The organism is Bacillus cereus group sp. Bce041, assembly GCF_052646455.1.
The window spans coordinates 1-57671 of sequence record NZ_JBQXON010000016.1 but is presented as its reverse complement, the minus strand read 5'-3'; the positions used below and the strand labels follow the sequence as shown (position 1 = coordinate 57671).

Sequence of the window (57671 nt, the reverse complement as noted above, 5' to 3'; positions counted from 1 at the left end):
GGATTTATCGAGAGGAGAGGTGAATTTGTATAATTCTTATCCATATTCTTCAGGAGGTTATAAACCACCATATCCTGTAGCAGGAGTGAGTGATGAAGGTCAGGAAGATTTTTATCGGCAACCAAGTGGAAAGATATTTGCAAAAATATATGAAAAAGATACAGAAAGTCCGATTAAGGGTGTCAAAGTATCTATTTATAAAATGACAGAGGAAGGACGTATTTTATCTTCCCGCCAAAGTGATATTATTACTTTGTATACGAATGAATTCGGTGAAACCGATATAGTTGCTTTACCTACCCCATCTAAAGAGAACGGTTTAGATCCTTTAGGCTCTAAACCATATTCTGAATATGCTATATCCATCGAGGCTGCAGGTTATGCACCTGTAGTACTGCGGGGTACACAAATTTTCGCTGATGTTACAGCTGTTCAAAAAATGGAACTTATACCTGTTAGTGGAACAGAAGGACGAGATTCTGTTGAAATAATTGATATTCCCGAGCATACATTAACTGGACAATATCCTCAGCAAGAATCACAACAGGAACTACAACAAGAACATAAGGAACAACAAGAGTCAAGACAAAACTTAGATGTGGATGTTGTATTACCGGAATTTGTTATCGTTCATGATGGTCATCCGAATACGCCTGCTCCAAGATACAAGCTAAGGTTTAAAGATTATATTAAAAATGTTCTTGCTTCTGAAGTATATCCAACATGGAAGAAAGATGCATTGATAGCCAATGCACTTTGTGTCATTTCCTATACATTAAACCGGATTTATACAAATTACTATAAAGATAAAGGATTTACAATCACAGGTATTACACAGTTTGATCATAAATATACTCATGGCAGAAATACTTTTGAAGAAACTGATGATGTGGTAGAAGAAGTATTTAAACAATACATTGCAAAGCCTGGTGAAAACGCACCGCTTTTTGCGCAATATCGTGCTGGTAAAAAGCAACCATGTCCATTCGCAAGTCGACCAGGGATGCTTTATCAATGGGGGACAGCATGCCTTGCAGAAAGAGGAATGAATTATATGGAGATTTTAAAATATTATTATAAAAATGTAGAAATCCGTTTAGCTGACTTTATACAAGTAACCAAATCATTCCCAGGTTATAATATAAAGGAAGGAGATCAAAAAGGACCTGTTCGCACTATTCAGAAATACTTATTTCAAATAAGAAAAAAATATTCAAATATCCCTGAAATAATAATAAGCGGCACGTTTGATTCAAATACAGTAAATGCAGTCAAAATTTTTCAAAGGAATTTTCAAATTCCTGATAATGGAATTGTAGATGAGCTAACTTGGAATAAGCTAAATGATATATATGTATATGTGACAAATCTTCCTGGGTTTTACCCGATTTTGCAGAATGGTAGCCAAGGAGAAAGTGTAAAAATGATACAAAGTTTATTGAAAAGGTTTGGTTTTTACACAGGGGAAATAGATGGATTTTTTGGACTTGGAACTGAAAAATCAGTAAAGGAATTTCAAAAAATTAAAAGTTTTACTGTAACAGGAGTAGTGCGTAAAGAACTATGGAGATTACTTGAAGAATTACAATATACTGCAGGTACCTCAAGGGATTTGGAATATAACCCCATACCAGTACAGATAAATGCAGATCCAAATATTAAAACATACACACCTTCTCAAAATACAAACCAATTGTTTATTAATCCTTCCTCTACACCTTCTATGACAAATCCCTCCACATCTCATTACCCACAATCATTTTATAATCAAAATGATTACTATCCTAATTATTAATCATTGAAAGTAATAAAAATATAAAGGAGTGATTGCAATGAATTGTTATAGAGAGAGGGCGAATAGTTTTGAATGATTATCTCTCTTATCCATGGGATGCAGGAAAGCAGTTATGCTATCAACCAAATATATTTTTGAATAATCAACAATTTTTTTATGATACACAGGATACTTATCGCGCATCAAGTGGTAAGCTAATTGTGTCTGTTTATGAAATGAATACAGATAAACCAATCAAGGGTGCAAAGGTATTCGTTCGTAAGCAAGATGAGGGTAGTCAAATTATTACCACACTTCAAACAAATGATATTGGTTTAACAAGTGTCGTTTCTTTATCTGCTCCTCCTAAAGAATCTGCTTCAGATCCTTCGGGCCCTAAACCTTATTCAGAATATATCCTTACAATTGAAGCACCTAATTATGGTGTGAAAATAGTTAGAGGTGTACAGATTTTTGCGGGAACTACAGCAAAACAAAGAGTAGAAATGATTCCTATAAATCGAACAGGAGAGTTGCAATCAATAGAAATTATTGATGTACCTCAGCATAAATTAACTAAACAGCATTTAGAAAGACAACTTCAGCAGTACTCTATGTATTCTTCAGATATTCCATTACATGCATATAATCTACAAATACCACAATATATTATAGTTCATGATGGGAATCCTTATGAAAATGCTCCAAGATACAAAGTGGATTTTAAGGAATATATAAAAAATGTTAGCGCTTCGGAATTATACCCGAATTGGCCGAAAGAAGCTTTAAAGGCAAATGTCATTTGTATAACTTCATTTGTATTGAATCGTATATATAAAGAACATTATTTTGAAAGAGGGTTTACAATTAGTAGTTCTTCTTTGTTTGATCAATCTTTTAATTATGGAAGAAATACGTTCTTAGAAATAGATGATGTAGTTGATGAGATTTTTAATCAATACATTGCAAAACCTTATAGTATTGAACCGATGTTAATTGTATATAGTAGCGGGGTAAGAGATTATTTAAATGAATACTTCTGTAGATGGGGCAGTAAATATCTTGCTGATCAAGGTATCGATTATGTAGGTATTTTAAAAAGCTATTATCCATTTGCTCAAATTTATTTTTTGTAGTTTATTATAAATATGGATTATTTTTTTGGGTGTATGAAATAATTAATAAGAAATGGCACATAGATTCTATGTCAATTAAAGATTTATAAATAATTAATAATCGTAAAATAGCTCCAACTATAGATATAATTTTATCTCCACTTCATGTTTCATAAACTTTCTTCTTTAGTAGGGGGAATTTTAAGTTATCTGCTATATTAGTTTGAATAAAAAATAAAAAGAGGCACATTATAAATATGATGTGCCTCTTTTTATTTAAAAACATCTTAAAGTTAAAGTTTTTTAGTTAACTACAAATTTTTGCACTTTCGCATCATAGCTTTGTGCAACAGGAGAAAGATAATTATGACAAGAAAAAAACATATAATCATTATTCATGGAAGATCTACAAAACCACAACAATCTATAAAGCAAACTTTAGTTAATAACGCTCTAATAAATGGAATCCAGCGAATAAATAAAAAAATGGCAAAAGCAATTGAAGTTGGTGATGTAAAAGTAACGGTTGTATACTATGGTGATATTTTAAATCAGATATTGGTGAAAAATAGACTGGAATTAAAAAAAGAACTTGTTTGGATTTCAGATAATTGGTATGTTCCAGATAATACTTACAACAAACCCTTACAAAAGCTAATAAAACGACCTCTTGAAAAGCACACAAAAGAAGATTATGATCGATTAATTGAAAAACAAGAAATTATAAAATTTGGTGATGATTTAGCTACAATTGCGAGCCCCTTCTTATCTTTAATTGGAATAACTCAAAAAGTAATAAATAAACTCCTTCCAGATTTAGGTTCTTATCTAACTAGCAGGGTAGTAGGGTCGCAAATTCGTGAACGTTTGCAACCAATTTTAAGGGAATCTTTATTAGCAAATGATGATATTGCTTTAATATCACATAGCATGGGATGCATGGTTTCTTATGACGTTTTATGGAAGTTTTCAAGGATGAGTGAATATAAAGATTTATGGGAGAAAAAAATTTCATTGTGGATGACATTAGGTAATCCATTAGGCGAGCCTGCAGTGAAAAAAAGTCTCTATGATTCAAACGAACCAAATGATGGAATGTACCCAACTAACATTATAAATTGGATTAATATACGAGCTGTAGATGATTTTGTAGCACATGATGGTGACATAAAGGATGATTTTCATCAAATGCTTGAGAGGAATCTTATTAGAAGTATTATAGATGAGCCTGAAATCTACACATTTTGGGTAGATGAGAAAGGGAAATGTAACCCCCATAAATTATATGGATATTTGAATCATCCTGCTGTATCAGAAAAAATACTTAATTGGTTACAAAGTTAATTGTATAAACATATTTTATAAATTACTATAAAATACTTATTATAAGAGCCTAAAATTAGTTCAAGCCAACTAAACAATGAGCTCTTATAAATAAAATTTATTTTTAAATACAAATAATTTACGGAACAAGTAGTTTACTCCTTTCATTTCCTTTTCATTAAACTTAGTTCCCATAATGTTATAACTAAGAAAGAAATGTTAGTACAAAAATTTAAACAAAAAGGCATACCTTTAGGTATGCCTTTTTGTAGTTAACCTTTTATGCTTGTAAAGACATATTTAGTTTTGAACTAAATAGAACTGAGCCAACACTGTATAGCAGAATACTTGATTCCGGATATATTTGATCTTTCACAAAAGGTAGTACTAAAAAACTCCAGCCGAACGATATTTAAAATCTCTATAAATTGTAAGAGAACTTAACTAAATAACTGTAAGATGAATGAATCAATAAAAAAATTTTTTTAACTAATACTGAAATGCTATTGTCGCATACTGAATTAGATGTAGAACTCTTCAAAGTGTAGAAAAGAACTATTTATCATTATTTTTATTAATATACAAATAAAGCTTTATTCAAATTAATATATATTCGTATCTTAATATAAATTGTGTATATGAATTTAATAAAAACTTATAGATAGATTTTTTTCAGAATAAAATTCTCTTATTTAATTCATAATATAAAAGGTAATTTAAATCGTATAATTGGGAGGATTGAATTTGTCAAATAATGAAGCGCTAGATCATTGTGTGCAAATGAACTTAAATGATAATCAATTAATTGAAGCATCTCGTTTAGCAATTCAAGAAAATCCGGATAATGCGCCCGACTCTTATGGAGTACCAAAGGAAGCCATTGATAATACTGAAATGGCTTTAATAACAGCAAAAAAATGGAAGAGTGGCCGAACTCTACGTGTACGTTTTCTTGATGGGAACACAGTAATACAAGAAAAAGTTAAAAAATATGCTAATGAATGGAGCAGATATGCCAATATTAAATTTTTATTTGGTGATGATTCAAATGCAGAAATACGTATTACATTTCGACATAAGGGATTCTGGTCTTATGTAGGCACTGATAATCTAGGAATTCCTATAAATCAACCTACTATGAGCTTAACCGGTTTAACACCTGCAAGCTCAGAATCACAAATTTCTCGTGTTGTTTTGCATGAATTTGGTCATTGTATAGGTATATCACATGAACAAGCTAGTCCAGGAGCAAATATACCTTGGGACAAACCAGCTGTATATCGATATTATGCAGAGAATAGTGGTTGGTCTAAAGAAATGGTTGACCAGAATGTATTAGCTAAACTCAATCCACAAGGAGTTTCATTTACACCACACGATTCTAAATCAATTATGCAATATCCTGTGCCAAATGAATTAACTATCGGTGATTTTGAAATTGGTTGGAATACTTCTTTATCAGAAATAGATAAAATTTTTATAGGGAAGATGTATCCTTTATAAATTGAGCAATTTTTAGAGAAATATATAGTTACTAAGAGAATGTATCTCAAATTACTATATAAACTCTATTTTAAGTATGAAAACCAGGTTAATAATCATTTAATTTCGATATAGAAAGGATTAGATTTTGTGCCTAAAACAGTTAAAGTATGCATTGATAAAATATCACCTAATTTTTCTAAAGAAATAAGTCTTATTGATCAGTATAAGTGGGTACCAGGCCAAACAATAAATGTGTGTTTTTTAGAGGGGCTTCCTGAAGTGAAAGAAAAAGTCAAAAAACATGCAAAAAGATGGGAAGAATTTGCAAATATAAAATTGGAATTTGGAAATAATCCTGACGCAGAAATACGTATAGCATTTGACATGAATGACGGTAGTTGGTCGTATATTGGAACCTCCTGTAAGGAAGTGGATAAGAAGGAGCCAACAATGAACTATGGTTGGCTTCAACCAGACACTCCTGAAGTTGAATACTCAAGAGTGGTATTACATGAATTTGGACATGCCCTGGGGTGTATTCATGAGCATCAAAATCCGAGTGCGAAAATTCCTTGGGATAAAAAAGCTGTATATAAGTATTATATGGGCCCACCAAATAACTGGTCAAAAGAAGATGTTGATAACAATATATTTAATCGATACGATAAAAATATAACGAGTTTCACAGAATTTGATCCAACATCAATAATGCTCTATACGATACCCAATGAGCACACAATTGGAGATTTTGAAGCCATTGGAGGAGTAACATTTTCGGAAAAAGATAAGCAATTTATTCAACAAATGTACCCTTTCTAATTTCTAAATATTTTTGAAGTGAGCTACTACTATTATTATAAGAAAATTAAACAGTATTAGAAAAGATACTCATATTCATACAAATGGTATTAAAAAATGTATATTTGGGAGGACTAAATACATGTCTAATATGCAATTCGAAAATGATTTAATTTTCAATCAGAAATTAATGTCTTTACAACAACAAAATGCTCTGAATCGCTTTATTGAACGCTCAAACAAACGTGAACATCTCAAGAATGAATTACAGCATAAAAATCCATTGGAAGTAAGCAAACCAGAACGGGCTTCTTTTCGAAAAGCAATTATTAATCCACGGGATGGCTTAGCATTAGAGCGCATTATTGAAGGAAATGATTTATTTCCTATCTCTTATTTTGAAGCAGGACTTAAAGCTGCTAAGTCTGTTTGTAGAATTGAGGTTCGCGATCGTATTGGAAGGGTTCGCGGACATGGTACAGGTTTTCTTGTGTCGCCATCTTTACTCCTTACAAATAATCATGTTTTAGCAGATGAAGATGCTGCGCTTTTTAGTCTTGCACAATTCAATTATGAGTTGGGGTTAGATTTAAAAGAAAGAGAAATTAAAAATTTTCGTTTAGCGCCAAATCGTTTTTTTATAACAGATGAGAAACTTGATTTTACATTAGTTGCAGTAGAAGAAACATCTGCTGACGAAGCGAAATTAAGTGATTTTGATTTTTTACCGCTTTTACCGCATAAAGGAAAGATATTAGTTGGTGAGCACGTATCAATAATTCAGCATCCTTCAGGTGCACCTAAGATGGTAGCGAATAGAGAGAATAAAGTTCAAGATATATTTGATGATTTTATTCATTATGAAACAGATACACAGCCAGGTTCATCTGGATCAGCTGTATTTAATGATGAATGGATGGTTATTGCACTTCATCATTCAGGAGTTCCTGATCCAAAAGATAGTACAAAATATATAGCAAACGAAGGAATACGAATTAGTAGTATTGTACAGTTTGTTATGAATCAGTCTCAAAATCTAAGTGATGATAAGAAGAAATTACTTGACGATTTTTCAAAATCGTGGGAATTAGTTGAAAACACAACTGGAGAGTTAATTTCTGAGGAGTTACCTTTAGAGTGGCACAAATACTCGACAGGTTATGATACTAAATTTTTAGGTGATAATTATGAAGTTTTACATCCTAAATTACGTCCCGATCTTGAATCAGATATAGCGCTTCTCAAGAATGGAGAAAGAATATTAAACTATACACATTTTTCGATTGTTATGAGTAAAAAACGTCGTTTAGCTTACTATACTGTAGTTAATATTGATGGGGATAATTTGAAAAATGTGGGCCGTGAAGATGACTGGAATTTTGACCCTCGTATTGATAAAAAATATCAGTGCGGTGATGAACTATATATAGATAATGATCTTGATAGAGGACATCTTGTTCGTAGAAGGGATCCTGTGTGGGGAAATTCTGCAGAAGAAGCAAACAAAGATACTTTCTATTTTACAAATGCCTCACCACAACATAAAAAATTAAATCAAGAGACATGGTTGGGTCTTGAGGATTATATCTTGAAAAATGCTAAAAACTTTAACCTTAAAGTAACAGTGTTTACTGGACCAGTATTCCGAAGTGATGATTTGATTTATCGAGGAGTACAAATACCAGCAGAGTTTTGGAAGGTAGTTGTAATAGTTAAGCAAGATGGTCATTTATCTGCTACAGCTTATTTACAATCGCAAAAAAATTTAATAGATAATCTGGAATTTGCATATGGCGAATATAAAACATATCAAGTAGCCGTTTCGATAATTGAAAACTTAACAGGTCTTGATTTCGGTGAGTTAAGAAATCATGATCCACTTAATCAAATAGAATCGACAAATGGTCATATTATTGAAACATATGAAGATATAAACTTTTAAATTAAAGGATACACTAATCAATTACAAGGAGCATGTTTTTGAAAGATATGTCGAAATATGCTCCTTCTACTCCTTTTATACAAGTTTTTTTGAATGGAAATAATTTGTAATAAATAAAAAAAAGAAATTCCATTGTGCAGGATAAAAATATAACGTGGTTTGCAACGCGGCACAGCTTTCCTTTTAATTATCATACATGTAACAAGGAGATGAATATATGAATATGTACTCTGTTCGTATACGTAGTAATTTACATGAAGATTTAATGAAGTTAAAAAAACTTAATTTAGATTTACAATATCGTGCTGCCAGAAAAGTAGACAATGAGTATTATGAAGTCCCAGGAATTTTAACAAATTTGCAAATTGAGAAAGTTAAACAATCTGGTTAAGAGGTAGAGATTATTGATGACTTAAATAAAATTGCACATGAGAGAAGACAAGAGGTGTCTTCTATTAATCGCTTTACTACTTCTAATATTGTATCAGAAGAAATAACAGAGAACGTTCTTGGAGGCTATATGACAGTGGACGAAATTGAAACCGCATTAATTCAACTGTCACAACAATTTCCGAACTTTGTTACACTAATACAACTTCCTAATCAAACATGGGAGGGGCATTCAACACATGCTGTGCGATTACGAGTAGGAACAAATACAAATAGAGAAGGGGTTTTATTTACAGGAAGTATGCATGCCAGAGAGTGGGGGGGATCTGATATATGTATCAACTTTTTGCGGCAATTAGTCTCATCATATCAATCTAAAGCTCCACTAAATTTCGGTGGTAAGACATATACATTCAACCAAATTCGTGATTTCATGGAAGGCCTTGATATTTTCGTTTTTCCTGATGTAAATCCAGATGGAAAAAACTACTCACAAACAACTGATATAATCTCAGGTAATTCTTCAAATACGTGGTGGCGAAAAAATCGTAATCCTAATCATACTAATGGTGGTAACAATTTAGGAGTAGACATTAACCGGAATTTTGACTTCCTTTGGAATAGTGGAATCGGTACATCAGATAATCCAGCTGAAATTATTTATAAAGGAACTGCCCCTTTTTCAGAACCTGAGACAAGAAATGTAAAATATCTTTTTGACACTTATCCAAATATCTGCTATTACGTAGACATTCATAGTTATAGTGGATTAATTCTTTATCCTTGGGGGGATGATGATAACCAAGGAACTGATTCGAATCAAAACTTCCGTAATCCATCTTTTGATGGAAAACGTGGAAAACAAGGTGATACAGATTATCGAGAGTTTATTCCTGAATTAGATCAGAATACTCTGTTTGATTTGGCAAATAAAATGAACACCGCCCTTAATGCTGTAAGGGGCACCTCTTATACTGTTCAACAAGCAGTAGGACTCTATCCGACATCAGCGACTTCAGATGATTATGCCTATAGTCGGCATATCGTCGATTCAAGTAAAAATAAAATTTATGCTTTTACAATAGAATTTGGGCAAGAGTTTGTCCCACCATATGAAGAAATGCGTCTGATAATAAAAGAGGTTAATGCAGCGATGACAGAGTTTTGTCACTGTATTCAAAATAATAAATAATGGAAATCCCTCGACAAAATCGGCTATTTTTAGCCGATTTCTTTTATGGGGTACGGAAACGATTATGGTATGAGGGGCCAATCTGAGGTTTAATTACAAATCGGAAAAAGAACTTTATTCCAGTTCTTTTAATCTACGATACAGAGCGGCCTGACTTACACCTGTAATCTCCTCTATACACTCCTTTTTGTTTTGCTAACTATTCCTAAGTCTATTGGTACATTTGTAGAGAAAATTGGTGACCTTGAAAAGAAAGGAAGGCACTAGAAGCAGCTGCAAAGAATACAAAACATGAATGGAATATTTTGTTTGTACGAAAGGGATAAATGATTGTTGCATTTATTAATCCCGATTTATTTGATTTAAAAATTTACTTCTATACAGATGGTGAAAAGGGGATAACTCCGATTTTCCCAAGTTTATATTAAATTCGCATTTAACGTAAACAACAATTGTAGGAATCTAAAATTTTCATTTATCTAATCTAGAGAGAGTTTTTATATACCAATTAAAGTAGAATTTTAACTATTTATTTTTTATATAATAAAATTAAATATATAATGAATAATGTGTGACATTTAAAACCACTAAACTCTAGCAGGGAGAATAATAAAAGTTCAGCAATGTTGTATTGCTGAACTTTTATTATTTATTCTTTCCTATTCTTCCTAAGCTATCTTTGATAGTTGTTTCTCCAAGCTGTGTATATAATAAGGCCGTATCCTGGCTGGTATGTCCAAGTTGTTGCATCACTTGTAACGAGTCTTTTTCTTCCATATATAACTTATTTGCTAATGTATGTCTTAATTTATGAGGAGACATTTTTTTGCCAAAGGCTTTAGTATATTTTTCTACTATATCTTGGATAGCCCTAACAGAAAGAGGCTGTGCAGTATGTTTATACTTAGATAAGAATACATTTTGTAATTCTTTTCCTGGAGCATATTTGTTATTTCTAATCTCCATATATTTTTCAAGATCATTTAATGCAATTGGGGTAATCCAAACGGAATCTTCTTTGTTTCCTTTTCGGATTACATCAATTAGTCTTTCCTTTAAGTTTATATCTTCCATGCGGAGATCGGCCAATTCACTTACACGAATACCACTACCAAGGAAGAGGGATAGGATAGCTACATCACGCTCCTTATCTCTTAGGAAATAGAATAATTGATGTTTTGTTAAAGATTTTTCATGTTCGTACTTAACATAATTCAGAAATTCTTGATCATCATCATTATGGAATATTTTAGATCTCATACGTTTTGCACGAGCATTTAATGTTTCTTTATCTTTATGTATTTCAATTTTAGCCATTACATTTCTATAAAAATAGCATTCTCCATCTTCGTCCTCTGATAGGGAGGTGAGGTACTTAAATAAAGACTTTAAGGCCGAAATTTTTCTGTTAACAGAGGAATTTTGCATGTTTTGTTGTAGTTTTAGAAACCTCATAAAGTTCTCAACATCTTTTTTCTTTAAATTCTCCAAATCAGAGAAGGATATGTCTTTAATGGGCTTAAATTCAATAATTCGTTCAGATAATAGCCAATTAAAGAAGACTCTAAAATCATATACATAATTCAGTAGGGTGGAGGGAGAGGCATCATGCAATTCTTTGTACTCCACAAATTCTTCTATGTAAAAGGGCATCTCATTTAAATTCTCGTATAATTTCTTACGATGTACGGATTTTTGACGTTGTTTGCTGTAATCCATAAAAATCACCTCATATATACTATAACAGAAAATATATACGAACACAAGTTCGCGTTAAATTCAATTTTTACACAAACTTATTTACATAATTAAATTATGAAATACTAAAATATACACAAAATTGAATGATATAGTGTAGTTAGTCAAATGAAAATTATAGCTAACTAAGTGATAAATTTGTATAAGACCATAAAAATTAGTGTAAAAACTACATATAAATGTATGTAAAATAAAACAATTTTTTCATATAAATTCATACAAAAAAATCAATATATGAAAACAGTTTAAAATTCGTTATCTAACATGAATTGGCTAATTTAATCATGATTATGAGGGGTTAATTAGATCAACTTAAGAAAAAATCTTATAAATTAAAATGTAATCTACCATAAAAAATATTAATAACTAACTTAGCATTTTATGATTTTTATATAAAGCATGAATTATATAGACACATACCAATATACAGAGATTCATGCTATCGAGCTCGAAATCCCTAAATACTGTATTAGATTTTTAATTATACATCTTATTGTTCGTAAAATTGGTATTTCGTGCGAAGTTATAAGTGTTTGTTTTCCCACTTTTATAAAGGTATCATATACCTTACCTTTCATCAGTACAAATATCTTTTAGTTTCAGATACATTCAGCTATACATATTAATATTAATATTGATATTGATTAAATAGTTGCTTATAGGACATAGCCAGTGTATAACATTTTAATACAAAACAGTTAACTTTAACTCCTTAAGACTAAATAGATGGTGTATTTTACAAAATTTAATTGTTGTGATGTCGAAATAGAGCATTTCCTTTAATTCTTTTTATTGTACTTGATTTAGCTGAGCATTCCGCTAAATATTATTTAAATGCAGATTTTAAAATATCACTACTAAATTTCTCTTTCTGTCTCAATGATATAAGTATTCTTTTCATTTTGAGATTTATTCACTTGTTTTTTTACAAATATCTATGAGATGTGTTATGTAAACTGGTTAAAAGTATGTTATTGTAAATACCTTTGCCTTTTTTTAAGCAACATTCCTCCCTACTATATTCACTCAGTGTAACCTCATTCTGTGTGCTTTCTGCTTCATGTAAGTGCGAATCCGTACATCTGCATTCGCACTTACATGATATATGCCAATAATTCTTTATTTTTTCAGATTCATATATTCTTCTAGAGTTAGCTTTTCTTGATATATATTGTCAGAGATATCTCCTACATAACGAATATGCCAAGGTTCATATGCATAACCTGTTATACTTTCCTTACCTTTTGGGTAACGAATGATAAACCCTGCACGATGTGCGTTATCTTTCAACCATTTCCCTTCCTTCGTATTGGCAAAGGCTAGCTCTAATTCATTGTTTGCACTTTTAGAAGAAACATCCATAGTTAAGCCTGTTTGATGTTCACTGTGCCCTGGCTTTGCCGAGAAGCGATCCGTATGCTCTTGCCCATTCTTTTTGACATTGCTGGCATACAGGCCTTTTTGATATTCATAGGAACGAAATCCTGAAACAGCATTCAACTGTATACCATCTTGCCTAGCTAAAAGAAATAGTTTTTCTAACGCTTCCGCTGCCTCTTTACGAAGGTGACTCTTTTCTACCGTTCCACTAAATGAGAAGGGTACATTTGGTACAACTAAATCCTCTGGCTTATAGTTTTCGGGTAAACCATATTCCTTATTTACTACAGCCTGTATACTAGCAAAAGAGCTTGCTATCTTACTTGAAGCTCCATTTTGCTTTCTATTTTTTTCATTATTTATGGAGTTTTCACTAGTTTCATGGTTTGTCTTATATGGTTCTTTACCAATAGATATATTAGTGTAAACTATAAAGATACCTAATATTACTACTATACAAGTTAAGGTTCCTACTAATTTAAGTCTCATCATTCATTTCCTTCCTGCAACGCCTACTATTACTCATTCATCATACTGTAACCATGTCATATCCATATTAATTCTTTGTGAACTTTTCTTCATAGCGTATTACTTAATAGATTGATAGTATATCCTCCATTCTGTTGACACCTTTAAAATATCAGTTCTATTCATACATGTAGAAAAATAATTTAAGAATTTGTATAATAAGATATGAAGTGTAGCATTCTATTATAGAAGGGTCTTGGTATAATGCTAGGTATTGATGTAAAAAAAACAAAAGAAGAGTTAATAATTTCATGGCAATTGGCGGAGGTTACGATCCCATTAAGTGATGTGCTTGAGGTTACCGAAGATGCTACCTATGCGGGAGTTGAAGAACCAACTGCAATCCGTATTGGAACAGCATATGGGACAACTGACCGTATATTAATTAGAACTGTAAAACAAAATTATGTATTATTTACTACAAACAAAGTGTCGATTTTAAAAGCTATTTTTGCTTAAATATGGTCATATACATAGACTCAAACAAAGTTTGAATAAAGCAAAGGAGAGAAGTCATAGAATAGACTCCTCTCCTTTGTTTAATTGAAATGAATATTATAATCCATACTCACTTCAGTATAGCTTTTATAACATAAGAACATCTTACTGTTTTGATTCTGGTATTATTAATCAAATTAAGACCAAATCCACACATCATCATTATTTTGAGTGCTATTGTTTACCTCATGCACTTTTTCGATACGTATTCTCTTTCCTTTCATATCACCCACCACTCTCTGTACTAATAGGAAGTAATTTGTATAAATCCTCCTTATGTTAACTAAAATACTTATTGTTTATATTTTTTTATTGTTATATAATATTTCATGTCTTTACTTATATGCGATTAAGATATATCGGAATTAGAAAAAGGGATCTTTCGAGATTCCTTTTTCTATTTAAAATAAAAAAACCAGCGGATTCGCTACCTATCCATATTTCTCGCCTCACAGTGATTCCTTTATATTATTTTATTATATCCTACCCTTTTGGATCTATTTATTTAAATGTATAATTATAATTAACTACTTACATTTTGAATCGAGGTGACAATCATGAGGACTTTTGGTTCATTATTGATCTCTACTATCTGTTCAACAATCCTTTTAGTTTGGAATTCCTTTTCTTTCTATACTGGATTCATAGCAGGACATACATACTACTGGGTTAACGGAATCATAGCCTTGATTTTCCTTCTATTCTTTATCCTAAACATGCGAGATATTAGAAAGAAAAACTACAAAACATTAGGAAAATAGGAGTTGATTCATATGTGGAAAAAGATTAATAATTATAAGTTTCATCTAAAAGATTTGAAATTTATGACTTGGCTATTCCCAATTGTCGGTTTATTATTCGCTTATGAATTCTTCTCTGGCCTAATATTCCACCAGGAGGTTCGTTGGCTCAAGTTAATATGCATAACAATAATGATTATAGGATTTATAGATATTAGAAAAAAGATTAAAAACAAAGATTATAGAGCGGCATGAATTTACAAACACTCTTGAGCTCATTTTCAAATCATGGCATTATAGTTTCGAATCTTACTGAATTAAATCTACATTCAAAATAGTACATTAATAAAATTATTTTTATTAATGTACAAGCCTACCTGTGGCAATAGTCTCAGGTATTTTTTCGTTCATTGTATTTGTTTGTTTTATTATCTTTCCTTAAAAACAAACAAGACGCCTCCCAAATCACGGCAGCGCCTCCGATAATTGCTATAAGCTTGATCAAACTTATTTATCCTCACATTATTTATTTCTTTGCTTCCATACCCCATTATCTTTACGATAAGTATTCTTGCCATCCATGAAGTCAGCAGTTTTACCCGGAATGCTATATTTCTTATTCTTTTTCTTAGCCTTTTTCTTCAGCCTTTTCTCTTCTTGAATAGCTTGCAAATCCGCCTTCCATTGTTTCAACAAATCCTTTTCATGTCGCATCGAATTTGTACCCCTTGGATTAAAATATGAACCAAATAATTAGATTCTACCTATTTATATAGATATCCTCTAATCCAATGTACCAAGTTATTTTTTCCTTTTTAAATAGAACAACAATATATTAAAATATTCTATATATCCAAGGAGGTTTGTCATGCTCAACTTTCATAAAGAATTACCCCTATTAGGATTCTTTTTGTTTGTATACATTTTTATTGGTATCATCTTTTTATTACTATTCCTTAGTGTATAGTAGATTTTCCTTGGCGTTCATAAAAAACATCGAAATACAGCATTAGGTTCTTTACTTTGTTTATATCATTTAACTAAACTCTTCATAATTTGAATTTCAGCTTCAATTTTGTTTTGTCAACTCATTCCGTTGAGTTATGTATATAAACACCATCAAAGTAAAAATACTCATTACCTTAATAAAACTCTTGAGAACACCTTTCGCAATTTCCAATAGAATTATCGGCTGATGAAACATGATGATTGTCAATTAACACTGGATTCTCAATCATTTCCACATTCCTCCTTAATTTAAGGTAGGAGAAAACATTTGGTATAATATAAGTGCTTTATTATATGTGTTTTCTTCAAACTGTCTTAGGTGAAAAGCAGTTTTTTATTTTTTCGATAGTACTTACTAAGTATTTCTGTTAATATTTAGTTACCGATATGTGTATCAACCGGCCTGTGCTTCTGTACGGGCTTTTTTGATGCTTACACGCTTCGTAATACCCAGGAACCTGCCTATTAGTTGGGGAATTCTACTAGATTCCCGAATATTAAGACAAACAAAAGCCTGCCCTATTAACTCTATAAAGACACCATTACAAACATAATCCCTTTTAGCTTCTATAGATTATCAACTTTTTCATAATATTTATTAGATTTTTTTATATTCATATTTTTGTAACATCTCTATATAAAGTTTTAATATTTTATGTGTTAAACTTAAAACATTCCAAGAAGTCCTTTACTTTTAGAATCGACAATTCTTCAATACCCTTAGTCTTGCCCTGCATCCCCTGCAGGGCTTTTATCATTTAGCTAAAGGTTGGTATAGGTAAACTTTTTGTACGTTTCTTCAACCTTATCTGTGCTGTTATTTACACCTCTAGCTCTTAAATTCTTTATGATCCACAAGTTTTCTTTCGTTCGTATTCATCTCTCTGCTATTTATCCTTTATTTTTCATCCTTAGTAATCCGTGTATTGATGCGTTCCATAACTTTATCCTTAGTTAGATTTTCAATAACAACCTCTATTTTCCTAAAATTCAATCAAATCTTTATAAATTTCTAACGAGTATTAATTGATAGGAATCCCACGGCATAAAATGGAATTTATTCTCAAAAGTTATTAATTATTCTATCTGTCAAACTATTAGTTTATCTCTTCTTCATATTTTAATTGTCTTTTAACCACGATCAAACAAATAAAATACACAAATAGGTAAGGAGCATTAGTATGATTATACAAGAAAAATTATCTTTTTCAGATCTAGATTCATTAGATTCAACTACCGACTCCATAATGGATGCGTTTAAAGATCTTTATGGAATACTTCCTGATGAAATTTCAGTAAATAATGAGACGTTTCCAATTCATAATAAGCCTGCTATTACTGAACGTTATGATCATGCTTGTTATAAAATGCTGGGACCTTTTATATTTCGAGATCCTGAAAAACCTTCGAAAAATGAAATAACCCTAAAGGAACAATTTGTATGTAATCCTAATAATGAAGAAAAAGAGATTGTAGTGACCATAGAAGAACAATGGGTAAATATACAATCTTGGACTTCGAAATCTATTACAGGTTTAACTTTAAAATCAGATCTCATCATTGCAGGTAAATTTCAGTCGGGTAATGAATTTAATATTTCGACTTTTGTAGGCGAAAGTAATTCAAAATCAATTCATATCTCTCCTTCAATTGAACATTCTATTAAAGTGCCTCCAAATAGTAAAATCAAAATAGCAATGATAGGAACATTAATTACTGAAGTTTTACATTTCCAATCAATTATAACAGTACAAGGCATGTTTGGTGCATGTTTTCCACGTATGGTTCGTGGACATTATGTTGGGTTTAAAAGTGCCGGTCACATCCTAAATAAAACATTTGGAATAATTGAAGGATCTATTAACAATACAGTACTTCAGGATATTGAAATGGATATTAAAGGGATAGAACCTTATTCCTATAAACAAAAAGTGATCAAGTAGTAAAGTTAAAAAACAAAAAAATATACTGTTTTTTGATTCTATATCATATATAGATCATTAGAATAAGGAAAGGGAAAAATCTATGGCTAATCGTACTTCAAAATCACTGAATGGGGGAATATCAATTGTCAAACAAAAATGAGTTAAGTTTTTTCATTATTAGATTAGTATTGGGGTTAACTTTTTTTGCTCATGGACTAACAAAATTTCAAGATGGCATTCATAATACGGAAAATTTCTTCAACAGCCTAGGAATATTCGATTGGCTTGCATATCCAGTAGCAATTCTTGAACTAGTGGGTGGAATTTTAGTTATTCTGGGGCTTGGTACACGAATTATTTCAACCTTATTTTCTTTACTTATAGCCGGAGCCATTATTACTGTGAAATTTGATCAAGGATTTATAGGAGGGTATGAATTTGATTTATTATTATTGGCTGTTTCTTTATTTTTTGTAGTAAATAACAGCCACTCTATTTCATTAGATAAATTCCTATCGAATCGTAATAATAAACAACAACAAACTCTATAAACATAAATTTTCTCCTCAACACGTAAATTTTTATTTTGCGAAGAGGCTTATTTATATGAATTACTCAATTTAGATTCGAAAAAAATAAAAAGAATCCCTTATATTTTGAAAAAGTTTTTTCAAAATATAAGGGATTTATAATTTACTTTTAAATTATTGTATAAAAGGACTTCAACTTTTGGTTACATAAATACCTTCTTATCTTTTTTAAAACGCTCTGTATGCATTTTCTCAGTTGTTAATACCACTTTCTGTGGAATCTTATATAATGGTAGTTTATCTTTACAGAACTCTCTTAATCGCTTTCTAAATTCACTTACACTTTCATTTGTTCTTAATTTAACCACAGCCTTAACCATTTGCCCTGTGATTCCATTTTTTTCACCAACAACAGCAACCTCCTCTACTCCATCCATTAGCTGTATTACATTTTCAACTTCAGCTGGAAATACTTTTTCTCCGCCAATATTTATAATCTCTGATTTTCTTCCTAAAATTTTAATATAATCTCCATCTACTTCCACCATATCTCCTGTCATAAGCCATCCATCTTGAGTAAATGGACTTGGAGCATTAATATAACCAATCATTGTAGACATTGATTTGATCTGCAACATTCCATCCACTACTCTTGACTCAATATTCTTATCGCTTAGTTTGATCCACAAAGAATCATTCGATTTAGATTGTGAATATAAAACTCCATATTCTGACAACCCATACATTTGTGTAATTTTAACATGAGGGAATATTTCGTTTATTTTACTTAGTGTAGCCTCAGGCATAACTTCTGATCCATAAGAAATGGTCTGCAAACTATTTAAATTATACTTTTTATAAACCTCACTCAGTATAAGTAGATTTATAAAAGTTGGTGATGCGGGTAAAGCTTGTACTTGATGTTTCTCAATCATGTTACATACTCGATTAGGGCTACGATCATCAATAATTACCAAACACCCTGAGCTGGAAATGATTTGGAATAGAGTATTCACTCCTCCAATGTGATCAAATAACATAAATGGTATAACGCGTTTTGCACTCCTTGCAACACTGTACTTCTTTTGAAGTAATGTAAAATCATGTACAATTGCTTTACTACGTCCAGTTGTACCAGATGAAAACAATACTAATCCTGGATGTTTTAACTTTTTCAGTTTTAATAATAATTCATTTTGAATGTAATCTCTTTGTATATTAATTATTTCAAAGCTTCCGCTTTCAACTTTAATCACATTTTCTAATTCAACTATTTCATAGTATTCTTTCTTCTTACTTTCAACCAATGAATTTAAGATCGGTACTACAGTACACCCTAATTCAATAAGTGCTAAAAACATTGCTATAGAGTATGGAGAATAATCAGCTTCCAAAGAGACTGTTGTATAATCTATCTTTCGATGTTCATTTAACTCCTTTGTATAAATCTTTATTTGATTTAGAAACCACTCATATGTGTAAGTTTTCTCCTTCCAAACAATGGCTTCGCAATCTTTATTCATTTCAAATCTTTCAAATAAAAAATCAATATACATACCTAACCTCCTTTTTAATTTTCTCCTTTAATATTTTGTTATGTTAGTGATTTTAATTGTTCCTGGCATTCTAAAATATACGCAACTAATGCTTCTATTGTTTTAAATGGGCTATTATGTTGTGACATTGTATCTAAATTCACCAAATCAACTGATAAACCTAATTCATCTTCTAACCCTTGTTCAATACTTACCAGTAAAGATACCAGCCCTAACGAATCTAAATACCCCTCCCAATCATAAAGATGTGCTTTCAAGCCTTTTTCAAGATCAATTTTATTTTCAAGATTTTCATTCACTTCTTCAACACAGCACAATACAATCTGAATAATTTTTTCTTTATTTGTATCTTTCAAGTAAATACACTCCTTTTATGAATCATCTTTTTACTATGAAGATTCCCTTCCAGCAACTCTAGTACTGTATAATATGAACACTAAATACACTTATTCTTCTACTGATAAAGTTTGTAAGTATACGTAGTAGCCTTACTCTCCTTCTCTCAATTATCTTTCCCCTATTAAGACTGAAGGCTATAATTATGTTGCAGAAGAAATAAAATATTCTCATGTAAGACACACTCTCTATTAATAATATCCATCATTATCAAATTAAAAGATTCGAGATCACTTAAGTTACTATCTTTTTTTAATAATTTAATATGTGCAATCTTATACAGTCTTTCCCATGATTGTTTTATATCCATTAACTCACTAGTAATATGAATAAATTTATCTTTAAATAACTCGTTCATGTCTATAAGTAAGTCATATAAAAAATATCTACTCCATCTCATATCAAATAAACATTTCAAATACAAAGGAAACATATTTCTTTGTTTATGAAAATCTTCATTTATATTTTCTTTAAGTTCAAGGGCTGCAATCTTTCCAAAATAATATATCTTATTGTTTTTTTGCATAATTAAACCTCGAACATACTCACTTGATATTTTTTTTAGTGTTCTCAAAAAAATATCTTTAAGATTTTCCTTGCTTATTTTTTCCTGTATAATCACATCAATTGATGAGTAAGATGAAATTTTTTCTATACCTTTTGCTTGAGCCAATTCAGGTATAGCTTTTCCTCCTTTCCAAAAAGAATGGAACTCCTCCATTGATATCTCACCCATAAATTTATTAGGAACTGGATCTTGAACAAATACTCTATCTTCTGTAAGTTTGTTAATTGCGAGGTAATGGTCTGTAACATATTTATCCGTATGGACATCTATATGACTTTTTATAAATTTGGGGTTCAAATAATCATTACTATATGGTAGAAAAAAGGTGCTTCCTAATGCAATAAATACTTCTTGACGATTCAAACATTCTTTTATATATTGAAGCCCCTTTTCAAAATTAGAATATACATGTTTCTCCATACGAAATGTTTGATTATATTCTAACAACTGTGTATATCTTGCTACAGAAGGTACCGATGTGACAGTATCCATTCGATATGCTGGTATACTATATAATTCTTCATTAGCTATTAAACTCATGTAACTAATGCTACCCATACTTTTTAATTTATCGTGAAGAATTGGTATATAGCATGAATAATAATAAGGGACATCAAAAGTTGGAATTAATTCTTTCATTTTCACTACAGCACTCACCCCATATTTATTTTTTTACAGCCCTATCCAGTTCTCAACAGTATAATTCAACTGTAAGTCCTTAGTAGCTTTAAATTTTCTATTTGGAATAGGTTGTCCTAATTTATCCACTTCAAAGAGCCTAAAGCCTCTTGAAAACTTAAACCTGCATGCAAGGTCCCTTGGCACTTTAAAATTCCCTGCAAAACGATTTTTTTCTATTCTATCTAGTATCATGCCTACACTCATATAAATTCGTTCACCAACTGGTGTATTTTCAGGTACTTCGACTGTTACAGAAACATCCACAAATTCTGATAATGTTTCTATTACCTTATATTTTTTAGGTATTCCTTTTACACCTTGTGTCACAAAGGTAACTTCGGCTTCTCCTATTTTCTTAGGTATAATTGTTCCATCCCCCATAACCTCTAGCACATCTGGGTTATCAACTAAAAATACACCATCTAAAACACTCATTTCAAAACCACTATCGTACGTAACAATTGGATTAATTTTCACTTTCATTCCATTTAATCCAACTACATCTCGACCATCTAATGTAACATTAACTATATTACCAACATCTCCAAAGAAATATATTAATGGTAGATGCATACGTTCTCCCCAGTCTTTCTCAAAATGTGCACCATTTGGATCCTGATAAAAAATTAAATCATCTCTATATTTGTAACCATTTTTCAATAAAGTTTCTGCAATATCTCTCACATGTTTTACCAAGAAAAAACCTTCCGCACTACCTATATCCATCCATATTTTCAAGTCTTTTTTTCCTTCATACATTTCAAATAATTTTAATTCCGAATGGTCATCTTCAACTTTCACAAAGAATGGAGATAACATCCCAATTTTTCCAAACACTTCAGGATTGCGGAAACCAATATTATAAGTTGATAAACCACCTGCTGATGACCCTATTAGAGCTGTATTTTCAGCATTAGTCAATGTTCTAAAATTTTCATCAATGTAAGGTTTCACCTCATTGATTATAAATTTTTCATATAATAAACCTGAGCATTCTATATGTTTATCTGGTGAAATGAAATGACAAAACTCATTATTTTCTATGATTCTTTTATGTGCTATACCTACTATTATTATCTCTTGAATTTTACCTTCATAAATTAGCATATCAGTCGTTTTGTGGACATTCCATGATTCATCATTTTTTATTACTGGCTCAAACAAGCGCTGCCCAGCATGCATATATAATACAGGATACTTTTGGTACGAATTGCTTTCATAACCAGGTGGTAAATATATAAATAGTTTCCTACTATTCTCAAGTATTTCAGAATGAAAATTTTCAATCGTAATCACTTTAGAAGCTCGTTCCATAGTAACCTCCAATTTTCTATTTTTCACTTTCATTAATACAGCTCTTTTCTAGTTTTTTTCTTTAAAACCGTACCCTTTATTAACTTTTAAGAGAATTTTTCAGTATAAGCTTTTATTTTAGCTACTAAAATGAAATTCCCCCAATTTTAATTACAATTGTAAAAAAGTAGACCCCCATAGTTAAGACTCCACCAAGATAGTTTTTTCTGCAGTTTGCCATTTTACAACTACTTCTCCAGTTCCAAAACTCGGGGTCCGATACTTATGATTCTCTCCTCCTTCAATCAATAGTGTGTTATCGATCTTTCTAATAAATTTAAATTCAAGCAAGGTATCAGCCGGAACACTTATATCAAAATAACCCGTAGGAAATTGATACATTATTTGATTAAAAAATGGCCCTACTGCCTTGCAAGGATTCATATTTCCTAATGAATATGTGTTCCCCATTATAAAAACTTCACTCTCTGGTATTTCATATCCATTTTCAATAACAAATCGAATACAAACTTGCTTTGTATTTAAGACCTCTACATGTTTATAGATATTACTCCTAGTTCCTGTATCTGTTACAACAGTAATTTCATATTTACCATCGTTCACTGCTGGAACTTTTACTTTTATACTAGTATGTGACCACGAAACAACTTCCGCCTCTTTTTCTTCAAATAATACTGATCCTTTTTTAGAAGTAAAGCCACATCCTTCAATACAAACTATTTGACCAACGGTTGTCATTTTATGTCCCACAGTTCCTATTAAAGGTATACTATTTACTCCTTTATGGTGCCAAACATGTACTGACCCAGGTCCAAGCCATAATGAATCTATATTATTATTTTCAACTCTAATTGTTTCACCATCTAAAAGACCATCTAATATGTCCTTATACTTTCTAGAAGGAAGAATTGTTTTAACATCTTTTATTTCATATCCTTCTGTTAAATTTCGATTCAACGCTATTAATACCACATCACTTCCAAAGTACCTTTCATATACATAAATATCATCCGTTATATATCTTTCTTTGGTATTTCCATATGGAAGTGCATAATTTAAACTACGAAGCGAAGATAAAGATTGTATTATCTTAAAGTTATCTGTATTCACATCAAAAGATTCCATTTGACCACGATTGTTCGGATCTCCATTTCCAACCATATATTGCTCTGTACCGTAGTATACAGAAGGTATTCCCCTTGAAGTTAACAAGAATGCTAATGATTGTTCTATTCTACGTTTACTTTGTCCATTAATGTGAAAACGGTCCATATCATGATTATCAATAAAAGTAACAAGATTATTTACATCATTATAAATTTGATATGTTTCTTCAATCATTTTGTGTAATCCATGCATGGAATCCATTCCATCTCGAAAAACTTCACGTACTTTATGAGCAAAACTAAAATCTAATAAACTCATACCACTATTATTTGCAAAATGAATATTTCTATGGTCATTCTCATTCGGATTGATATACCATTCACCAAAAATAAATACTGGTCTATAATTATAGATTGAATTTAGCCAACTTTTTTGCCAGCCATATGACATGTGTTTTACTGCGTCAACTCGTATACCATCTATCCCTTGGTCTAGCCATAGTTTAATAGCTTCTTTAAAATACAAATCAATAGCTATATTTTGATGATTTAGATCTGCAAGATCAAATAAATTACGATAAACTCCGTCTTCATATTCTTCAAAATCCGTTCCACCATTATGATGAAAATAATGATTGTAATCATTATCGTATCCACCAAGTAACAATCCATTATCATATAATCTACCATTTTCAGCATAGGTCGCATCATCATGTAATGCAGGCGAAGTGTGATTAGGTGCAAAATCCATAATAATTTTTATATCTTTTGCATGAGCGGTTGTTATTAAGGTTTGAAAGTCTTCAAATGTCCCAAAAAAAGGATTTGTTCTTTTAAAATCACGAGCCCAATATCCATGATATGAAGTACTTCCTACCAAATCATTTATTGGAGTAAAGATATTTTCTACCGGTTGAGATATCCATAATGACGTCACACCTAGTTCAGTAAAATAATTTGTATTTAATTTTTCAATAATCCCTATCCAATCTCCACCAAAGTATTTCTTTTTATTTTTCCTAGATTCATCGTATAATCCCCCTTTGGGATTATATGATGGGCATCCATTATGGAATCTGTCCGTTACAATTTGATAGATTATATCTTTAGAAAAATTAACGTTGTTCCCATTCACCTTAAGCTTATCTTTTTCTTTCAAATGACAACCTCCATCCCATAGAAGCATTTACCAGCTATTTTCAAACGTTTAGCACTCTACCCTTAAGTACTATTTGAAAAATAGTTAAAATATATTTCGCCTCCTAACTAGTAACTCATGTTTCGATTCAATTTTTCATACAAAATAATGTCTACAAGTGGGTTCTATATTTGTCCTATAAACTGTACCATTTGATTTATGTCGAAGTAAGGGAAAAAATGTCATTATATAGGGGAGGTAAATATAGAAAATTCTTACATAGAATTATGTTTACAAAATATAGCCCCAATAAAATACATAGACAAAACATTTTTTATTTGGTAATATTCACCTGAAAATATTTGGTAAAACTTTATGCGGAGAGGAGTATTAAAAATAAATACTAGATTATTAATAAAAATACTATTTATACTACTAATACCAATCTTATATTCCAAAATAAACTATAAAATATAAATATAGCTTTCGATCTTACAAATATTAAAAACCTAGGGAAAAGCTGTAAAGAAATTTCAAAATAATCTGGAGAAATATTTTATTTGCAAAAATCTTATATAAAAATTAAAACATTATTGTACAGTTAAAATGTTCCTTCCTAAATGCTATTTAAAATTTTCTCTATAAATTAAAGATTTACTTCTACAAATTTAATAATGCCATTAGTAGATATTTTCTAGTAATTTAATTTCATAACAATTTAAATCCACTTACATTCTAAGATTTCTATGGTCAATTTATATTGCGTTTTATTTTTCAAACATGTATGTACTTAAATCCATTTCATACCTACCGTTTTTACCTCAAAATAACAATATATTATATCAATATATCTATTTTACAATTAGATTCCATTTCATTAATCATCTAATTAACTTGATTACTAAAGTTCACCACTATTAGTTTGCAAACAAATTTTTATAAATTAGATACTTAAATTTGTGAGGTGACAATACTATGCAACAACAGGTCGAATTAGATTCCGCTCTTGCTGTTTCTTCGAAAAAGACATTATGGAAAAATCGTACATTTACTTTTGTATTTACAGGTTATACCTTATCAATGTTCGGAAATTCATTTCACAGTATTGCTTTAAACCTTTGGGTACTACAAGCAACAGGAAGTGCCAAATTGATGTCTACAATTGCCATAACTCATATGGTCATGAGCATGTTGTTTTCTTCCATTGCAGGTACTGTTGCAGATAGGGTAGATCGCAGAAAACTAATGTGGATAACAGATATAATAAGAAGTCTTTTAATACTAAGTATCGCATTTTGTATTGCAATACCCGGTACCCCCTTTATTCTTATTATTATCTTAACCGCTCTTACTTCTTGTGCAGGATTATTTCAGTCTCCTGCATTCCATGCTTCCTTAGTTGATATTGTAGGAAAAGACAAAGTTCAACAAGCTACTGGAGTATTAAATGTAGCAGATAATGTATCTCGTATTTCGGGGCTAGCTATAGGGGGCGTTGTAGTTGCAGCATTTGGTGGTAGCATTGCTATCTCAGTTGACGCAGTTACTTTTATGTTATCCGCTATTTTAGTGCTGTTAAGTGGAAAGTTTCCTAATTCTACAAAAAAAACAGGAATCAAAAATTCATTTCAGGAGGACCTTGTTGCAGGATTCAAGTATATATGGCAGAACCCTTTTGCTAAATCTGTTATTATACTCTCGCCTACTTTAATCACATTTTTCACTGCTTCATTAATGCTTATTCAAGTAATGTCTGTAAAAGTGTGGAAAGCAAATCCGATTGAATTTGGGATAATTGAATCTAGCATTCCAATAGGTTATATGTTAGGCGCAGGCATTATTATCTTTTTTGATAATAAGTTACATCGACGGGGTTGGTGGATAATCCTTAGTATGGTTTTACTAGCTCCAATCTTTGTAGGGCTATCTTTTGCTCCATCTGTTCTTTACGCAGTACCATTAATTCTCCTCTTAGGAATACTTTTTTCATTTTGTACATTGCTTGTCAATGTGATTATTAAAGTTGAGGTAGATCCTGAGTTACAGGGAAGGACTTTTGGAACACTTGGTTCTCTTACGAGTATTGCATCACCAGTCGCTTTAGCAATTTCCTCATTTTTCGCTGACATTTATGGTCCACCATTAATCTTATTAATAAATGGGGTCTTATTATTTATTTCAGGACTAATTGTACTGTTCTTTCTAAAATCAATTAGATCATATAAATAATTCTTTTTCGTTATAAAAAAGTTTAAGTATCCAAACTTGAAAAATGTCGAAATTGTTAAGGATATCAACTCTTTCGGCATTTTTCCTATATCACTTAAGGAGAGATTTTTATGCCAAAGAAAATACTTATACTCGGAACCTTTCTGGTAGCGGCTAGCCTTTTAGGTTGCACAGATATAGAGCACAAAGATACTCTCAACAAAATAGAAGCCCCCCAAAAAGAACCAGTGGATGTAAAAGAAAAAGTTGCACTTAAACATATGACAGCAGAAGAATATTTAAAAAACTATAATAAAATTAAGAGTACTGTATCTACACAAGGTATTGAAATTCTTCCATTTAATCTTGAACTAGAAAAGCAATCCAATACATATAGTTTTTATTACCCTAAAGAAGTAGATAAATCAGATCAAGATATGAAATGGGTAAGTGTCATGTTAGGAGAAAACGGAAAAGTAATTGATGGGATTATGTATACTGGCTGCGCAGATATACCCACGATTAAGGCAATGATTCAAGCTACTAACATTACATGGACTAATGAATTAGATCAGTTAATTGGTTCAATAGGAAATGAAGATTTTTCAAAAACATTGGAAATTGAAAAAGTGAAACTATCTGTTAAAGGTAATTCGAAAAATATTAAAGTTATGATAGATTCAATGAAATTAGATCCACCTCAATCCCTTTAAAACAAATATAATCCCAAATTCCTATTTAATTTCTTTAATTTTACACTATATAGAAATTTATTTAGCTTTTAATAATTAAGTCTAGCTATGAGACTATACAAAAAATCGTCAGCGCTTTTAAAAAGCAACTGACGATTTTTTTATTCTCTTACATTTTTATTTAAATTGGCATCAACAATATGACTCTGTCTATTTATTTAATTCTAACTTCCAAAACATTATTCTATAATTTCAAAAAGGTTATTGCCATTATTACCACCTGGTAATATAAATTTTACATGTTGATCTGCTGGAATAGTTATATAATGATATTGATCAGGTTTAGTTAATTTGGTTGTACTTTTCCAAGTTCCTGAAGTCCAGTACGTTACTTGTGAAAAAAATGCTAGTGGCGGGAATTTCTCTGGATCGGTTGACTTATCATTTTCTGATATAATTTCAGGCTTAATTCTAATTTTCTTTCCTGCCGCATTTTTAAATTGAAAATCATAAACAATTCCATAGTTTCCTTCAAGCGTCGAGTTAGAATTTTCTAGATACCATATAGGTGCTTCGTATTCATTAATACCAACACGAGGTTGAGGATAGGCTTTACTTGTCTTTGAACCTACATAAAAGGTACTTGTTGTTACATTATCAATAACAGCATACCTTTCATCGTAATTATAATTAGCAGTTGAAGTAGTTTTATTATAATTTTTAACCTGTGTTGTTTTTATAGGATCAAAAATTTCTGATGGGCTAGAGAACTGTCCATCTGGTTTTTTCTTTGAAACAAATTGACGTAGGGTTAATTTTGCGTTCGGAATAAACTTAATTTTTCCATTAACTGCAAAAGTATCTTCTACATCTTTTTCTAATATAAATACATGTCCATCTGCCGGAATAGTAATAACTTGATCATTGTTACTATTTCCATATTGAACTATAGTACTAGATGTAATGCCTATTATATCCCATGAACCATCAGAACTAACCGGATATGCTGCGTTTACAGCACTATTTTTAATTCTTATGGTTTGCGGTTGACGATCTTCATTGTGTATAGCATATCCAAATTTCAATTGACCTCCAGTATAATTTCGATTAAAAAATTCAGCACTATACTCTTGATTTGCTTCTAATATTCTTTCATTTGTGTAGTAAGCATACTTACCAGCTTCAAAGCTTGATCCCATATTTGGATTATCGTATACACTTTCTGGTGCATTTGTATATATGTACTTTGCCCCGCCTTGTTTATACTTTATTTGTGTAATCATAGAAGCCTCTACTCCTCCTGAACCAGTTACCCCTAAAAACAAAAGTGACGATAGTAAAACTGAAGAAAAAACTTTTCTGTTCAAAAACACAGCTCCCTTCCATTTATTACAACTAAATCTAGCATACGCTTTACATACAATAAATGTAAATGGGATGTGTAGCTGTTGTTATTGAGAAATACTGATCCATCAAACATACTCTTAATGATTATATATATATAGTAACAACGAATTCTTAAAAAGTGATCTGTCTCCTTTGTAAAGGACATTAAAAAAGCTAGCAACATCAAAAAAATATTTCTGTATTTAACAGTTTCATCTTTTTTGAATTCCATTGACATCTATAATAATTATGTATGTTATATATTTCTTAATCTCTTGTTTTAATTAAATAACAGATTCGCTATGCGAACTGAACAAACAATCTCTTATTTTTCCATGATTCTATAAATGTGCTTTAAATTTTAGACAACTTGAAACTGATCTCCCAATGTCATCTTTATTTGATGAGCCCCTTTCTATTTCTAAATCATAGTATTTTTAATATAGTTTCTTTCATGATTTCGTTTCGATTTCTCTTTTGTTTCCGTTGTTCTTGAAATGAAATTGAAAATTAATTATAGTATCCCAAATGGTATACACAAGCTATTTCACACAAATGATTGACCATATTCTTTAAATTGTATTTAACCATTAATTTTTGAATTACCAATAATATTTTTCTGGGTTATTACATTAAAGTTAATATTATGATATATTTATATTCGGAATAATTATATCTTACATTTAAAGGGAGAATTTTAATGGATAACCTACTATTGAAAAAGGACTTAACAACGGATCAAATGGTTCTTGTTACTTCAGAGTTTGAGAAAAAGAAAAAATCAAAAGGACTTGCTTACCTAATTTGGTTTTTTCTAGGCGGACTTGGTGGTCACCGCTACTACGCACGTGACTTTGGTATGGCAATTGCCATGACACTGACTCTTGGAGGGCTTGGTTTCTGGGCTTTAATCGATGTTTTCTTTATTGGAAGCCGAATTGGTAAGAAAAATGAAATGTTAGAACGTGAAATTATTATGAAAGTTAAAAAGATGACTGCTTCAAAACGTTTATCTTCATAAAAAACCTCCTTTGGGAGGTTTTTTATATAAACACTTCAATTTTTGTTTTCACTAAATACTTTTTCCAATAACAAGTTTCATCCCCCATAACGTGTAGCCATCAATACATCATACACGTTTCTAATTCTTGTTTCTCACTTCGTGTAATCATATTCAATTTTACGTAACTCGTCCTTACTTCTCTTTTTATTTATTTTTATGTTTTAAGAAAATGACTCCACCAACTAGTAACAACAATGCTCCCACTGTAATAGACTTGAGACTATTATGCAATTGGTACTGCAGATATTTCGATGCAAAATTGCATTTTTAATTCAGATATATTGATGTATACTGAAAATGAACTACTCAGCATTTTTATTTTAAGTTAGTATATCAAACCCTAACTACCTAAAAAACTCAAGTAAACGTATCTTATGTCATTTTAAAAAATACAAAAGTACCTTATATTATATAAGGTACTTTTGTATTTTTTGTTTTAGAATTCCTCGATTTGAACTGTACAATTAAAATATAATACAGATTACCAATCGTTTTATACGTATCTCAGTTGAACTTCAGAATCACATATTATTTTAACTACTGCTATTCTTCTCTAATTACATCTATAACGTTATCTTTTTTAATTTTCCGAAGCGGAATTAGTACCGATACATAACTAATCAACAGTGCAGTTATAAATGTGATAAAGCTAGATTGATAAGGAATAATCCATTCAAACGACACCGTATTTGACAGTGCTACATAAAGAATATACGACAGCATACAGCCGAAAAAGATCCCTTGTATGCTTCCAAAGAAACCGTACAGAAGTCCTTCATATATAACCATCTTTTTCAAATCTTTTTGCGACATACCAATCGATTTTAAAGCAGCTAATTCTTTTCTTCTCATAATGATGCTGACTGTGATGGTATTTAAAATATTTACACAACCAATTAGTGTAATAACAGCTATAAATCCGTACCCTAATATTTTTATATAAAGTATATTGTCTGTATGGAAATTACTTTGAACAATATTATTTTTTACATCTATAGATGCATCTCCACTCAGTTTCTTTTGTATATCTAAAATTGTAGCATCAGCCTGAGATTGATTCTCTAAATCAATTTCAAAACCTGTTAATTTTTGTGGAGATGGTGTAATATGTTCGGCTATTTGTTCACTAGTAATAAAAGTTATGGTATCCATCACTCTACTCATATTAAAAATATCTAATTCTACAATTGCAGCTATTTTTAAAGTTTCTAGTTTGTCTTCATTGTAAGAGATTTCCTCTGTAGGTTTTCTTTCCTGTCGACTTGTTATTTGGATTTCATCCCCTACCTGAAAAGTACTTAGAGAACCTATATATTTTTTACTTGTATTCATATCATTTGATGCAGCTTGCTTTACTAAAATAACCTCTTTTTCACGATTTAATTTTGAAATATCAATTCTTCCACTAGTTACATTTTCAGCTAGTTTCTTTAAACTATTCTCATCGTATGCTTTTATTTGTGTTTCCATAATTTCTACAGTCTGATTATTGTATTTTACTTTATGATACAGCGATTCATTTCCTTGTAATTCTTTAATTTGTTTATTTTTTGGTACTTTCGTATAAAAATCATTTGCCTGATATTGCTTGTACAGATTCTCTACGTTATTAACTTTATAAATATTTCGACTCATACGATCTATGCTAGGCTTGTCTAAATTTGAATTAACCGTAACTGATATATCCGATTTTAGAGCTTGAATTTCCGGTTGTTTACGCTGAATGACAGTATCTATGAGAAACGTAAACGTGATATACAGTACACTACTTATAATAATAGACAAAATTGTAACTGTATATCTATTGGGATTTCTTTGGATATTTTTCAATGCCATACTTAACGGAAAAGATAGTGGTTTCTTTAGTTTTGTTCTCTTTTTTTTCTTTATTTTTTCTTTTTTTATAGCCAATCGGCTACTTACGGCCAGTAGCGGTGAAATTCTTCCTGCAAAAAAAGCGGGAAAATAGCTTGAAATATAAACAGTTATCAATGTAATTAACGAACTTACACATATAATTAACCAATCTAATTTAATTGTATATCCCATAGAGTTTTTAAGTACGTTTATCAGTACTTGATTAAGTAAAAAGACTACTAATATACTAAACAAAACCCCAAAAAAGATAGCAATAATAGAAAGAAATGTTGCTTCTCTTATCACAATTTTTCTGATTTGTTTTTTTGTAGCTCCTATACTCCTCAATAGCCCAAACTGTTTCATTCGCTCTACTATACTAATTTAAAATGCATTGTAAATAATAACAATCGTAGAAATCACAACAATCCCAATACTAATAGCGGCTGCCACCATTATCTCTACACTAGGCTTTAAGGCTCTCTTTAATTCGTCATTCACTCTTATATTTTCTTTATTCGTCAATAATTTAAATTGGTTTTCAACTTCATCAAAGTTTGCGTACTTATGCAATTCAATCAATACGCTACCTTCACCAACTTTGAACTTATTTTTATATGTCAATAATTGACCAGTTTTATTTTCCTGAGTACTACTAGACTTATTTAGCAAACCAACAAGTTTATATTTTTTTTCATGAATAGTAAACATACCGCCTAATTTAAGATTGGGACCAAAGTAAGGCAGCATCCATTTTTCCAAAACAGCCTCGTGTTCATTTGAAGGCAGCTTACCTTCTACAGGAATACTAGACTGTAACAGCTTCAATGCTTGATGATCTGCATACATATAAGAGACAGCTATATCATCAACATGGAGCACCTCTCCTGGAGTTATGATGCCATAAGAAGATATATTCGGATTACTTTTTATCATATTGAAAAGCTTTTGATTATAATTTTCAACTGAAATATTTGCAGAACCCATAGAACCTTTTTTAGCATTATCAATTCCCGAAGTGTATCCACTATTAAAAAAAAGTCCAATCGTTGTTATTAGCGCCAATGCTAGAATAATACCTGTTAATGTTAGCAGAGTACGTTTTATATTACTTCTGAGATATTTTTGACTTAACTGTTTGTAACTATGAATCAATACTCCTCCCCTCCACATTTCTCTTGATTTTGCACTAATTTTTTATCTGAAATAATCATGCCATCTGTAATGGTTATAATTCGATCAGAGTTTGATGCGATAGCAGGGTCATGGGTAATTAAAATCACCGTCTGATTATATTTTTTAGCCGTTACTTTTAATAAATTCAGAACTTCTTTTGTATTTTTTGTATCTAGATTTCCGGTTGGTTCATCCGCTAAGATAATATCGGGTTTATTTATAAGAGATCTACCAATAGATACCCTTTGTTGTTGACCACCCGATAATTCAGAAGGCAAATGATTTCGTCTTTCATTTAACCCTAGAGTTCTTATAATTTCATCCAGGTAATGATCATCTAACTGTTCTTCGTCCAATAGAGCTGGCAAAGCAATATTTTCTTGTACATTCAAGACAGGAATTAAATTGAAAAACTGAAATATAAATCCAACTTTTCTTCGGCGAAAAATAGAGAGTTCATTATCTTTATAATTGTAGATATTTTCATCACCTATAAACACATTTCCCGAACTCGGACGATCCAGCCCTCCTAAAATATGCAATAAGGTACTTTTACCAGAACCTGATGCTCCAACTATGGTTACGAATTCTCCTCTATGAATGGAAAGATTAATTCCTTTTAACGCCTGTACTTGCGTTTCTCCCTCTCCATATGTTTTTACTACATTTTCTAATCTAACAACCTCCATACAACTCATCCTTTTCACAGATTAATTTTGAATCTCTACAAAATAGATTTTATCCTTATCGTGCTCACCATTCTCGTCTTTCACTGCATACACTTTTGAAACGTATTCGACCACCTTTTTTACTTTGTTTTTATTTTTATAGTCAAAATTTTCTTTTGCAAACTGAATTAACGAAAGGCTTACTTCTTTTTCTTTTAATTGTTTATATGTTTCCTCATTAACAATTACTATCGGTGATGAAAAATAGCCAATCCAATTATTTTGTTCAATATGTTGAACAGGTATCATTTGTCCATTTAAATTTAAATTTCCATCCTTAACTTCCTCATCTTCCGCTTTTTTTCTATAAAATAAGTTTTTTTCACTCGCTAATTCTTTTATTTCTTTTACCGGGGTTGAAGTCATTGAACTATCTTCTTTAGATAAGGGTGTTCTTATAATTCCTTTTTTTAAGAATTTTTCAGCTGTAGATTTTGTAATAACCGCATATTGTTTCTTTGTAACAGATGGTTTATTAAGTTCCTTGTCTATCTCTTCTTCAGTCATATTTCCTCCTTTTTCTTTCCATTCTTTCTTAATTTCTTCTTTCTGTTCGGTAGTGAATTCTTGTTTTATTATTTCTGTGACCAATTTATAACTATAATCTGCTGTTCGTACGTTTTGATCTTTATACAGATTTTTGACAGCTGATATATTTTCTTTCGTTCCAGATACCATGATACCGTTTACTGGTTGTGAAGGACCATTTATATACCGATTTACAGCAAACCCTATACCTATAAAAATTGCTGTTACTACTAGAAATCCTATTATCTTTTTCATTTTCTTCCTCCTCATATACTATGTTTAATCTGGGATTAGAACAGTAGGTTTTTTCTTTATATAAACAGTGGCTAAAATGCTACAAGTCTTAATAAAGAATGATTACTTTCAGTATAGACGTCTTTAATTGTTAATTGAATAACTCTTGTCTTACTATATATACTTTAATCTTACAGTTTAGTAAGATTACTAAATCTAACTTTTTATATACTCGTAACTCTGATTAAGATATACTTTAAAATTAAACGGCTTTTATACACTTATTTAAGTACACACATACTTTTCAAATTCTCAAAAATCCGCTCCCATTCGGCTCTTATTCTCAATGATCTGTTTTTTTAAATTCATTTACATAATTAATGTGAATTCAAATTTCATTTAACATTTTTGTATAAGATAACTTAAACAAAACTTTACTGATTGTATAAAAACGTACAAATTCAACAAGACACTATTACAAGGTTTTTCAAAATATAAGCAAGTACATGTATGAATTACATAAATATTCTGCTTTAAGTAATTGTTGTATCTCATTATGTACTGAAAAGCTTTAAGTCGATTTGAGTATTATGCTTATACTCAGAAAAGCCTCAAAAATCCATTTCCATACTAAACTATTTTAAATTAGCCTATCAACGTGTAAAATAACTGTCATAATCAAAGACAAATGAGGAGAGATACTGTGGATAAAGTATTATTCGTTGAAGACGATAACGATCTAGGAATGGCTATTGAGTTTACTCTAAAAGGAGAAGGACTTGAGGTCATAAGAGTTTCTACTGTACAAGATGCAAAAGACCAATACGAAAATAATAAATTTGACTTAGCTATATTGGATGTTGGACTCCCAGATGGAAATGGGTATGATTTATGTACCTATCTTAAAAGAAAAGGTGATATACCTATTATTTTTCTCACAGCACTGGATGAGGAGGCAAATGTAGTAATGAGCCTTGATATTGGTGGAGATGATTATATAACAAAACCCTTCAGGGTAAAAGAGCTATTATCTAGAGTAAAAGTACAATTAAGAAAAAAACTTAAAACAGCTTCTAATACTATATTGAAGTCTGAAAATATACAGCTTGAAGTTGAAGCGGCCAGAGCCTTTAAGCATGAGAAAAGTATAAATTTAACACATTTAGAATACAAACTCTTATTAACGTTAATGCTAAATCCTCATAAAGTGTTACAAAGAAATGAGATATTGAAAAAAATAGCAGATGAAGGTGAAGTGTTTTTCGATGAAAATACTCTTTCTGTTTATGTAAAAAGATTGAGAAGTAAAATTGAGGATAATCCACAAAATCCTGACTGTATAATCACACAAAGAGGTGTCGGATATTTCTGGAATAAAGACGTCAGTAAGGAGTAATTTAATGATAAATAGAGAAATAAAAATTAATATACTTACATTAGCATTAATCTCTTTTTTATTTATTATATATCAAGTTATCACAATTCATATTCTATATGACCATTTAAAAAATGATTATATTACTATTTGGAGTGAAATTACTGGAAAACTAATTGAACAACACCCAGAAAATGAATACGAAATAATACAAGCACTTACAAATGATACAGCCAATAAAAAAGATTATTCCAGTGATGGAGAAATGCTATTAAAACAATATGGTCTATCTGCTCAATTGGATTCAAGACTTTTTCCTTATTTAAATAAACATATATCCCAAAACAATATATACATGTTCCTTGGAGCAATAGGGTTCAGCTTAATCCTAATTTTTCTAAATTACTTACAATATAAATCTTTTTTCTTAAAAATTAGAAATGTAACAACTGCAGCGAATAAAATTATTGAAGGTGATTACACCATTGATATCAAGGAAAATAGAGAAGGTGATCTAGCTAAACTTGCTAATTCTTTTCATAAACTGAAAAATGTTATTAGAAAAAGTATGCATAATTTAATGGAAGAGAAACAATTTTTAATTCAAACTTTACAAGATATTTCTCATCAACTAAAAACACCACTCTCAACACTAACAGTGAACAATGATATCTTATTACAAGGTAAATTAAATGAACAACAATATCATTTTTTACACAATAATGATGTTCAAATTTCAAGAATCAGCTTTTTAATACATAATTTATTAAAAGTTTCAAAAATAGATGCTAGGGCAATACTATTTGAAAAAGAAAACTCTGATATTATTGATACAATTTATGAGGTCATTGCTAGTTTAAACAGTAAATTAAATAAAAAAAATATGAACATACATTTAAAAACCAATGAAAAAATATCACTTTTCCATGACAGTATTTGGATGCAAGAAGCTTTATTAAATATTTTAAAGAATTCCATTGAACATTCAAATGATAATAGTTCTATTTATATTGAAGTCACAAACTCTCCTATTCATACTGAAATAATAATTCAAGATTTTGGTGAAGGTATTGCATCAGAAGATTTGCCATATATATTCGATAGATTTTACAAAACAAAAAATTCTAATAAAGAAGGCTCCATTGGAATTGGCTTAGCACTAGCGAAGTCAATTATCGAAGCTCACCATGGATTTATTAAAGTAGAAAGTCAAAAACACTCATTCACAAAATTCACAATAACTTTTATGAAGTATTAATAGTTCATAAAAGTTATTGTGAATCCCTAACCCTTGAGTATAATTTTTAAAAATTAATCATCTGTAAAAAAAGAAATTCGATTAATTTTTCATAAATGACTGTAGAGAAATAACTTTTTCGTTTTAGGGGTAATTAAAAATCTTAGCTTGATGGGCATAGAATCACAATATCAAAAAAGAAAACTGTGCGTTTGAACAGAATTTAGACATAAAATAGCCGATTCCTTTTACGCTAAGGGATCGGCTATTTATTTTACTGTTTTATATAGTGTACAATTCCTCGCTTACGAGGTCTGTGTAGCAATCAAACCAAATCTTACGTTAAGTATTAGTGGGCATCAAAAATAGTAATGACTAATCCAGATTAACATTGATCTGATTCACAATTAAATATACCAATATGTTAAATGACTAAATAATACAAACGGTATGAAGAGAATTTCTAGTCTTTTCATACCGTTTTACGTTTGTTCTTAAGTTTCATACGAAATTCGTGGAAGGATAGCAGTAAGAGTATCTAATAAATTAAAGTCCTGAAATACAAACCCTAATTCATTTTTTCTAAACTTGTCTAGTGACTTTGATTTTAACCGTGTAATGTCACTATTATTGATTATTATTTTTCCCGTCGTAACATTATCAATCGTTGATATACAGTTAAGTAATGTAGTTTTCCACTTCCTGAGGGCCCCATTCTCCCAATAAATTCCCCCCTCATCTACCTTAAAACTAATATTATCTATAGCCTTTGTTACATTATCTTTATTACCATAATATTTTTCGATTTTTTCTACACTTAATATATTTCGCATTAATACTTCTCCTTTTTCATTATACAAATTCTTTAACTCCCCTTCATTTTATATAATTTCATTAATGGTATCGGTGGAATTACATTTTATTAACATTACATTTTTGTTATATTGAGTGATACCTATACATGTAAGTTATCAGAAATCGCAGTGGTATACGTAAGGTTTATTCGATGCCTTACCAAATGGACAGATAAGTTTTGGTGCAAAAATGATAAAACTTAAGTAATTAGTAGAAATAAACAAACTAGTTACGACGTAACAACAGCTCAATTTAAAAGATATGGATTTTTTTTCATTTCACAAAAAGATTTTGAAAACAGAAAAGGATTTGACCTTTAAGGCCAAATCCTTTTTATTATTTCGCAGCAAGTTTTTCTTTCACTTTTGCAGGAAGCTCCTCCTGTTTCACTTCTTCCCAATTAAATTTATTATTAAATACGGTACATGAAATTACCAATGATAAGAAAATCCCTCAATTAGGAGCACATTACATTATAAAACATTTACATTTTCTCGTTCTGTGAGATTAATCTAGTGATAAAATAAAGTTACAAGTCTTTAATTTAAAGAACTGGAGAACACAAAGCTCTGATGCTGTAGTTGTATAAGATTCCCTTACAATGGTCGCCCCCAAGATAAAACATTAAAGCTCTGTTCACGATCTAATCGTCCAAAACTCAGCAACGATAAACGCCTCCACTTTTTTCATATAACATCACATCAAATAATATAATCAACAAATCTCATATATAAAAAAAGAGAGGCGATTGCCCCACTTAAAATTTAAATCCAACCTCATTACTATCATCTTTAGCTTTTTTCCTTATTTTAAATATGCTTAAGATGCTTTTTTATATCCCAGCTGAATACTATCTATATTATATGACTTCATAATTTCATAATATCTTGTTTCATTTGTTGTAGAATTGAAAAATGAATCTCTTCCATCTCTAGTAAGCTGATATTTTCCCTTTTCAGTAAACTCAGCTCGTATTTTATACTTTCCTTCTTCTACCTCAAAATAGTAATGAGCTTGACCACTTTGTAATCTAGAAACTATTTTTTCCTCAACTATTTCTTCATTTTCATTAATTAAATATAACTTTATTTCACCTATTTCAGGTGCGAGTGTTTGTTCCTCAGGATCAATCCACCCATCCTCATTTTCATCAAACCAGATATAACCAGAAATAGTCCCTTTCTCTGGATCCCAAACCTTATCCATCTCTTCTGCGAATGCTAAATTTTTTGGTAAAAATAATGTAAAAATGAATAATAAAACTGACATACATGTTATAGATTTAATTGTTTTCATCAATATCATCACCCAATCCTATAATATTTAACAAGAATATATAAATATTAATACAATATACATTATACTACAAGACTGGTTTTATTACCCAATATTTATTATAATTGTAATAACATAAGTAATTTATTAATAAGATAAATATCTAATTTGATGAATTACTAGATAAAAATTAATTCTCGTATGGTAATCCAAACTTTTTCCACTCAAGAAATCCGCCTTTTAAATTAACTACTTCCTTTATACCAGCTCTTTGTAAAAGACTAACTTATTATAAAAATAACTCACTCATTATGGAGGTTACTATTTTAAATAAATTGCACTCTAACATAGAACACATGAGTTTCTCGGTGTAAATAAGAAAAACGGCAAACCCACCCCGTAGGAAAATCCGCCGTCACAAATAACTGATTATTGCACACCTAATTTTTCTTTTACCTTCGTAGGAAGCTCATCTTTCTTCACTTCTTCCCAAGCTGTTACATAGTAAAGAGTCCATAATCCTTTTACTGATAATCCACAATCACGAAGGATTTTAGCTAATAACTCAACGTATTTATCATAGCTATGTTTGAATTTCTCGTAATCTCTCGTTTCACATAATTCTGCTTATCTACAAATATACAGAAGGACCACCCATAAGCCTTACAACATCAATACCAAATCTACGGGTTGTGCAAAATGAAAAAGGAGAATTATTTTATATAGAAAATAATCAAAAACGTCCATTTATTAACACCGTAGCATTTCGCAAATTTAAATTTTCAATTCAAGATGTTATTAAAGTTTCACAACGTAGTTTAGATCAATTTTTAGATGGACCACCTATTTATTCGAATGTATCTAATTACACGATCCTACCGGAAGGAAAAGTATTTATCTATCATCACAATTATTTCATAATGACAGATTCCATGCTTCATCCTATAGATAAAGGCATATTGCAAAAACTTTATTTATTAAAGAACTGTATACCAATTTCAAAAAGTAATTTATCCTACTTTAAAATGGGCCTCCCTATTTCATCATATCCCTCTTACCTAGCCGAAAAATACTTAGAATAGTACCAAGAAGGAGTATTATCAATAAAACAAAAGAAAAAGTTCCTGAGCCTACAGTATTATTAAAGGATTAAACGGATTGATAGAAAATGAACTAAATAAATTATTATAAAAAGAGGACGCAAATAAAAATGCTTCCTCTTTTTATGTCAAATCAAACTAATACATTAAAATGCTTTTCATTAATCCGGATAAGTAATGTTTTTAAGCAAAATATTATCTAACATCTTAGCTGTTACAATAAGTATATTCGCATAATTCACACCTATAACAGGTATTACATATTGCTTATTTTCCGTTACCTTTTTCTGTATATAATAATAAAAAATTGTTAAATTTTATCGCATTATGTAAGACACTTGATATCAAATATATTACTTTTACTATGAACTAAATGTATTTTATAGGACTTTTCTAGATAAACAAGGTGCTAAATTGGTTCTTAAGAAGTCATTACTATTACATTTATCTAAAAATTGAAAAAATATGTGTAGATATATATCATCTTAAATATATATAATTAACTTTAATTTTCTGACACAATTTCACATTATTCTTAAACTAATTTTTACGTACATTATGAAAAAATTCTACCGTGTCAGTCTTGAAAAGATTATATATCATAACTTTAAGAGAGGAAGGAAAACTATGAAGATGAAAAGAAAAAGCATCATGACAACAGCCCTTGCAGCTACATTAGCTACAGGTGCACTACCTACTACCTCGGTATTTGCTGCAGAAAAAGAGGTTCCTATTCAACAAAAAGAGGCACAAATGAGTATTCAACCTTTTGCACAAAACAATTTGGAAACAGCCGTTCAAGCTGCCTTAAACGGTCCAGAAGTCAAAAAAATCAAAGTATTTGAGCATGAATTTAATGTGAAAGAAATAGAAGTAGTAAATCTAGGTGCAGGAAAAAAATATGTTAAGGGGCAAATTTCTCATCATTTAAGTTTTCGTCCAGATGATCAATTTTATTATGAGTTTACCGTACAAGATGGAAAGGTACTAGATAAACCTGTATTTAATATTGATAGAGGTGGTTGGACACCATTTGCTGCTCCACTTTTATCAATTCTTGCTGCGTATAATGGAATTCCAGTTAATCCAAATGATTTAAATACACTTGGTCAGCAGATTGGTAAAGTTATAGATGGAAGCTGGGAACATGCAGCCCAATCAATCGCAACTGTAGTTAGTCTAAGTTTTAATGAGTAGGATTTCCCAATTTTTATTAGCATTGTAGAGATCCACTTTTCGTAATTAGCCTTATTATAAGAGATTCTAAAACAGCTATTAATAAATTTTTACCACTCAGTCACATTATCTTGATTTGTTTACCACCTTATCATTCATTATATGTCATAAAATAGAAGTCTTTTTTAAGACTTCTGTTTTGTTTGTATATAATACGAGCAACGGTTGGTTTTTGGAGGCTATATTTCGATTTTTCAAGAATACGTTTGGCTATTAGGTACAATTTATAAAAACAAATTATTAAAGTCTCAAATAACTTACTCCCCCTATTTTTAATTATTATCAACTCCAAAAATTTATTACCTTAAGAATGAAAAACAATAAATATAGTAAAAAATCATCTAGCGATTATTTAAAAGTCAGGAGAGATCAAATGAAGAAAATAAAAATGAGAAATTCCATTAAAATTAGCATCCTCACTTGTATTACACTAGCAAGTTTAAGTACACCATCTACTATTTTAGCTGATAGTCATTCAGGTTATTCCTATGAATCCAATATAGGATATCAAAATCCAGCGTGGATGTCGAAAATAGAAGATTCTACAAAATTAAGTGAAATATCTATTCCAGGGACTCATGGTACTATGGCTTTACATGGAGCAAGCTTTCTTGATGAAAATTTGACAAGAAATCAAACTATGAGTCTATCCCAACAATTAAATTCTGGAATCCGATATGTAGATATGCGTGTTAAACGTGTAAAAGATTCTTTTGCAATGTATCATGGCATTGTAAATCAAAAAGCTATGTTTGAAGATGTATTAAAAGAGACAATTCAATTTTTAAAAGATCATCCAACAGAAACAATATTAATGCGCCTAAAAGAAGAAACTACTCCTGACAGCGGCTCTCTATCATTTGAGGAGATATTTTTAAAATATAAAAATGTTAATGCTTCATATTTTTGGAATCCTAATTCCGTACCAACTTCAGATAGAAATAACCCTGCTTTAGGAGATACCCGTGGGAAAATTGTAATCTTACAAAACTTTACATCCACTCAATTGTACGGTATTGATTACGAAGGTTTGAATATACAAGATAAGTTTGAAATTGGAAGCGGACCAGATGAAATATATGCAAAATGGATTGAGATAAAAACCCATCTACAAAATGCAAATACTAACTTTAATAATGGAAAAATTTATCTCAACCATTTTAGTGGTACGGGAGGCGCAGCAGCATTTTTAAATAATGTATATCCTTGGTTTATTGCAAGCGGAAAAGAGAGCAGAAATACTGATAGTAGTCCTAAATTGATTCAAACGAATTCCACAAATGCATGGAGTGATTTCCCTCGCGATAGAAACGGACAAGTATATTATGGGGGAATGAATACACTTGGGACCGAACTCTTACAACAAGGCATAATTAAACATTCTGGTATCATCGCAGCTGATTTTCCTGGTCCAGGCTTAATTGATAGTATCATTAAATTAAATGGTATACATTCTAATGAAAAAGAAATATTAATTTCGCAAATATCATCTGAAGCTAGTCCATTATCCGGACAACAAAATCGATCCAGTCAAAACTTTAAAATTGATAGTTTACCTGTAGGTACCAAAGAATTAAAATGGGTTATTGAGCCTTCAGAAAAAGATTATTCTTCTACTATCTCTTTCAATGTAATGATTGATGTTTCCCTAGGAATAGATTCTACTCGTTGGAAAAACATTTCACATGGATCTAGGACTGAAGCTTACACAAATACTAAATATTATATTGCAAGTCCAATGGGTGCCACTAACAAATTCACAGTGAAAATATACGCTATTACAAACTAGAAAATAAAGAATCCCAATGAAATTCCATTGGGATTCTTTATTAATTTCATTTCGTAAACATTAGGATGGGGTTTAAATCTTATTGATATCATAAGATAATTCATATTTGGAACAGCCCTTAATTTTTAAAAGAAAACCCAAAAATGTTAACTACCTTTTCCCACCTGTCACTTATTCAAAACTGGCTTCCAAAGCGATAAGGCAAAAATCCAATTTGAGTCGCCATTTCCTTGATGATCTTGAACTGCTTCATACACTTTTCCCTCATGTACTACTCTATCGCCTTTAGTATATGCTTTTCTTGCATCCCATTTTTCATATGTGGAATCCTCTGACTTTGTTGTTACATTCAAAATATCACTTCTACTAGATTCATTTCCAGCTAAATCAACCGCCGTCACTACATATTTATACGATGTATTAGCCCTCAAATCTTTATCCATAAAGGATGTAGTAGCCGCTGTCCCAATTTTATTCATAACCCCAGCGCTTTCTCTATATACAATATAATGGTCAACACCTACATTATCTTCAGACGGACTCCACATCAAATCAACAGTTGTCGCTGTTGTACCCATACTATGTAATCCTTTTGGTTGACTTGGAGCCTCTATATCTGGGATTGCTTGTGTTGTCTTAACCTTTAGTTTTTCACTTTCTTTTGATATGTTTCCAGCAGAGTCTAATGCCTTTATTGTATAGGTATATTCCGTATCTGCTTTTAGTTTTTTATCAATAAAAATTGTACCTGGTACCGTATCAATTACTTCGCCATTACGTAACACTTGATATTCTTTTACACCTATATTATCAGTAGAGGCCTTCCAAGTTATTTCAACACTATTAGCAGAAACTTTAGAAGCATTTAATTCAGTTGGTTGACTTGGAGCTACTGTATCAGGAGTTTCATTATTTACTAAATTTACATCAATTACATTATAAAACGCATTTGACGTATCTGCTACATCCCATACAGCTAAAATAACATGGTAACCATTACGATCAGTTGGTACATTAATTGTATGTGTTAAATTATTTGATGCGGCCGAACCGTCATGTTTCACAGTTCCAATTGGTTCTAATTCAGCACGTGTTAATGGTTTATTAGGATCCCATCCCTTTTTTGTAATGTAATAATGCCATTTACTTGTAGAATGTGCTGCTGTATATTTCCATGTAAATGTATTTGCTCCACCCTTAATTGTGTTTTTGAACCAACGATTTGTTGTTTGTTGGTCAAGAGTTCCTCCAAATAGTCCTCCTGCCGAAGCGATTTTACCATCAATCGGCCCACCATCTGGAAACCCTTTAGGCGCTTCTAGACTCTGAGGTTCATACATTACATTTCCACAATTTAAATTTAATGCCCCATAATTCTGACTACATAAAGCAGCACGACTACTCGGTTTTTCAACAAACCCATGTGCATACGCACTTTGAGGAATCATTGTAATTGCCGTCACCCCTGCAGCCAGAACACAAGCACCAATTCCTTTTTTACTTTTTCTTAATCTTTCCAATTTAGATGTTAATTTCAAATTCATTCTTGTCCCCCCAATATATTGTTCTCGCTAATATAATAGCAATATAGGGATAAACGAACAAATCACCAATTAATATATTAATATCTCTCATAAATTGGTACATTTATTATTATTTTTAATCTCCTATAAAAATAAAGTAAATATAATTACGCTATTTTGTAACATTATGTATTTAAAGAAGAATAAAAACTTTGTTTAATTTCACAAAAAATTCAAATATTAAAACGGATAATTAAATCCTGTAGGAAAAATAAATTTTTTATATTACAAAAAAGCAAAAAAAGTCTGGAAGAAACCGATTATATCCGTTTCTTCTAGACTTTCACTTCTTTTATACCACTCACAAGTCCTTTAGCCTTTAACATATACACTTGAGGTTAGAACCCACATAACTAATATAACCTATATGTTGACTAGCTTCTAAATATTAAAATTCATAAATTAATAGTAACAGACCAATTAAAACAAGCCATTTAGCAAACACATATAATATTCTTACTAATTCAATTTAACGCTTAATTACTTATAAAATAACTTAAAGTATCTAGCTTAACTGTATTTTCTTTATTAATACCATTGTCTACCCTACATTTCCTTACTTTAAACAGATCATCAATAGATTGTTAATGTTTAAGGAGAAAATATTCGAAAACCCATTATTCATTACCATATTCTAAAAATTTATTATGTTATTTTTATCTAATAAGGCACAGAAATAAAGGGTAAACTTCAGTGTGCTTGAGAAGCGTTCTTAGGGCGAAACATTTAAAGGGTACTTTAGTACTGAGTTTTTATTAAATGTTCCTGTACCTAATATTTAAATTAACGTATGTCAAAATATTTTACAATTCGAGTGTTAAACGTTACATATTTCTACATAAAATGATACATTTCATCAGCAAGCCTCTCCTAATATTTATGCTAAATATAGAAAATTCAGCTCGTTAGGATTTAATTTTAGAATTCGCATAAAAGCATATAATAGATTAGACACGTAATTGTCACAAATTAATAGTCTATATACTTTTTAATCACCTATGAAAACTCTATTACCACTTTATTATTTACTCCTAAACTAAGGTACATCTATACCTACAATTTCTTAAAACTCTTTTAGATAATATTTCAAAAGAGTCGATAGTTTTATTTTTTTATTTTTTTTATTTTTTTATTGTACATTTGTGCATTTGATGTTAGGATTATGCCTATTAAAATTGAATCCTAACGATTCTTCTTTATAATTTCCATACTTTAATTGTTAAATAAAAATATAGATTCTGATATATATTCAAAATCAGACCTAAAATGTCTTTATTTTACAATGATGTCGTGGCATACCTTTAGAATGGAAAGATATATGCAACAACGTGTTAAGGGGTTACAGGAGGAACAAAAATGAGAGACTTTTTTGATGATAAGTACAAAAATATTGAATTAAAAAGGAGGTTAATAAATTTAATAAGTGAAATTAGCGAATTCAAAGGAAAATTAGCTGCTTATCAGGAACAAAACCCTGACATATTTAATAGTTTAGAAAAAACTATACCACTACATTACATAAAAAATTTCACAACTATTTATGAGGATATAAAAGTTTCTAATAAAAGATTAAAAGAACTTATTTTAGATGATATAGTACCTCAAAATATTTCTGAAGATGCTATTTTTTGCTATTATCAAACACTTTCTTTTGTACATAAAAACTCCTGTACTTTATTAATTAATCCAGCAACTATACAGGAATTACATTTTCAACTAATACATTATATTACCTCTGACAGTGCCAAATGGCGTGAAAAGCCTTTTATTATTCCAGGAGTTCCAGAACATGGAATGCACTTGAATAGTTACCGCATTCTTCCGCATGAACTTATCCCACAGTTTATGGAGCAATTATGTGATCAATACAACTCATTAAATACTAGTAAGGGACTACATTCACTTTTATTAATAGCTCGTTTTATATTAAATTTTTATTGCATAGTCCCTTTCAATCAAGGTAATAACAGGCTGGCATTTATGTTAATGCAATTGCTGTTAATTAAGAGTGGACATACATTTGTAAAATATGTATGTTTGGATAAATATATTAAGAAAAATGAATCTGATTATTACAATTCGATTTATAAATCTTCGGTCAATTGGTACTGCGAGGAACATAATAATAGCTTTTGGTTAAAAACGTTTTTAACAATTATATTAGAGGCTTACAAAGATCTTCATAACACAGTTCTAGATTCTATATGTAAACACACTAAAGTTGAGAGAATTCAAGATTTTATACTTAAACAAAAACAACCTTTTACTAAGGAAAGTATTCGTAACACTTATCCAGACATTGCAGAAAGTACAATCAGTAAGGCTTTAAATTCCTTGCAAGTGTTTGGCCATATTAAGCTAGTTGCAAAGGGAAGAAACGCAAAGTGGATTAAAATTTGACCATACTTTCAATAGACCTGAGGTTTAAAAATTCAATTATAACCTTATCATTGAATTTCATTTTAATTTTAAGCTAATATTACTTTTTTAGTTATTTCTAATTCTAACAAAACATTTTATAGGAAAAGGTCCGCTTCCCCCGCCTTTTCCTATAATAAACTGAAATATAAACATAAAATAATTGTCGAAAAAAGTCTTATTTTAATATTTTTTCTTTATTTTCTGGTTGTAAACGCTTCTATTTCATGTTACCATCTTAATCAAACAATAGATGGTCATAAAAATGAAAGTATTTCTTTCCCTTAGAAACATATAAACGTACAGTAATATCATGAAAATAAGGCCAAAGGAATATTTGATACCTACCAAAATAATTAATAAGAATTTTGTCGCATTATTTTTCTGATTATTAAGAAAATGCATTTTGTCCCTAAACAAAATTTGTTAGTGCGCAAAATTCAATTACACTAGAACACCCAAATAAATGAAATATCCTTTTTCATTGAGCATTAAGGTATGGAAAAAGAATTCTTTCTACAAAATTCAGCTGATTAACTTAAAGGCATCTAAATTACTACCTTAATCGCCATCTATTGTTGATAACATATTTACCAACTATGAAAAAGAGCCTATCAATGGTTCTTTTTTGTTATAATCATTGAAATTTTAATTCTATCTTGAAACTTAGATTTTCACACAAATTACCTCTACTTTTTTCCTCTCAATTATTGAATTAATAATATAGCACATCAAATTTATCAATTCTTACATCCAATTCGATTAAATTAATGAATAAAATTCAATTATATAAAAATAATAACTACAACTAATCGGTATATATTAAAGAGGTGTCAATTTTGTCCTTAAATGAAGAGACCTTAGAAACTAAGACATATAAAACCATTGAAAAGATCGAAACAAATAACCTAAAACAACTTAAAAATACACTAGATAATATCTTTGATATTAGTGCAGATTTAATTGAACACCCTTTGCAATTAAAAACAAATACGAATATTCTACTATATTACTTTGAAGGCCTTACTGATGGTGTTGCTTTAAAAGGCAATGTTGTTACACCATTATTACAAGAAGTAAATGAAGACAGTCAAATTTTTAATTCTAATATTATTGCTACTCATACAAAAATCGTATATACATGGAATGAAATTAAAGAAGGATTACTTGAGGGTCAATGTGTACTGTTTATGGAAGGAGAAAATCGGTCACTTCTAATAAATACAAAAGGCTGGGCAGAGAGAGCCATTCAAGAACCAATTTCAGAAGTTACTATTAAAGGCTCACATGATGGTTTTATTGAGAATGTCACAAAAAATATAGGCCTAATTCGTCGATATATTCCTTCTACAGAGTTAAAAATCAAAAAGCTGACGATTGGAGAACGAGCCACTTCTTTAGTCTATTTAATTTACTTAGGCGATGTAGCAAACTCAGAGGTCGTCCAAGAAATAGAAACTAGAATCTGTAAAATCAAAACAGATGCGGTATTAAGTATTGGAGAGCTATCTAATTATACAAAAGATCAAAATTGGACTCCTTTTCCACAGGCTTATTTAAGCGAACGTCCAGACGCCATTTCAAATCATATACTTGATGGGAAAGTAGCAGTGTTAATGGATAGATCCCCTGGTGCTATGGTTGTTCCTATGAATTTGATTGGATTTTTTCAAACCCCAGATGACTATAATATCCATTGGCTCATAGCATCTTTTTTTCGCTTATTACGATTTGCAGGATTTATTATAGCTATTTTTTTACCCGCATTTTATATTGCTATAGTATCTTTTCACTTTGAGATCATTCCTATAGATTTATACACTTCTATTGCAACGTCAAGAGTTAAGGTCCCCTTCTCTCCCTTATTGGAAGCTTTTATAATGGAAATTACACTAGAAATGCTACGTGAAGCTGGTATTCGCTTACCACAACCAATTGGACAAACTATTGGAATTGTTGGAGGGATTGTAATTGGACAGGCGGCTGTTCAAGCTGGACTTGTGAGTAACGTTATGGTTATTATCGTCTCTATTACAGCCATTGCATCATTTATTGTTTCTAATTATGATTTATCAAGTTCTATACGCCTTATTCGTTTTCCAATGATGTTATTGGCATATTTTTATGGGATTGTGGGTATTGTTAGTGGATTAATGCTCTTATTTGCTCATTTTGTTTCACTGACTTCCTATGGTTCACCATACGGATTGCCAATCGCGCCATTTCGGCTTCAAGAGTTAAAAGATTCTTTTGTAAGGTTTCCTATTTCGATGATTACCACCCGCTCGAGTACTGGACAGCCGAAACAAGAAAAGAAAAAAGAAGGTGGTCCGCATGGGGAATCTTAAATTCAAAAATATAACTTTATTCGAATTTATTATTTTCATCCATTCGCTGCAACTTGCATCTGGTATGTTAATTATGCCAAGCCCACTTGCTACTATTGCTGGCACAGATGGCTGGATTTCAATCATTCTTGGATGGATGGTTACTTCTATAATCGGTGTATTTATTATATTAATGTTACAAAAAAATCCCAACAAAAATTTCTCACAAATCTTAAAAACATACTTTGGTAAATGGCTAGGGACGATTCTTTTTCTTTTATATGCCTGTTATCTATTTTTTGCTGGCTTTAATACTTTACTAAAGGCAACTGATATTGTAAAAGTTTGGATATTCCCTTCCACTCCTGCTTATCAAATCACCATATTATTACTATTACCTTTTATTACTTTAGCTCTGAGTGGGTTAAGGGCTCTTACTAGTTATTCTATGCTTGTTTTCTTCTTCACTACTTGGATGCCACTATTTCTTCTTTTTTCACTAAAGAGTAACTACAACCCTTTACACCTACTACCTATTTTTAAAGAGGGATTATACCCTATTTTAAAGGCAACAAAAGAAACTATTACTCCTTATGCTGGCTTAGAAATTGCATATTATATATATCCGTTCTTACAAAAAAAACAAAAGGCCATAAAAGGACTACTAATAGCTAATACTGGAACCATGATTTTCTATCTATATGTGACTATTCTTTCTTATATATACTTTAGCCCCGAGGGGATAAAAGACGTAATTTGGCCCGTATTTCATTTGTTACAAGGGGTTCGTTTTTCTTTCATGGAACGATTAGAAATTATTTATATCGCTTACTATTTAATTGTATTCTCCACTACTTTATATCCGTATTTATTTTTCAGTTTTGAATCTATGACCATATCACTTCAAAAAAACGCCCGAAATTGGGCGCTGCTTGCTTTTATGTTATTTATAGTTGGAGTATTTATTTTCCTAAATCCCGATGTGGATCAATATTTGTTTATATATTCTCTTATGGATATCTTAAATGTCATTTTCTTTATTCTATTACCAATCTTATTTTTCGCTTACAGTATTCTTTTTACTTGGGTTACTAGGAGGAAACAACTTTGATTCGAAAATGGATATGGATTGTAATTTGTTGTGTATATATAATTGGTTGTAGTCAGAGAATTCCTCTTGAGAAGGTTTCATTAATCCTGTTAATTGGCTTGGATAGAACCTCTAATGGAGACATAAAAGTTGGAACAAGCATACCACTCTTTCATCATAAGCAGCAAAAAAGTTCTATAGAGCATTGGACACAAGCATCAACTGTATATAATGGATTCAGTAAGATAGATACGAAGTTAACGGGATATCTGACAGCTTCCAAAGCTGAAATCATTTTAATTGGGAAAAAATTAGCGCAAGAAGCAAACTGGTTGCAGGAGCTTGATTCTTCTTACCGTGATCCTTACGCTACCATTAATGCTAAAGTAGTACTTGTAGATGGGCCTGCAGAAGAAATTTTCAAAATTTATAAGCCTAGTAAACCATCACTATCATCTTATATAAATGGTGTAATCGAATCCTCAATTCAAAATAACCAATCCGTCTCTTCTACAATTCAGCAATTAATGAGAGAGCAAAATGAAGATGGAATGACGCAAACTGTTCCAATTATCAAAAAAACAAAGAATGAAATCGACACAGTAGGAATTGCATTTTTAAATCGAAAAGGGAAATATTTAACTTATATCCCTAAAAAAGATGTAAAATTTTTCAATCTTATAAATAAGCCAAAAAGTAACGGGCGAATGATACTACACCTTGCACTTCCTCCTAAAAATTCCAACAAAAAAACAAATACTTCTATCTTTGTACAGAACGCGACAAGGAAGGTAGATGTTACTTTTCAAAACGGAAAGTTTGTATTTAATCTCGATATATATGCTAATGTAGCTTTAATAGAAAAAACCAATCCGAATTTAATTAAGGGTTACTATGATAATAAAAAAAATATATATCATTTAAAAAGTGCTATTCAAAAAGAAATTAATAATAATTTACAAAATATATTAAATGAAATACAGCAGAATAAAATTGATCCAATCGGATTATCCCTATATGCTAGAGCTTTTCAATATAAAGAATGGAAAAAAGTAAAAGGAGATTGGTTGCAAGCGTTAGCAGAGGCGAAAATAAATGTAAAGACACACGTCAAAATAAAAGATACTGGGACCATTAGAAATTAATCTAGCATTTAATAGCATTTCTCAAAGGACTCACATATTGTTTTAGTGATTCCTTTGAGAGAATAATGCTTTGCTTTAATGAAAAGACAGTATATGCAATTATTCATTTATTTGTTCTAGTTATCAAAATATCTATTCTTGTCAAAAATGCTCAGTTCAAAGAAAAAATTCCTGTCTTCTTCTACTTATCCTATCCGAAAAGGAAACAAGGGAAAGTTTCGATAATTATGTTTTGCTTTAACAATTTTATAACTATCCCCCTTCTTGTAGCTACTCCACTAAAGCTCCTGCTTATATATTGAATCTCTGTTTTACTTTCTCCACTGATGATTCATAAAAGCTCAAAAAGAGAATTCACTTTTCAAATCCAACCTATCGAATCAATTATTGTCTAATAATACCACACCATCTTTATCAACTCATTTTAGAATATTTGAACAATAATTTTATATACAAGCTCTGCATAAATTATTCATTTTCATTTATATAAGGCCTACATTTTTGCTTCTGATAAATTATCAAATATTGAATTATTATACACAAACTTAAAAACACGAGGTATTTTGTAGAATTTTGTCTATCAATATGTATGTACACCCTTATGTAGTGGATATAGACTGTGAGGTGTAAGGAGGTACCTTACAAAATAATGAAAAGGAGATTATCAAATGATTAGATTAACGAAAGTCTCAAAGTTAGCATTTGCAACATTAATTGTGGGAAGTAGTTTAAGCGTCTTTATGTCGTCACACAGTGTACAGGCTGACACCTTAGATCATAATTACCAAGACACTCAAAAATTCATACCACCTTCTAGTGCTAGGCAAACATTGGAACAAAAAAACAATATTGTTCCAGAATCAAAAGTTATTAAAAACCATTATGTAAAATATTCTAAAGCACATTTCCAAACTAAAGAAAATATACCAAAAGAGATTTATTATTCTTCAGAAGGCTTTAAGGGCTATATACAAGCAAGTACCGTCTGGGATATGGGAGATCATTTCGCAACGCTATATTCCGGAACTGTTATTCGATGTTAGACTTTTAATCCCTTCTCTCCTAATGCTTATAATGATCAATAGCTCACTGCCAATACTGTAATATCTATTGTTCATAAAATAAACCACAAAATCTTTCGATTTCATGGTTTATCAAATATAAAGATAATGCTAAACGAATACTCTAACATTACCTTCCCCAAAGTTAATTATAGAGTATTTTCAAAAAAAGACACTCTTGTAGTGTCTTTTTTATAGTATTTTTAAAAAATTACGTCTACTAACATCTTATTGTTGCGGCTATTCATTTATTTCAATATGATACTTTTTCATCTCGTATATGCAATAGACAATGATAGCTAAACTCCAACTGACACTATAATAATTATGTGTGTAGAAGTCATATCCCGCTTTAATACCTTTCTCTATTACAACTAATGTAAATCCTAAAGCCACCCATCTGTTAATTTTCATCTTTATAAACGTTAAAGAGATAATTATTAAAAATAAAATATTTGTAAGATGATTTATCATTAGCTCATATTTTTGAATGTATACTGCCATTATACAAGCAACGATATTAGTCGCAATGCCAAAGGCAATCACCGCTCCCCAAACCCTGTCCGAAAGTCCCACTCCTGAGTCAGTCCCTTCCTAAACAAATATCCCTTTCTTTAATTCGTTCCTACACCCTATTCAAGATATGCTAAATTATCCTTGTCTGATGAATATCTATTTATCTTTTCATATAGAGCAAACAAAATCTCGACTCATAATTTTTTCTTTATTAGGCAAACTATGTCTAAGCCGTTTGAACTAGCGGCTTCACTCTTCTGGTAATGGGATAGCACAATTTATTGAATTGACTAACTCATTCAACCCACTAGCACCGGCAGGCAACAAAATAGTTGTCTGCCATTTTTATGTATACTTTTCTAAATTCATTACAAACCAAGTGTGGGCTGTACTGATTTCAAAAAGGACGGAATTTCATTTTTGAAAATGTAAAAAAGATAAGATCCTGACTACTGTTGGTATAGGAATTTTTCTTTTCACATATACTATTTTTGAACCTGTTTACCAATACGTGTCCTAATGGTGTCTTGAATTCCTCCTAAAAAGGGCTGCAGATACGACTGCATGCCCTTTTTATTTACGTTGCTGCTCTATATTTCATAAAATAATTAAAAACTAAAAATGGATTATTACATATTTTTTTCTGTTCAGATTATGTTAAAATTTACTTCATAGTCGAATTTTGGTTTCGTATCTAATTCAGCAATATGTGAACTGTTTGCCTAAAGAAAAGACACCCAAAAGGTGTCTTTTCTTCTTTTCATCTAAAAAACATTTTTCCTTTTCAGTAAGATCCAATTAGCCCTCTAATCTAAACCTCATCTTTAAAGGCAATTTAATCACGGTACTCAAGCTTTTTCACCTATTTCGATATGCCTATAGTTTAATTTGAAATAATATATTTATTACCTTTTTTAACAAATGAAATCTACTATTAGATTTCTAAATGTATACTGTACTAAGCGCCATTTAACATCATTTAAATAGTGTTAACCATGTTAATTGAATATTAGTAATAGTAAGTATAAATATTATCAATTTACTATATATTACATATATGTAAAAATGGATGTATGTTAAGCTTTTTCAAAATCTTTCCTCTAATAAAGATTTGAAGTAGCATTTCATGATTCTCCTTGCTGTTAATATGCCTTGAAAAAGAACCCTATAGGGTTCTTTTTCTTCTCATTATAACCTCAGTAAGTCCATACAAAAAGGACTGCTAATTACCTGCAGCCCTTTACACATTAATATACACTTGTATTAAATACTTAACACTTTATTGTATTAGGCATTCATACATACTAAACATGCCATTATCATTTAGACATATAACACTTTAAAGTTTAGAAGTATACAATAACAAATCGTTCCCAGCTTCCAGCTACATAACTAGTAGCTGTTAATTCTCTACCACCATTTGCTGATATATACCTGCCATTACTGAGTGCTTGTAATACATATATCCTATTGTCTCCACCATTATATAAGATAAACTTTTCCCATGCCCCAATTGATGTACGATCTGCTACTACTCTACCATTTGGCTCAAACGAAACATACTTCCCATTACTTTTGGCTTTTAAAGCGTACGTAAATAATTCTCCAGTCGGAATTAATTCGAATTTCTCCCATTCATTAACTGCATTACGATTTGCTGTTACATTTCCTAAAGGCTCAGCAGAAACATATTGTAAATTTGCTGCCTGTATAGCAACTGTCCAACTTCCATTAAATAAATTCACGCCTTTTAATGTAGCTGCTTTTGATAGGTTGGCTGCAGATACATCATTGGATGGTGTAATCATAAATATCATTAAAATCATCGACAACACCATTAAAACTAAATTTTTTGAGACTGTATTACCTCTTGCACGTGTTATAAACCTTTTCATTCCCATTCCTCCCTTAATATACATAGAACTCATATACATCATACCAAATATGTAAAACATTGTAATATTTGAGAGGATTTATCAACAAATACCCTACTATTCTGTTTCTTTTTTCTCAAATCTATTGCACTTAAACATTTATTAATTCAAAAACATATTTATAAAAAAATGTAGCATTTGATGGCAACGAGAGTATATAAAAAAGAGAGCGTATTGTTAAATAAAAGCCAAATAGCCGTTCATAATGAACGACTATTTGCATCTAACTGATAATTAGAATGTTCTTCATATTAATCTATTTTGTTTAATCCCGTTGAAGTAACTTGATAGATTCTTTTTTTGCCTATATATTCTTGTTTATTATTCTCAAAGTTAATAAGTGTAGCGCGTGTCTTTTCCTTTACTGCTTCACCTTCTATATGGGTAAACTCAATGTAATCTCCCACTTTTACCGGCACGGTTTGACTTTCAGCAGTTTGTTGACTATTTCCCACTATATCCTTATTGTATACAACACTACCGGTTGAATTCTTTACTGTAATACTTGCATACGTATTATTAAAGTAAGAATGTGGTACGCCTGCTTCTAAATTCACCTGCATTTTTTCTGTTGTCCTATTATAATCTACTTTTGCGATTTCTCTATCACTATATCCTTTTAAAGACCAACCAAAATGATTTCCATCTAAAACTGTTGTTTCTGGCATTTTTTCTACTTTCTTCAAGCCTTCTTTTGTGACTTCATACATTGCTTTTTTTCCAAAGCTTTCTTGTTTACTGTTTCCTACATTTGTTAAAGTAGCTCTATGCACACCTTCTAAATGTGTCAGCTCAATATAATCTCCTACTTTGACTGGAACCTTTTGTGATTCAGCATTTTGTTGTTTGTTTCCATAAATGTCTTTATTGTACACTACTTTACCTGATGCATTTTGTACTTTAATACTTGCATATGTACTATCAAAATAGTTATGTGGTACACCTGCTTTTAGATCAATTTGCATTTCTTCTGTTGATTTATTTAAATTTACTTTTGCGAATTCAAAATCTCCAATCCCTTTCAGCGACCATGCAAACTGGTTTCCTTCTAAAATATTATTTACATTAGGTATATCTGGTTTAATTGGATTAGAATCCGTACCCTTCCAAATCTCTGCTGTTAAAATTGGATATCCTAATGCAGCTACTTTTTGAATGGTATCGTTATTTGGACGTAATCCCCACTTCTCAAAGAAAGGAATCAAATTTTGTTTGGCTACTTTTGATGCTGAAATCATAAATAATTGTTTTTTATTTTCATCAGTTTGTGGAAGTTCACTTGAAGGCATGTCTCTATACAATTGATGCAATTTAGGATAGAAATCCTCTCCATACGCTAACTGTAGTTGCCAAAGCATAACAAGCTTTACAAAAACATCGCTAATTTCATCATAATTTTTATTCACTTGTTCTAGATATTGAAATGCTTTTGGATAAATTCCACTTTTCTCTAAGTTGGATGGTTGATTAAATGCTTTTTCTACAGAAAGGCTGTATATATTATTTTGTACTTCTGTCATATTATAAAATTTCCAAGGTGATTGCTGTCTCAAATGCCCTGCCTCATGCCAAGGGCCCCAGCCATCTGTTACAAATTTATTAATATCTAACACGTATTGGATTGCATCTCCTACATATGCGGTTCGATAAGAAGTTGCATACATATAATAATCAGGAGAATGATTTTCTTCTACGTAATGAACATAATGTTTA

42 protein-coding genes and 5 pseudogenes are annotated in these 57671 nt (G+C 30.6%); 26 read left to right on the top strand and 21 right to left on the bottom strand.

What is annotated here, in order from left to right; genetic code table 11:
- The first annotated feature begins 25 nt into the window (after positions 1 to 25).
- From ACUN13_RS27830 to ACUN13_RS27795, 8 genes are all read left to right on the top strand, one after another.
- Positions 26 to 1795, top strand: a complete 1770-nt coding sequence (locus ACUN13_RS27830) for a peptidoglycan-binding protein (RefSeq protein ID WP_409532386.1) — start codon at positions 26 to 28, stop codon at positions 1793 to 1795.
- A gap of 68 nt (positions 1796 to 1863) precedes the next feature.
- Positions 1864 to 2910 carry a SpoIID/LytB domain-containing protein gene (locus tag ACUN13_RS27825; protein WP_119684309.1) on the top strand — a complete coding sequence of 349 codons (1047 nt, stop codon included), beginning with the start codon at positions 1864 to 1866 and terminating at the stop codon, positions 2908 to 2910.
- 345 nt (positions 2911 to 3255) lie between these two features.
- The gene (locus tag ACUN13_RS27820) at positions 3256 to 4233 is read left to right on the top strand and encodes a hypothetical protein (protein WP_168455132.1); all 978 of its coding nucleotides are present in this window, start codon (positions 3256 to 3258) and stop codon (positions 4231 to 4233) included.
- Positions 4234 to 4956: 723 nt separating this feature from the next.
- Positions 4957 to 5715, top strand: a complete 759-nt coding sequence (locus tag ACUN13_RS27815; protein ID WP_168455131.1) for a M12 family metallopeptidase — start codon at positions 4957 to 4959, stop codon at positions 5713 to 5715.
- A 129-nt stretch (positions 5716 to 5844) separates the two neighbouring features.
- The gene (locus ACUN13_RS27810; RefSeq protein ID WP_001127113.1) at positions 5845 to 6516 is read left to right on the top strand and encodes a M12 family metallopeptidase; all 672 of its coding nucleotides are present in this window, start codon (positions 5845 to 5847) and stop codon (positions 6514 to 6516) included.
- A 121-nt stretch (positions 6517 to 6637) separates the two neighbouring features.
- Positions 6638 to 8437 carry a DNA/RNA non-specific endonuclease gene (locus ACUN13_RS27805; protein WP_000069115.1) on the top strand — a complete coding sequence of 600 codons (1800 nt, stop codon included), beginning with the start codon at positions 6638 to 6640 and terminating at the stop codon, positions 8435 to 8437.
- Between the two features lie 217 nt (positions 8438 to 8654).
- Positions 8655 to 8828 carry a hypothetical protein gene (locus ACUN13_RS27800; protein WP_409532385.1) on the top strand — a complete coding sequence of 58 codons (174 nt, stop codon included), beginning with the start codon at positions 8655 to 8657 and terminating at the stop codon, positions 8826 to 8828.
- Between the two features lie 135 nt (positions 8829 to 8963).
- The gene (locus ACUN13_RS27795) at positions 8964 to 10019 is read left to right on the top strand and encodes a M14 family metallopeptidase (RefSeq protein ID WP_438906354.1); all 1056 of its coding nucleotides are present in this window, start codon (positions 8964 to 8966) and stop codon (positions 10017 to 10019) included.
- A gap of 645 nt (positions 10020 to 10664) precedes the next feature.
- Here ACUN13_RS27795 and xerS read toward each other — a convergent pair.
- Together xerS and ACUN13_RS27785 are read right to left on the bottom strand one after the other, a co-directional pair.
- A complete protein-coding gene (xerS, locus tag ACUN13_RS27790; protein WP_000386620.1) occupies positions 10665 to 11738 on the bottom strand; it encodes a tyrosine recombinase XerS in 1074 nt (357 codons plus the stop codon).
- A gap of 1158 nt (positions 11739 to 12896) precedes the next feature.
- Positions 12897 to 13646: a D-alanyl-D-alanine carboxypeptidase family protein gene (locus ACUN13_RS27785; protein ID WP_025687810.1), complete on the bottom strand. Its 750-nt coding sequence runs from the start codon at positions 13644 to 13646 to the stop codon at positions 12897 to 12899.
- 243 nt (positions 13647 to 13889) lie between these two features.
- Here ACUN13_RS27785 and ACUN13_RS27780 point away from each other — a divergent pair, with 243 nt between their 5' ends.
- The 3 genes from ACUN13_RS27780 (at position 13890) to ACUN13_RS27770 (ending at position 15178) form a co-directional block, all read left to right on the top strand.
- Positions 13890 to 14144, top strand: a complete 255-nt coding sequence (locus ACUN13_RS27780; protein WP_088346602.1) for a SunI/YnzG family protein — start codon at positions 13890 to 13892, stop codon at positions 14142 to 14144.
- Between the two features lie 596 nt (positions 14145 to 14740).
- Positions 14741 to 14944: a hypothetical protein gene (locus ACUN13_RS27775; protein ID WP_088346604.1), complete on the top strand. Its 204-nt coding sequence runs from the start codon at positions 14741 to 14743 to the stop codon at positions 14942 to 14944.
- 12 nt (positions 14945 to 14956) lie between these two features.
- Positions 14957 to 15178 (top strand): hypothetical protein, encoded by a 222-nt coding sequence (locus ACUN13_RS27770; RefSeq protein WP_025688918.1) that lies wholly within the window; start codon positions 14957 to 14959, stop codon positions 15176 to 15178.
- A 267-nt stretch (positions 15179 to 15445) separates the two neighbouring features.
- Here ACUN13_RS27770 and ACUN13_RS27765 read toward each other — a convergent pair whose 3' ends face one another.
- On the bottom strand, positions 15446 to 15637 hold the full coding sequence (locus tag ACUN13_RS27765) for a hypothetical protein (protein ID WP_088346606.1): 192 nt from the start codon (positions 15635 to 15637) through the stop codon (positions 15446 to 15448).
- Positions 15638 to 17112: 1475 nt separating this feature from the next.
- On the opposite strand from ACUN13_RS27765, the gene ACUN13_RS27760 reads away from it, so the two are divergent.
- Both ACUN13_RS27760 and ACUN13_RS27755 read left to right on the top strand, forming a co-directional pair.
- On the top strand, positions 17113 to 17874 hold the full coding sequence (locus tag ACUN13_RS27760; RefSeq protein WP_088346608.1) for a hydralysin-2: 762 nt from the start codon (positions 17113 to 17115) through the stop codon (positions 17872 to 17874).
- Between the two features lie 125 nt (positions 17875 to 17999).
- Complete coding sequence (locus ACUN13_RS27755; protein WP_025687804.1) at positions 18000 to 18407, top strand: DoxX family protein; 408 nt, start codon at positions 18000 to 18002, stop codon at positions 18405 to 18407.
- Between the two features lie 182 nt (positions 18408 to 18589).
- Here ACUN13_RS27755 and ACUN13_RS27750 read toward each other — a convergent pair whose 3' ends face one another.
- From ACUN13_RS27750 to ACUN13_RS27730, 5 genes are all read right to left on the bottom strand, one after another.
- Positions 18590 to 19942: an ANL family adenylate-forming protein gene (locus tag ACUN13_RS27750; RefSeq protein ID WP_409532383.1), complete on the bottom strand. Its 1353-nt coding sequence runs from the start codon at positions 19940 to 19942 to the stop codon at positions 18590 to 18592.
- Positions 19943 to 19980: 38 nt separating this feature from the next.
- Positions 19981 to 20298, bottom strand: coding sequence for a hypothetical protein (locus ACUN13_RS27745; protein ID WP_016082896.1), 318 nt, complete (start codon positions 20296 to 20298; stop codon positions 19981 to 19983).
- A 164-nt stretch (positions 20299 to 20462) separates the two neighbouring features.
- Positions 20463 to 21551, bottom strand: a complete 1089-nt coding sequence (locus tag ACUN13_RS27740) for a hypothetical protein (protein WP_088346799.1) — start codon at positions 21549 to 21551, stop codon at positions 20463 to 20465.
- 27 nt (positions 21552 to 21578) lie between these two features.
- Positions 21579 to 22901 carry an alpha/beta hydrolase gene (locus ACUN13_RS27735; RefSeq protein ID WP_088346797.1) on the bottom strand — a complete coding sequence of 441 codons (1323 nt, stop codon included), beginning with the start codon at positions 22899 to 22901 and terminating at the stop codon, positions 21579 to 21581.
- A gap of 180 nt (positions 22902 to 23081) precedes the next feature.
- Positions 23082 to 25166: an alpha-amylase family glycosyl hydrolase gene (locus ACUN13_RS27730; RefSeq protein ID WP_409532382.1), complete on the bottom strand. Its 2085-nt coding sequence runs from the start codon at positions 25164 to 25166 to the stop codon at positions 23082 to 23084.
- 954 nt (positions 25167 to 26120) lie between these two features.
- Here ACUN13_RS27730 and ACUN13_RS27725 point away from each other — a divergent pair.
- Positions 26121 to 27374, top strand: a complete 1254-nt coding sequence (locus tag ACUN13_RS27725; protein ID WP_001187351.1) for an MFS transporter — start codon at positions 26121 to 26123, stop codon at positions 27372 to 27374.
- A 110-nt stretch (positions 27375 to 27484) separates the two neighbouring features.
- Positions 27485 to 28066 carry a hypothetical protein gene (locus ACUN13_RS27720; RefSeq protein ID WP_445424068.1) on the top strand — a complete coding sequence of 194 codons (582 nt, stop codon included), beginning with the start codon at positions 27485 to 27487 and terminating at the stop codon, positions 28064 to 28066.
- A 218-nt stretch (positions 28067 to 28284) separates the two neighbouring features.
- Here the strand turns inward: ACUN13_RS27720 and ACUN13_RS27715 are convergent, their stop codons facing one another.
- Together ACUN13_RS27715 and ACUN13_RS27710 are read right to left on the bottom strand one after the other, a co-directional pair.
- Complete coding sequence (locus tag ACUN13_RS27715; protein ID WP_409532381.1) at positions 28285 to 29418, bottom strand: copper amine oxidase; 1134 nt, start codon at positions 29416 to 29418, stop codon at positions 28285 to 28287.
- Positions 29419 to 29759: 341 nt separating this feature from the next.
- Positions 29760 to 30019, bottom strand: a pseudogene (locus tag ACUN13_RS27710) (IS3 family transposase); the annotation flags it as partial.
- Positions 30020 to 30131: 112 nt separating this feature from the next.
- Between ACUN13_RS27710 and ACUN13_RS27705 the strand changes: the two are divergent.
- Positions 30132 to 30452 carry a TM2 domain-containing protein gene (locus ACUN13_RS27705; protein WP_000369371.1) on the top strand — a complete coding sequence of 107 codons (321 nt, stop codon included), beginning with the start codon at positions 30132 to 30134 and terminating at the stop codon, positions 30450 to 30452.
- Positions 30453 to 31037: 585 nt separating this feature from the next.
- Here ACUN13_RS27705 and ACUN13_RS27700 read toward each other — a convergent pair.
- The 3 genes and pseudogenes from ACUN13_RS27700 to ACUN13_RS27690 form a co-directional block, all read right to left on the bottom strand.
- Positions 31038 to 33506 (bottom strand): annotated as a pseudogene (locus ACUN13_RS27700) (ABC transporter permease).
- Positions 33503 to 34216, bottom strand: a complete 714-nt coding sequence (locus ACUN13_RS27695; RefSeq protein ID WP_089607850.1) for an ATP-binding cassette domain-containing protein — start codon at positions 34214 to 34216, stop codon at positions 33503 to 33505. Before ACUN13_RS27695 ends, ACUN13_RS27700 begins: the two are co-directional and overlap by 4 nt.
- Positions 34217 to 34237: 21 nt before the next feature.
- Positions 34238 to 35038: a lipoprotein BA_5634 family protein gene (locus ACUN13_RS27690; protein ID WP_025687970.1), complete on the bottom strand. Its 801-nt coding sequence runs from the start codon at positions 35036 to 35038 to the stop codon at positions 34238 to 34240.
- Between the two features lie 682 nt (positions 35039 to 35720).
- Here ACUN13_RS27690 and ACUN13_RS27685 point away from each other — a divergent pair.
- Both ACUN13_RS27685 and ACUN13_RS27680 read left to right on the top strand, forming a co-directional pair.
- Positions 35721 to 36413 (top strand): response regulator transcription factor, encoded by a 693-nt coding sequence (locus ACUN13_RS27685; protein WP_445424067.1) that lies wholly within the window; start codon positions 35721 to 35723, stop codon positions 36411 to 36413.
- A gap of 4 nt (positions 36414 to 36417) precedes the next feature.
- Positions 36418 to 37650, top strand: a complete 1233-nt coding sequence (locus ACUN13_RS27680) for a sensor histidine kinase (RefSeq protein WP_409532380.1) — start codon at positions 36418 to 36420, stop codon at positions 37648 to 37650.
- 473 nt (positions 37651 to 38123) lie between these two features.
- Here ACUN13_RS27680 and ACUN13_RS27675 read toward each other — a convergent pair whose 3' ends face one another.
- From ACUN13_RS27675 to ACUN13_RS27660, 4 genes and pseudogenes are all read right to left on the bottom strand, one after another.
- The gene (locus ACUN13_RS27675) at positions 38124 to 38489 is read right to left on the bottom strand and encodes an ATP-binding cassette domain-containing protein (RefSeq protein WP_269800673.1); all 366 of its coding nucleotides are present in this window, start codon (positions 38487 to 38489) and stop codon (positions 38124 to 38126) included.
- An 814-nt stretch (positions 38490 to 39303) separates the two neighbouring features.
- Complete coding sequence (locus ACUN13_RS27670) at positions 39304 to 39780, bottom strand: SdrD B-like domain-containing protein (RefSeq protein ID WP_088344617.1); 477 nt, start codon at positions 39778 to 39780, stop codon at positions 39304 to 39306.
- A gap of 169 nt (positions 39781 to 39949) precedes the next feature.
- Positions 39950 to 40042, bottom strand: a pseudogene (locus tag ACUN13_RS27665) (rhodanese-like domain-containing protein); the annotation flags it as partial.
- 206 nt (positions 40043 to 40248) lie between these two features.
- Positions 40249 to 40383: pseudogene (locus tag ACUN13_RS27660) on the bottom strand (N-acetylmuramoyl-L-alanine amidase); the annotation flags it as partial.
- A 5-nt stretch (positions 40384 to 40388) separates the two neighbouring features.
- Here ACUN13_RS27660 and ACUN13_RS27655 point away from each other — a divergent pair.
- The 3 genes and pseudogenes from ACUN13_RS27655 to ACUN13_RS27645 form a co-directional block, all read left to right on the top strand.
- Positions 40389 to 40841, top strand: a pseudogene (locus tag ACUN13_RS27655) (glycosyltransferase family 2 protein); the annotation flags it as partial.
- A gap of 645 nt (positions 40842 to 41486) precedes the next feature.
- The gene (locus ACUN13_RS27650; protein WP_097861756.1) at positions 41487 to 42056 is read left to right on the top strand and encodes a methyltransferase; all 570 of its coding nucleotides are present in this window, start codon (positions 41487 to 41489) and stop codon (positions 42054 to 42056) included.
- Between the two features lie 412 nt (positions 42057 to 42468).
- Positions 42469 to 43884, top strand: a complete 1416-nt coding sequence (locus ACUN13_RS27645) for a phosphatidylinositol-specific phospholipase C (RefSeq protein WP_445424066.1) — start codon at positions 42469 to 42471, stop codon at positions 43882 to 43884.
- A 167-nt stretch (positions 43885 to 44051) separates the two neighbouring features.
- On the opposite strand, the gene ACUN13_RS27640 is transcribed toward ACUN13_RS27645, so the two are convergent.
- Positions 44052 to 45428 carry a lytic polysaccharide monooxygenase gene (locus tag ACUN13_RS27640; protein WP_409532378.1) on the bottom strand — a complete coding sequence of 459 codons (1377 nt, stop codon included), beginning with the start codon at positions 45426 to 45428 and terminating at the stop codon, positions 44052 to 44054.
- A gap of 1395 nt (positions 45429 to 46823) precedes the next feature.
- On the opposite strand from ACUN13_RS27640, the gene ACUN13_RS27635 reads away from it, so the two are divergent.
- The 5 genes from ACUN13_RS27635 (at position 46824) to ACUN13_RS27615 (ending at position 53490) form a co-directional block, all read left to right on the top strand.
- Positions 46824 to 47867: a Fic family protein gene (locus ACUN13_RS27635; protein ID WP_409532376.1), complete on the top strand. Its 1044-nt coding sequence runs from the start codon at positions 46824 to 46826 to the stop codon at positions 47865 to 47867.
- A gap of 857 nt (positions 47868 to 48724) precedes the next feature.
- Positions 48725 to 50233, top strand: a complete 1509-nt coding sequence (locus ACUN13_RS27630; protein ID WP_242278709.1) for a spore germination protein — start codon at positions 48725 to 48727, stop codon at positions 50231 to 50233.
- Positions 50220 to 51323, top strand: coding sequence for an endospore germination permease (locus tag ACUN13_RS27625; protein ID WP_088344603.1), 1104 nt, complete (start codon positions 50220 to 50222; stop codon positions 51321 to 51323). Before ACUN13_RS27630 ends, ACUN13_RS27625 begins: the two co-directional genes overlap by 14 nt.
- The gene (locus ACUN13_RS27620; protein ID WP_440039660.1) at positions 51320 to 52447 is read left to right on the top strand and encodes a Ger(x)C family spore germination protein; all 1128 of its coding nucleotides are present in this window, start codon (positions 51320 to 51322) and stop codon (positions 52445 to 52447) included. Before ACUN13_RS27625 ends, ACUN13_RS27620 begins: the two co-directional genes overlap by 4 nt.
- Before the next feature lie 668 nt (positions 52448 to 53115).
- Entirely contained in the window at positions 53116 to 53490 is a 375-nt protein-coding gene (locus ACUN13_RS27615) for a hypothetical protein (protein ID WP_088344599.1), read from the top strand.
- Between the two features lie 258 nt (positions 53491 to 53748).
- Here ACUN13_RS27615 and ACUN13_RS27610 read toward each other — a convergent pair whose 3' ends face one another.
- From ACUN13_RS27610 to ACUN13_RS27600, 3 genes are all read right to left on the bottom strand, one after another.
- Positions 53749 to 54084, bottom strand: coding sequence for a hypothetical protein (locus ACUN13_RS27610; protein WP_089607859.1), 336 nt, complete (start codon positions 54082 to 54084; stop codon positions 53749 to 53751).
- A gap of 1286 nt (positions 54085 to 55370) precedes the next feature.
- Positions 55371 to 55919, bottom strand: a complete 549-nt coding sequence (locus ACUN13_RS27605) for a fascin domain-containing protein (RefSeq protein ID WP_409532374.1) — start codon at positions 55917 to 55919, stop codon at positions 55371 to 55373.
- A gap of 290 nt (positions 55920 to 56209) precedes the next feature.
- Positions 56210 to 57671, bottom strand: a 1462-nt coding sequence (locus tag ACUN13_RS27600; RefSeq protein WP_445424065.1) for a putative mucin/carbohydrate-binding domain-containing protein, incomplete at its 5' end; no start/stop codon positions are given.

Bases quoted from the DNA above. Each gene is read 5' to 3' on its own strand.
- ACUN13_RS27695 (WP_089607850.1), bottom strand. From the start codon at position 34,216: ATGGAGGTTGTTAGATTAGAAAATGTAGTAAAAACATATGGAGAGGGA.
- ACUN13_RS27780 (WP_088346602.1), top strand. From the start codon at position 13,890: ATGCTAGGTATTGATGTAAAAAAAACAAAAGAAGAGTTAATAATTTCA.
- ACUN13_RS27800 (WP_409532385.1), top strand. From the start codon at position 8,655: ATGAATATGTACTCTGTTCGTATACGTAGTAATTTACATGAAGATTTA.
- ACUN13_RS27605 (WP_409532374.1), bottom strand. From the start codon at position 55,919: ATGAAAAGGTTTATAACACGTGCAAGAGGTAATACAGTCTCAAAAAAT.
- ACUN13_RS27765 (WP_088346606.1), bottom strand. From the start codon at position 15,637: ATGCGACATGAAAAGGATTTGTTGAAACAATGGAAGGCGGATTTGCAA.
- ACUN13_RS27640 (WP_409532378.1), bottom strand. From the start codon at position 45,428: ATGAATTTGAAATTAACATCTAAATTGGAAAGATTAAGAAAAAGTAAA.
- ACUN13_RS27805 (WP_000069115.1), top strand. From the start codon at position 6,638: ATGTCTAATATGCAATTCGAAAATGATTTAATTTTCAATCAGAAATTA.
- ACUN13_RS27625 (WP_088344603.1), top strand. From the start codon at position 50,220: ATGGGGAATCTTAAATTCAAAAATATAACTTTATTCGAATTTATTATT.
- ACUN13_RS27785 (WP_025687810.1), bottom strand. From the start codon at position 13,646: ATGAGACTTAAATTAGTAGGAACCTTAACTTGTATAGTAGTAATATTA.
- ACUN13_RS27650 (WP_097861756.1), top strand. From the start codon at position 41,487: ATGAAGATGAAAAGAAAAAGCATCATGACAACAGCCCTTGCAGCTACA.
- ACUN13_RS27735 (WP_088346797.1), bottom strand. From the start codon at position 22,901: ATGGAACGAGCTTCTAAAGTGATTACGATTGAAAATTTTCATTCTGAA.
- ACUN13_RS27725 (WP_001187351.1), top strand. From the start codon at position 26,121: ATGCAACAACAGGTCGAATTAGATTCCGCTCTTGCTGTTTCTTCGAAA.
- ACUN13_RS27720 (WP_445424068.1), top strand. From the start codon at position 27,485: ATGCCAAAGAAAATACTTATACTCGGAACCTTTCTGGTAGCGGCTAGC.
- ACUN13_RS27705 (WP_000369371.1), top strand. From the start codon at position 30,132: ATGGATAACCTACTATTGAAAAAGGACTTAACAACGGATCAAATGGTT.
- ACUN13_RS27750 (WP_409532383.1), bottom strand. From the start codon at position 19,942: ATGTATATTGATTTTTTATTTGAAAGATTTGAAATGAATAAAGATTGC.
- ACUN13_RS27775 (WP_088346604.1), top strand. From the start codon at position 14,741: ATGAGGACTTTTGGTTCATTATTGATCTCTACTATCTGTTCAACAATC.
- xerS (WP_000386620.1), bottom strand. From the start codon at position 11,738: ATGGATTACAGCAAACAACGTCAAAAATCCGTACATCGTAAGAAATTA.
- ACUN13_RS27760 (WP_088346608.1), top strand. From the start codon at position 17,113: ATGATTATACAAGAAAAATTATCTTTTTCAGATCTAGATTCATTAGAT.
- ACUN13_RS27770 (WP_025688918.1), top strand. From the start codon at position 14,957: ATGTGGAAAAAGATTAATAATTATAAGTTTCATCTAAAAGATTTGAAA.
- ACUN13_RS27690 (WP_025687970.1), bottom strand. From the start codon at position 35,038: ATGAAAAAGATAATAGGATTTCTAGTAGTAACAGCAATTTTTATAGGT.
- ACUN13_RS27680 (WP_409532380.1), top strand. From the start codon at position 36,418: ATGATAAATAGAGAAATAAAAATTAATATACTTACATTAGCATTAATC.
- ACUN13_RS27615 (WP_088344599.1), top strand. From the start codon at position 53,116: ATGATTAGATTAACGAAAGTCTCAAAGTTAGCATTTGCAACATTAATT.
- ACUN13_RS27820 (WP_168455132.1), top strand. From the start codon at position 3,256: ATGACAAGAAAAAAACATATAATCATTATTCATGGAAGATCTACAAAA.
- ACUN13_RS27645 (WP_445424066.1), top strand. From the start codon at position 42,469: ATGAAGAAAATAAAAATGAGAAATTCCATTAAAATTAGCATCCTCACT.
- ACUN13_RS27635 (WP_409532376.1), top strand. From the start codon at position 46,824: ATGAGAGACTTTTTTGATGATAAGTACAAAAATATTGAATTAAAAAGG.
- ACUN13_RS27670 (WP_088344617.1), bottom strand. From the start codon at position 39,780: ATGAAAACAATTAAATCTATAACATGTATGTCAGTTTTATTATTCATT.